Origin of the sequence: Rheinheimera marina, assembly GCF_042654345.1 — a bacterium.
Taxonomy (GTDB): Bacteria; Pseudomonadota; Gammaproteobacteria; order Enterobacterales; family Alteromonadaceae; genus Pararheinheimera; species Pararheinheimera marina.
In genome coordinates this window covers 1-55,093 of sequence record NZ_JBHSGB010000002.1, presented here as the reverse complement: position 1 = coordinate 55,093, position 55,093 = coordinate 1, and the positions used below count along the sequence as shown (strand labels likewise).

Below are 55,093 nucleotides of genomic sequence, written 5' to 3'. Positions count from 1 at the left end.
GATGGCACTGCATTTAACTATTCACAGTCAACCGAAGTGTTTGACTCGCTGGGCAACAGCCATACCTTAACTCAGTACTTTAACCATGCTGGTGCCAACCAGTGGGATGTGGCTTATTACATGGACGGCGAGCCGATGCTCGCCACTGCATTTCCGGCAGGTATGTTAAGCCCGGCCAGCCCAATTCAGGCCAACAACAGCGCAGGCACTACTGTGACTGGTGTAGCTGTGGTACGCATGACATTCGACACCGATGGTCAGTTAATGCCGCTGAATGGTGCCACACCAGCCGTGGATAACAACGTAACCGACCCGGCCGGCGTGCGTGAATTCAACATTGCCTTTAACCCGACCGGCGCCAGCCCGATGAGCATCAAGCTGGATCTGGTGAAGTCGACTCAGTTTGGCAGTGCCTTTGGTCTGTATGAGAACAATGCGGACGGTTACACCTCGGGTGAATTTACCGGCGTTTCTGTATCGGAAGACGGCAAGGTGCTGGCGACCTTCTCCAACGGTGAAACCAAACTGCAGGGCCAGGTGGTGCTGGCGAACTTTGCCAACCCACAAGGCCTGGAAAGCGCCAATAACACCACCTGGTACGCCAGCGAAAAATCCGGTGCAGCGCTGTTGGGTGTGCCCTCTGAAGGAAGCTTTGGTGCGGTACTGGCCGGTGCTTATACCGGTTCCAACGTTGATATCAGCAAGCAACTGGTGGATTTAATGTCGTTCCAGCAAAGCTACCAGGCCAATGCCAAAACCATCAGCACTGCCGACGAAATGATGCAAGTGCTGTTTAACGCGGTGTAAGGGGTAAGGCATGGAACGTTTAATCCACACCGCGGTGTCGGGCGCCGAACTGGCGCAAACGGCACTGCGCATTACCGCCAATAACCTGGCCAACGTCAATACCACCGGCTTTAAAGCGGATATGGAACAAGCCCAGGCCATGCAGGTGAGGGGCGACGGCTATCGCACCCGTTTCCAGGCCCAGCTGATGCCGGTGGCGACTGACATTCAGCCCGGTGCCATGATGGAAACTGGCCGGGATCTGGACGTGGCCGTCAATGGCAAAGGTTTTATCGCGGTGCAGGACGCGGCGGGCAACGAAGCTTATACCCGCACTGGTGAGCTGCAGGTCGATGCCAATGGCGCTTTGACCGTCAATGGCTTTTCCGTGATGGGCGCTGGTGCGGCCATTCAGTTACCTGAATTTGGTGATATCGACATTGGTGCCGACGGCACCATTAACCTGCTGCCGGTCGGTGGTGGTGTGGTCGAGCAGGACCAGCGCATCAAACTGGTGGACTCCGAAGGCGTCAGCATGATCAAAGGCGCCGACGGTTTATTCCGGCCACAGGACAGAGAAGATCTGGCGCAATCCGACGCCATCAGTCTGCGCACTGGTGTGCTGGAAGGCTCCAACGTCAATGCGGTGGAAGAAATGGTCAGCACCATGAATGTCAGCCGTCAGTTTGAAATGAACTTACGCATGATGAAAACCGCCGATGAACTGGCGGTCAGCGGCAACAAATTAATCAGCGGCTAAGGCCAGCAGAGGAACACAGCATGAATTCAGCGTTATGGGTCAGTAAAACCGGTCTGGCAGCCCAGGACATGCGGATGACCACCATTTCGAACAACCTGGCGAACGTCAATACAGTTGGTTTTAAGAAAGACCGGGTGGTGTTTGAAGATTTGTTTTACCAGGTACAGCGTCAGCCGGGTACCCAGGCCGATGAACTGAACCAGGTTCCAGCCGGTATTCAGCTTGGTACTGGCGTGCGGGTGAACGGTACTCAGAAAATTTTCACTGAAGGCAGTTTCGAAACCACTGGCAATCAGCTGGATCTGGCGATTGGCGGCCAGGGCTTTTTCCAGGTAGAAAGCCCGGACGGCGAATTGCTGTATTCGCGTAACGGTCAGTTCCACCTGAATTCTGACGGGCTGATCACCAATGGCAACGGCCTGCCGCTGGCGCAGAATATTAACGTGCCGCCAGAAGCCACCAAAATTACCGTGGGTCGCGACGGCATAGTCACAGCCCAGGTGCCTGGCCAGGAAGAACTGGTGGAACTCGGGCAGATCCTGACGGTGAACTTCGTCAACCCAGCCGGTCTGGAAGCGCTGGGCGGTAACCTGTACCGCGCTACTGCCGGTTCAGGCGAAGCGCTGGAAGGCATTCCGGGCGAAGAGTCCTTTGGTCAGTTGCAGCAAGGCACGCTGGAAGGTTCCAACGTCAGTGTGGTGGACGAAATGGTCAATATGATCGCTGTTCAGCGCGCTTATGAAATGAACGCCAAAGTGGTCAGCGCGGCCGACGATATGCTGAATTACATCAGCCAGAGCATGTAACGGGAGTGTGGTGATGTGGCCTCTGATCCTGCTCGTCCTGTTGTTGCTGACCGGCTGTGCCAGCAAACCGGACAGCCCGCTGGCTGACGAAGCAGACTGGCAGCGCGAAAAGCCGGTGCAAATGGGCAGCACAGAACAAAGTGTGGTGACCGATGGCAGCCTGTATTCCGACAGCTATATGTTCACCTTGTTTGAAGACAAAAGAGCCTACCGGGTTGGCGACATCCTGACGGTGTCGCTGAATGAGCGCACGCAGTCCAGTAAAAGTGCCGACAGTCAGCTGGACCGCAGCACCGATATCGGTGGCTCTGTGCCTTTATTGGGCAACAGAGACATGTCCAAGTACCGCGGCCAGTTTGAAGCAGGCCAGAGTTACAGCGGCGAAAGCAGTGCCAGTCAGCAGAATTTCCTGCAAGGCGCCATTACGGTGCGGGTGACCGAAGTGCTGTCAAACGGCGCGCTGGCCATTCGTGGCGAAAAATGGATCCGGCTGAACCAGGGCGACGAATACATCCGTTTGCAGGGCATAGTGCGGCCGGAAGACATCGATGTCACCAACCGCGTGTCGTCACAGCGTATTGCCGACGCCCGCATTACCTATGCAGGTAAAGGCACGCTGGCTGATGCCGCCGAGCCAGGTTGGCTGACGACGCTGTTTTCTTCTTATCTGAACTTATTTTAACGGAGCGGCTTATGCGTTTGTTACCGCTGTTGTTCAGTCTTGTGGCCTGCTGTAGCAGTACGCTGGTAATGGCTGGAACCCGGCCTTTGCTGGATATCGTCGATATTCAGGGCGTGCGGGATAACCAGTTGGTGGGTTATGGCCTGGTGGTGGGTTTGCCGGGGTCCGGCGACAAAGCGCAGGTCAAGTTTGCCGCCCAGTCGCTGAACAATATGCTCAAGCAGTTTGGCGTGCAGCTGGATGAAGCCAACTTACCAAAATCAAAAAACGTCGCTGCGGTGGCCATCCAGGCCACCTTACCGCCGATGGCGGGCGCAGGTCAGGCCATTGACGTCACTGTCACCTCTTTAGGTGACGCGAAGAGCCTGCATGGTGGCAGCCTGATGCTGACGCCATTACGGGGTGTCGACGGTAAAGTCTATGCGCTGGCGCAAGGCAACCTGGTGGTGGGTGGCATTAAAGCCGAAGGCCAAAACGGCAGCTCAGTGACAGTGAACGTGCCCACCGCCGGGGTGATCCCCGCTGGCGCCATTATCGAACGCAGCGTCGAGACACTGCAGCAATCGCCGGACTTAGTGCTGCATCTGAAAAAGCCGAATTACAAAACGGCCCGCAATGTAGTGACTGCCATTAACAACACCTTCGGGCCTGCAGTGGCCCGCGCCGAAAACTGGAGCAAGCTGGTGGTCAGTGCGCCACTGGATGCGGACAACCGCACCACTTTTATGGCGATGCTGCAGGATTTAACCGTGGAAGAAGGTTCGCAGCGGCCGCGGGTGGTGTTTAACAGCCGCACCGGTACTGTGGTGATCAACGACGTGGTGCGGGTGAAACGCGCCGCGGTCAGTCATGGCAGCCTGACCATCACCATTACGGAGCAGCAGGGCGCAGTGCAGCCACTGCCATTCAGTCAGGGTGAAACCGTGCCTGTGCAGAACAGTGGCGTCGATGTGACCCAGCAGAATGCCAATATGATTTTGTTACCGGAAGGCACCTCGCTTGACACCATTGTGCAGGCGGTCAACAGCCTGGGCGCGACCCCTACTGAACTGATGTCAATTTTGCTGGCGCTGGATAAAGCCGGTGCGCTGGATGCCGACCTGGTGGTGATCTAATGGATAAAGTGCAATTACATCGGGCGCAGGGACTGGCGTTTGACCCGCAAATTCAACGTATTCAACCGGCCAAATTGTCGGAGACCGAAGCCTTGCAACAAAGTGCTGAACAGTTTGAAGCTTTGTTTTTACAGCTGGTTCTGAAAAACATGCGGGCCGCCAATGAGGCGGTCAGTGGTGAAGACGGCATGTTCTCCAGCTCGTCCTCCCAGCTGTTCCGTGATATGCACGACACGCAGCTGGCGCAAACCATGGCTGGCCGCAGTCAGCTGGGGTTAGCTGAGCAAATAGTGCGACAGTTAGAGCCGATGGTCAGCCAGCAGACAGAAAATAAATTAAAGTCTGAGGCTGAACCCGTCGCTGATGATCTGTATCAGCAATTTTCAGTACCGGCCCTACAACAGCCGCTACTGACCCCAAAGCGTCAGGGTGATTCATGAGTATGTTATCGAACGCCATTTCTGGTCTGAATGCGTCCTCTGCGGCGCTGAACACGGTCAGCCAGAATGTCGCCAATGCGGCGGTGAAAGGCTACAGCCGGCAGACTGTGGTGTTACAGACCGCTGATGGTTCACAAAACGGCGTCAAAGTGACCAAAATCGAACGGGTCGTCGATGAATTTTTAAATGCGGACGTCTGGCGCACCGAATCCGATCTGAATTACTACAACAGTTACCAGGATTATCTGGGTTATCTGGAAGAGGTGCTGGGCACCGACTCACTAAACCTGAATGACGCCTTGGCCGAGCTGAATTCGTCCTTTAACGCCGCTTTAGTGCAGCCAGAATCAGCCGCCTATCGTCAGCAAGTCTTATCGTCCGCCGAAGCTATGGTGCAGGACTTACAGCAGCTGGATGGCGCCATGACTGGCCAGATCACCAAGCTGGAGTTTGAACTGAAAGCCGTCGGCGAAAATATTAATTCAACCCTGGCTGACCTGGCTGCGCTGAATCAGAAAATCAGTAAAGAAGCAGCGTTGGGGCGCGACACCTCGGTGTTGCTGGATACCCAGGAGCAGACGCTGCAGACGCTGTCCGGTTATCTGCAGGTGGATGTGTTACGGGCCGATGACGGCAGCGTCACAGTGTCCGCGCTGAACGGTGCACCGCTGGTAATGTCAGGTACGGCGTCGCAGCTGACCGTAGCCGGCAGTACAGTCACTGTGAAGTTTAACAGCCAGGAATTTCCACTTTCAGGGTCGGCCGGGGGCAGTTTGGGTGGCTTGTTGCGGGTTAAATCCGAAGTGCTGGACCCGGCCCGCGCTGAATTGGGCAGCTTAGTCAGTACCATTGCTGACAAAGTGAATACGGCGCTATCAGAAGGTTTTGATTTAAATGGCAGCCCGGGTGAACCGCTGTTTGTTTATAACGCGGCGGACCCGTTGGGCACTGTGCAGGTCAATACAGCGATGACCACAGACATGCTGGCCTTCCGTGGCCGGGTCGACGATGGCAGTGGCAACTGGATCCCGTCCGGTGGCAAAGGTGATAACGGTAACCTGGTCAATCTGGTGCAGTCAATTCAGGGCGTGGGCGCCGGCTACGACAGCCTGATCGGCAAACTGGCGATTCAAAGCAAGCAGGTGCAGGCCAGTGCGGCTACAGCAGGTGTGCTGAATGACAAAGCCATTACCGCCCGCAGCAGTATCAGCGGGGTCAACCGGGACGAAGAGGCTGCTAACCTGATGTACTACCAGCAGTTGTACCAGGCCAACGCCAAAGTCGTCAGCACAGCGGGTCAGATGTTTGACACCCTGATGACCATGTTCTGAGGAGGCGACTAAGATGCGTGTGAGTTCCGATCAGTTTTACCAGACCGCTATTCGTAATATTCAGATCAGCAGCGACAAATACAGCAAACTGTCGGTGCAAATGGCGACTAACGAACGTATTACCAAACCATCAGACGACCCACTGGGCAGCGTGCTGACCTTGCGGCTAAATTCCGAGCTGACCACACTGGAGCAGTACGGTAAAAATATGCAGCAGGCCACCTACACCCTGAGCCAGCAGGAAACTCAGCTCAGCAGCATCAATAACTTATTGTACTCAGTGCAGTCTTTGGCGACTGCAGCGGCAGACGGCTCTTATGGTAACGACGAACTGAATGCGATGGCGAATGAGCTTGAAGTCTTGTTGCCAGGCATTGTCGACCTGCTGAATGCCCGTGACGGCGAAGGCAATTATCTGTTTGCCGGCAGCGAAATTGATCTGCAGCCTTTTGTAAAGGATGCCGCCGGACAGTATATCTACCAAGGCGACGCCCAGGTGCGCAAAGTCGCAGTGTCCGCTGAAACCCTGGTGAACTCGAACATTACCGGCGCGCAGCTGGCACCAGGTGCCGGCTTTATCAACCAATTACAAGATTATATTGCCTTGCTGCAGGCCCCTCCGGCCACAGGTGCTGGTACTGAATCCCGTCAGATGCTGGATGAACTGGAAGCGATGTTAGGCCGTACCACTGCCGCGCTGACTCAGATTGGTGGCACCGTCAGCTCGCTGGATGAACTGAAAAACACCAATGTGGATATTGCCCAGTTTACCGAAAACCTGCGTGACGACATCAATGCCGTGCATTACCCGTCGGCCTATATCGATATGAACAATGCGCTGGCTTCTTATGAGTCCACGTTAAAGGTGTACAGCTCAGTGTCGCAACTGAGTCTGTTCAATTTGCTCTGAGGCTGACCTATGCTGATCGACCGCCTGAAATCCGGCCAGACCCAACAGATACAACGCACTGAAAGCAAGCCTTCGGTGGCTGTGTCTGCGCAGTCAGGCACAGAGAGCCAAGGCAGCTCAGTGCTGCAGCGTCAGCTGAGTACTCTGGGCCAGTGGAGCGTCAAAGCGGACGTAGCGCAGCAGCTGGCAAAGAACCAGCAGGCAGAGCAGCAACTGCGCCAGCTTTATCAGCAACTGGAGCAGTTACGGCGTCAGCTCGATCAGCCGCAAAGCTCAGCACAGAAACAGCAACTGAGTCAGCAACTGCAACAACTGGAGCAGCAGCTGAAGCAGAAAAATTCGGCCTTAAAGCCTGAGTTACAGCTGGCTTCAGCACAAGCAAGTCAGCAGCAATGGCAGTTGCATCAGAAAATCGATTTATTAAGCCCGCGTCCTGTCGCTGAAACCGTCAAAGTGCAGCTGGGCAATGGCCAGCTGTTGCAACTGAGTTTTGCCGCGGGCCAGTCTGCTGAGACCAGTCTGCAGCAAATTCAACAAGTGTTTGCTGATGCGGGTATTGAAGTGAAAGCTCAGGCTCAGACGCTGGTGTTCAGCAGCCAGAAACAACCGGCCTTATTGCAGCAAGCCTGGCAGGTGCAAGGGGAAGGTGTGCGGCTGGCGGCCGGTAACCCAATTCAGCTGAAATTGCAGGCGGCCAAGAATCCGTTGACCTTATTGGCGGACCAGGCCAGGCAACTGGACAACCAGCAGGCCTATCAGGCTGAACTGGCTCAGGTGCAACAAAAACTGCAGGGGCTGATGCGCCAGGTGCAGGCAGAGCGTCAGATCCTCCTGAATAAGCTCAATGCGCTGCAGCAAGCCGATTCAACACAAATGGCAGAGCAAGCGTTACAGACCAGCGCTGAATTGAAGCTGCAGATGCAAACCGGTGCTGCAGCGACTGTCCCGGCGATTTTATCGCAAGGCCAGATCACCCGTTCTTTAGTGGAATTTGCCTTAGCTGGCTAAGGCGAGTTCCCGCAACTTCCTTGGAAGACGTCGTTCTATCCTGTTGTAGTTTCTGCCTCCTCCCGGAGGCAGCTTTTTTATGTACAGGATGTACGGTACGCCGAAATGGCAGGAGCATTTTCCGGCGCTGGGGTCTCCATAAAAAACACCCAAAAAATTAAAAATTTTCAGAAAAAAATTTCAGTTCTGCAGTTGGGTCGTCGCTTTTTATTTATGACCATAGTGCATAGGAGCAACCAACATGGCTTTATCAATTCAATCGAACTCAGCGGCTACTTCAATCCGTAACCAGTTAAACCGTTCAAACGACAGCCTGGGTGTAGCCCTGGAACGTTTAGGTAGCGGCTTCCGCATCAACTCAGCAAAAGACGACGCTGCCGGCTTACAAATTGCCAGCCGTCTGAGTGCTCAGCTGGTTGGTCAGGAAACTGCCATCAACAACGCGAACAATGCCAACTCTATGCTGAAATCAGCTGAAGGCGCTTTCGATGAGATGACCAACATCGTGTTCCGTATGAAAGAACTGGCCACTCAAGGTGCCAACGGAACTAACAGCGCGACTGAATACACTGCATTAAACAGTGAATACACTGCTCTGGCTTCTGAGCTGGACAACATTCTGGACAACACAACTTTCGGTGCTGGCACTAACCTGTTAGGCGCTGGTGGCAAATTCTCTGCTGCTGTAACCTTCCAAATCGGTGCTTCAGCTGCTGAAACTTTAAGCGTAGATATTTCTGCCCAGATCACTGCAGTAACGACTGCAGTTGGCGCGCCAGGCGACCTGACTACTCAGGCAAACTCCAGCACTGCAATCGGTACTCTGGATACATTACTGACTGAAATCGGTGCTGCCCGTTCTTCGCTGGGTGCGTCAATGAACCGTCTGGACCACACCATCAACAACCTGTCTAACATGACAGAAAACACTGGCGATGCCCGTGACCAGCTGATGGATGCCGACTTTGCCAAAGAAACTTCTAACATGACGAAACAGCAACTGTTGCTGAACTCAGGTATCTCTGTACTGAGCACAGCCAACACCACGACTCAGATGGTGAGCCAGCTGTTACGTTAATCGAGCCCGGAGAACGGACTCTCCAACCCGTCCCCCAGTGGCTCGACGCGCTGGGGGCATTTTATTCAGAGATGGTCACAGAGGTAAGTTATGGCATTCTCCAGCATTGACCCGGCAACCCTGGCGTCGCAATACACGCAAATAGAACGTGCAGGCAAAGATGAAGTGCTCAAAGCACAACAAACACGCTTTACCAATTTGCTGAGTTCCTATACCAAACTGCAAACCAGCCTCACCAGTCTGAATGACTTATTTACCAGTTTTGTTAAAGACAAAGAGCTGCTGAGCAATAGCGGCACTGTCAGCGACGAAACGGCTTTAACCTTGTCGGTCGATGGCACCGCCGCCTCCGGCAACTACGAGATTTTTGTTGAAAAACTGGCGCAGCAGCATCAGTTGTCGTTGGCCTTTGGCAGCACTGAAACCCTGCCAACAGACGGCCAGTTTGAACTGACGGTGGCAGGTGAAAGTTTTGCGGTGGACCTGTCTACTTTGCCGGCCGGAGCCAAACTAAGCGATCTCGCCACCGCCATTAATAAAGCGGCCGACAACAGCGGTGTGCTGGCCACAGTGATGCGCAGCAATGGCCAGGCTTATCTGGTACTGACCAGTGAAGAAAGTGGTGCGGCGAACACCATTAGCATGAATTTTGTGCCGGGTGCCGACAGTTCAGGCGCGGATATCGCCGGTGCAGTGGCCGGGGCGACCACCCTAAAATCAGCGCAGGACGCTGTGTTCCGTATCGGTTCAGACAATGCCATCAGCCTAACCTCAACAACCAACACTCTGGAATATGTGATCAGTGGCGTGACCATTGAGCTGAAAAAGGCTCAGCAGGCCGGTGACACCCCATTGCAAATCAGCATTTCGCAGGACAGCACTGCGGTGCAGGAAAAACTGCAGAAGTTTGTTGACAGCTACAACAGCATGATGAAGCAAATCAGCTCGGATAGTTCACTGAAGTCTGACAGTATGGCGCGCAGCATCAGCAACCAGATGCGCGGCAGTTTTCAGCAAATGTTCCAGGGCCGTTCTTTAACCAGCATTGGCCTGGAGTTTGATCGCAACGGTGTGCTGACACTCGACAGTGAGAAGTTCAGTGAGGCGCTGGAGCAAGACCCATTGCAAATAGAGCAGATGCTGGTGGCTGAAGACGGTTTATTTGGCCAGATGCAAAGCCGCTTAGAGCCCTATACCAAAAGGTCGGGATTGCTGAGCAGTAAACAACAAAGTATTCAGAGCAGCATCGATCTGGTCGCGACCCGGCAAAAACGCCACGACTACTCGATGGAGCAGGTCTATCAGCGTTATGTGGCGCAATTCACCCAGATGCAGGTGACTATTGCCCAGCTGGAAAGTTCGATGTCACAGTTTGGTTAACGGAGTTTTTATGATCGATTTTGCAGCAGGTTATCAGGCCTACCAACACACCAGTGTCAATGTTAAAGCATCAGGCGCTGATATTCACAGCCTGGTCGGCATGTTATTCGATGGTTTCCTGGACGAGCTGGCCCGCACCGAAGGCCATATCCAGGCCAAACGCCACGACAAAAAAGCCGCCAGCGTGGAAAAGCTGCTGAAAATTCTCGGTGGTCTGGACGCGTCGCTGGATCAGGACAAAGGTGGCGAAGTGGCAGTGAATATGCACAATCTGTATCAATTTTGTGGTCAGGCGTTACTGCGCGCCAGTCTGCGCGACAGCCTGACTGAGCTGGCCGATGTCCGCACTGTGATGACCGACTTGCAGCAGGGCTGGCAGGCCTTGTTACAACACCGCGCCTGAGTGACCGCAAAGCGCACGGAACCTCAGCGTTGCGCTGGTTCCGCAAAGCGGAAGTAACACTTCCGCTTCCTGCTTCCTGCTTCTTTACATCCCTTAAAAATCAATGATTTAACTCTTGGCTTGTTTTTTGCTGAACATCAACTGAATGAAGTTTAGTGGATAGCCAATATGCCGGTACAGCTCGCAAAATCAGAACCTGTGTTGGTGCAATTACAGCAGTTGTTACTGCAGTTGCATCAGGCCGTGTCGCATGGCAAATGGCTGCAGGTGCAGGCGCTTGACCGGCAGATCCAGCAACAGGTGCAGCAACTGAAATCGCAGCACAATGTGGCCAGTCTGAAAGTGGAACTGCAAATGCTGACCCAGCGTTACCAACAACTGATCCAGCTGGCGAAAAAACAGCAACAGCAGCTCGAGCAAAAAATGAATCAATTTCAGCAAAACAAAGCCGGTGTATTGGCCTATCGCCAGACCAGCGAAGGTGTCGGCTCATGAACCTGCTTGTTTCAGGCCCGGCGCAAAAAACAACGACGGCTCAGGCTGGACAGGTGAGCTCAGCCAGCGATCTGTACAGCAGTGAAGACAACTGGAGCGATGCGTCTGAGCTCGATTGGGCTGAACCCCAGCCAGAGCAACAGGCTGAGCCACTGCCTCAGGAGTTGACGGAAGCTACAGCAGAAGCAGAGCTGACTTTACCTGCCACCAGCAACCCGTTGCTGGAACTGCAACTGGCAACAGCGCGTTTGCCAGCGATGCCACAGTCCGAACCTGCTGTTGAGCTGGACCTGATGGCTGGAACGGCCAGCAACACCAGTGGTCAGGCTCAGGCCATGCTGCCTGGCGCAGAACTGCCAGCTGACGTCGTGCCAGAACTACCCGCTGTGCCTGCACCATTAACCAGCGCACCGGCCGCGGCCGCACAGGGCGTGACTGACGTATTCAGTGGGGTGACGCCGGGTGGGATGCCAGCCTTAATGGCCAGTGCAAGCGGTACCACTGCGGAGCCGGTTTTGCTTGCTGCGCAAGCTGAACTCAGTGCGCTGAGCCCGGCGCTGCCGATGGGCACTGGGTACCAGGCTACTGCTTCCGCGATGGCAAAGTCCGTTGAGTCACCACAGTGGTCGGCGTTGCCGCACAGCGCGTTGACTGACACCGACCTTGGCACAGTGCAGTCAGTAGCTCTGGTACGCGATGCGCTGCTGGCCAGCAAAGCGGACGCTGGGCCTTTATTACAGTCCCTGACGACTGCTGCCGCCGTCAGCAGCACTGCTGCGGCCAGCTACCAGACCAATGCACTGACCCTGCTTACCGCCGATCCGGCAGACAGCGCTATTCAGTCGCTGATTCCGCAGCTGAACAGCACGGTGCAAGCCGAAGCGGTCTGGCGCACAGAATCATTACAAGGCTCACAGAGCGCCCAGCTTGGCCAGCGGCTGATGCAGGTGCTGGCTGACAAAGCCGAACTGCAGTTTGGCCTGGGGTTGCAAAAAGCCACGATCCGGCTTGACCCACCCAGCCTGGGTGCCGTTGAGCTGACAGTCGCTGTGGACGGCGACCGGGTATCGGTGCAGCTGCACAGTCAGACCACGCAAACCCGAGACTTGATGGCACAAGGGCTGGAGCAGCTGCGCCAGCAACTGCAGCAGAAACTGGGCATGGATGTTCAACTGCAACTGCAAAGCGGTGACAGTCAGTCCGGCCAGCGTCAGCGCCAGTGGGGCGGTGACGCCGGGATAGCGCTGAATATGCAACGCGCTGAATCAGAAACAGAAAACTCCGGACAGCAGCCTACCGGCTGGCTGAATCAATTGGTGTAAGGAAGTACAAGGCAATGAAAAAAGCAGTCGTATTTTTGTTGGTATTGGTGGCAGCTGGTGCTGCGGCAGCAGGGTATTTCTGGTGGCAGTTAAACCAGGGGGCAGCCAAAACCGAAGAAATCAGCGTGAAGCCGCTGTTTTATCCGATGGAAAAGTTTGTGATGAGTGTCAGCGGTGACCCAACGTCCAGATACCTGGTGCTGGAGCTGACGCTGGTCAGCCATAAAGCCGACACCATTGCTGCGCTGAAAGAAGCCACGCCACTGCTACGCAATGCGCTGGTCGAACACTTTGCCCGTCAAAGCCACCTGGAAGTGAAGCTGGCGATGCAGCAGGTGTCCGAAGTGCAGTCAGAGTTGCTGGCCCGCTTTAACCAGACGCTGCTGGACAACAAGTACGAGCAGCAGCTGGATAAAGTGCTGATCACTAACATTTTTATTCAGTAGGAACCGCATCATGCTGGCGGAACATTTCTGGTCTGAACCCGAACTGCTGGCCGAGCCTGCCCAGGCGGTGGCCAATGAAGGGCTGTGGCTGCAGAAATACAGCTATCTGGTTCGTCGTGCTGCTGCACATTTGCGCTCACTGCTCGGCGCCGTAGTGGACAGCGACGATTTGCAACAGATTGGTCTGATGGGTCTGTTGTCTGCGCTGCGCCGTTATGGCAAAGCACCGGACGCTGCTTTTGAATCTTATGCCTTTAAACGGGTGCGCGGCTCGATGCTGGATGAATTTCGCCGTGCCGACTGGCGGCCACGTCAGCTGCGCCAGCAGGCGCACCAGTTCCGTGATGCCAGCCGGGAGTTGACTCGCAAGCTGGGCCGTTTGCCCAGTCATGAAGAGCTGGCGCTGCATCTGCAGCTGAGTCCGCAGGAAGTTGCTGAAAACTTGTATCTGAACCAGGCGGAGTCGATGGAAAGCCTGGATCTGTTACTGGATCAGCAGCAACACGCTGAACTGGGGGAAACCTGTCTGTCAGCGCTGGAGATGAAGCTGTCGCTGCAACAGGCGATGGCGACCATGCCGGAGCGCAGCCGATTGTTGCTGCAGTTGTATTACAGCCATGAGCTGAACATGAAGGAAATTGCGCTGGTGCTGGACCTGACCGAAAGCCGGGTTTGCCAGCTGCATAAGCAGGCTATTGATTTGCTGACAAAAAAACTGTCGCAGTGGGATTAACGCAGGATTGAAGTGATGCAACGACTGATAGGTTTAGGTGTAGTGCTGCTGGCAGTGGTCGGTGGTTTTATGATGGCAGGTGGTAATGTGGCCATGTTATGGCAGCCAGCTGAGTTCGTCATCATTTTCGGTGCTGGTTTAGGCGCGCTGGTGGTGGGCAACAGCAGTGCTGTGCTCAAAGAGTTGGGCCAGCAACTAAAAGCTCAGTTTGTCAGCCAGCCGGACCAGGCCCAGCTGTATAAAGAGCTACTGGTGTTGCTGTATCAGCTGCTGGAAACCATCAGAACCAAAGGTTTCCGTGAACTGGAAGATCATGTGGAAAACCCACAGACCAGCTCCATTTTCATTTCTTACCCGGCCGTGCTGGACAACCCGCAGTTGCTGCAATTTGTCTGTGACAACGTGCGGCTGATGAGTCTGGGCAAAATTAATGCTTATGACCTGGATATGCTGCTGGAGCAGGAAATACAGACGCTGGAACAGCAGCAGTTAAAACCATCTTCGGCGACCCATTCGATTGCGGAAGCCATGCCTGGCTTCGGCATTCTGGCAGCGGTTGGCGGCATTATCATCACCATGCAGCATCTGGACGGGCCGTTATCCAGCATTGGTTACCATGTCGCGGCGGCGCTGGTCGGAACTTTTATCGGTATTTTTGGCTGTTATTGCCTGCTCGAACCTATGAGCAATGCGATGGAAGCCTATGTACGTAAACAAATTGCGCTGCTCGAATGCGTGCGTGCTGTGCTGGTGTCGCACACTAAAGGTCATGTCGCCGTGGTGGCGACGGATTCAGGCCGCAAGCTGATCGCTGCTGAACTCAAACCGTCTTTCACTGAAATGGAAGACTGGATCAATACCAAGGCGGCCTGATGAACGCACAAGCTCCGGTGGTCCTGCGCCGCGCTGCCCGCGGCGACAAAGCCAAAAAAAGCAGCGGTGCCTGGAAAGTAGCCTTTGCCGACTTCACTCTGGCAATGATGGCGTTTTTTATGGTGCTGTGGATTTTGGAAGTGTCCACTTACAAAGAGCGGACCGAGGTGGCCTCTTACATGCGCACTCAGTCCATTCTGGGTGGTAATAGTCACCCCTTTGATGCGATGAACAGCCCTTACCCGGTGGATTTAGGTGGCAACCCGTCGCCGATCGAAATGGCGGTATCCACCCATGAACCGCAACAAAGCTATGTGGCAGGCATGTCGGCGCATCTGCAGATCCCTGAAGGCAAACGTGAGCCATCCGCTGGTATGGGCGAGAAGCTGAATTCGCTGATCAGTGGCCAGTACGAATCGCCACCAGAGATGAACCTGCTGGCGATGGCCTTTAAAGAATTTGCTGAACTGAACAATGCCGAAGCCAACCTGGTGGTGGAGCAAATTCCGGCTGGCCTGCGCGTTATTATGCGTGACAGCGAAAACCGCCAGATGTTTTTGCGTGGTCAGGTGCAGATGAACCCCTATTTCGAAGACCTGCTGCTGAAGCTGGCACCGGTGTTTTCGCGTATTCATAACAAACTGTTGTTGTCGGGCCACACAGATGGCACTGCCTTTAACAGCAGCCAGTACAGCAACTGGGAATTGTCCGGTGACCGCGCATTGCAGGCCCGTCAGGTACTGGCTGCCGGTGGCATGCCGGTGCAACGGGTGGCTCAGGTCAGTGCCTTTGCGGAAACCGTTTTGCTGAACCCGGTGCAGCCTGGTGCCAGTGAAAACCGCCGTATTGAGATCCTGATCCTGACCAAACAGGCAGAACAACAGCTGCTGGATTTATTCAGCACCGACAAGCCGGGTAATGCGGTGGAAAAAGCTGCTGACGCTGCGGCGGCGAATCAGCCGGTGTTACGCACCAAGTACCAGGATTGATATGCCGTATCCAAGACAACAGCCAGGACGGCAGTTTTACCGTTGGTACTTTTATGACCCAAGCCAGCCTTTGGCGACTCAGACCAAAGGGGTGCCGGTGAAGCTGAAAAGCACCAGCTGGTTTGGCGGCGACATTGGGTCGGCGGTGGTGAAAGACATGAGTGGTGGTGGTGCCGGTTTGCTGGTGCCACGCAAAGACAAAGTGCCGGAGAAGTTCTGGGTCGGGTATGACAGGGAAACCCGGGTGAAAGCCCAGGTGAAATACCGTCAGCTGGTCGACGACAAGCTGGAGTTTCTGGGGGTGTCCTGGGTCAGTGCTGAGCCACAGCTGGTGTTGAAATTATTACGCAAATTAAGACGGCGGGCTTTTGTGATCAAACAACAACCTGTCCGTCTGGTACAGAACACAACTGCATGAGTGGGCAGATGAAGAAGCAAAAAACAATGTCGAAACTGCTGAAAGCGAACTCAGCGCAACAGTGCAGTGCGTATGCGTTGACCCGGCAGCAACGACAGTATGAACAGGCCAGCCAGCAGGCTCGCACCCGGTTGGCAGACTGTAGCAAAGCCTTGCAGGCAGAGCTGGGCCGCCTGTTAACGGATGTGGATTTTGAGCTGGATCTGAATCTCTGTAATCCGACAGGCCTCGGCAGCTGGATGTCAGAACAGTCGGTGCTGCTGGCGACGCTGCAATTACCACTGGAGCAGGAAAGCCCTTGTTATCTGGCGATTGATCATCAGGCCGTGCACAACATGGCGGATTTGTGCCTGGGCGGTCAGCTGACGGCCCGGCACCAGATTGAAGAGAAGGTGGAGTTTTCTGCGTCGGAAACCCGCATTTGCTGCCGTTTGTTGCAAAAACAAGCGCAGGCATTGATGCAACTGCTGTTTAACCAGCATCTGCCATTGTCAGCCCATTTATTTAAGCAGCAGTTTCAGCCACAACCCTTTCATTGGCTGGTGCTGAAAGTGCGGCTGGTACTGGCGGGCGAAGCGGTCAGCTGGCTGCTGTGGTTGCCGGTGGAGTTGTGGGCGGCTGAGCAGGAAGAACAAAAACCGGCCTCGGGCCCGGTGGCGCTGCTGGACTGGCGGCGTATTCCGGTGCGGGGCCGGGTAGAAATGGCCAGACGGCAGGTGCGGGTAGAGCAACTGCAGGCCTGGTGTCAGGGTGAGTTGCTGGGTATAGACCTGTTCAGTTCTATGCAATTCCAGCTGGAACAGCAGGCGCTGTTTCACGGCAAGGTAGCGGAAGAAGCTGGTGCCTTAATGTTTCAAATTTCAGATTACGCGGAGAGTGGATCATGAGCAACGTACAAAGCGCAATGGGAACCGGAGTGAACGAGATGGATATGCTGGATATGGGCGAGTTGTTTGGTGAAGAGCAGGCGCAGGAGCCGGTAAAAGCCGGGCCGGGCATGTCGATGTTCCGCGACGTGCCATTGACAGTGACACTGGAAGTCGCCAGCACTGAGGTGACTTTAGGCGAGCTGAGCGACGCCGAAGCCGGAGACGTGTTGCCGCTGGATAAAGCCGTCGGCGAGCCGCTGGATGTCAAAGTAAACGGTGTATTGTTTGCCAAAGCCGAAGTGGTGATGGTGAACGGCAAATACGGCCTGAAATTTGTGTCGACCCGTCGTGAGCAAAAAACCGATGCCTAAGTTTTTTCTGCTCCTGCTGTGGCTGGCCGCCAGTTTTGGCCTGAACGCTCAGGAGCTGACTTTGTTGTCGGTGACCGACACCAATTCAGGTCAGGATTACAGCGTCAAACTGCAGATCTTACTGCTGATGACCATGCTGAGCCTGTTGCCCGGTATTATCATGATGATGACGTCTTTTACCCGCATCATCATTGTACTGGCGATTTTGCGTCAGGCGCTGGGTCTGGCGCAAAGCCCGCCGAATCGTATTCTGATCGGCATAGCGCTGATGCTGAGCCTGTTAATTATGAAGCCGGTCTGGCAGGACATTTATCAGAATGCCTTTAAACCCTACCAGGCCGAGCAGATGACGCTGGAACAGGCTATTGGCCGGGCTGAACAACCGGTGCGGCAATTTATGCTGGCGCAAATTCGTGAAAACGAGCTGCAGCAGGTGCTGAAAATAGCCAAAGAGCCGACCACCATGGCGGCGGCCGATCTGAGCTTTGATGTGCTGTTACCTGCCTTTGTGCTGAGTGAGCTGACCACCGCTTTTCAAATTGGCTTTATGTTGTTTATTCCCTTTCTGATCATCGATTTAGTGGTCGCCAGTGTGCTGATGTCTATGGGCATGATGATGCTGTCACCGCTGATTATCAGTCTGCCGTTTAAGCTGATGATTTTTGTGCTGGCCGATGGCTGGTCGATGATTGCCGGTACGCTGGCCGCCAGTTTCGGAGCTGCACCATGACGCCGGAAATGGCAACGGATCTGGTCAACAGGGCTATTTTCAGCATTATCGAAATTTTGCTGGTGCTGATCGTGCCCGGTTTGTTGCTGGGTATTGTGGTGGCGATTTTCCAGGCAGCGACGTCCATTCAGGAGCAGACGCTGACCTTTCTGCCGCGCATGTTACTGACATTGCTGATGGTGGTGTTTGCCGGTAACTGGCTGGTGCAGAAATTCCTCGACTGGTTTGCCAACTTAAGCCAGCTGATCCCGGGGATGCTGGGATGAGCCCGCTGCTGAACTTAACCATCGACCAGCTGATGGTCTGGTTTGGTTCGGTCTGGTGGCCTTTTGTCCGCCTGTCCGCTTTTTTATGGGCCATGCCGCTGTTTGATAACCCGGCGGTGACACCACGCAGCCGGATTTTGCTGGCGCTGGCACTGGCCTTTTTGTTGGCCCCGGCTATTGAGGTCAAAGCGATAGACCCCTTTTCGCTTGATGGGGTGTTGGTGACGCTGGAGCAAGTGATTTTTGCGGTGTTGATGGCTGCTGCTGTGCGGATGTTATTTGAAGTGCTGGCGCTGGTGGGCCTGGTGATTTCGATGCAAATGGGTTTGTCGATGGCGATGATGATGGACCCGGCCAGTGGTGACCAGGTGTCACTGCTTAGCCAAATGTTCTGGATTATGACGGCGTTGTTGTTTCTGGCGATGGACGGACATCTGGTGGCTTTGCAGGTGCTGGTCGACAGCTTCAGTTTATGGCCGGTCGGTGAAAGTCTGTATCAGGTGAATATTCAATCCTTGCTCGGCTTATTCAGCTGGATGTTTGCGTCAGCCCTGTTGGTGGCGTTGCCCGCCATTATTGCCATGTTATTGGTGAACCTGACCTTTGGTGTGGCCAGCCGATCGGCGCCCAGTCTGAACCTCTTTGTGTTGGGGTTTCCAATGACGCTGCTGCTGGGCTTTGTTTGTGTCTTTCTGACCTTGGGTCAGATGGGCCAGTACTTTATGCAAATGGCTGAGCATGTGCTCGGTACCATGCTGCTGGCGCTGAGGTAACGCATGTCGGAACAAAGCAGTCAGCAAAAGACCGAACAACCCACAGAGCAGCGACTGAAAAAAGGTCGCCGTCAGGGCCAGGTGGCCCGCTCGAAAGAGCTGAATACCGCGGTGTCGCTGCTGCTCGGCGCTGCCGCCTTGCTGTGGTTTGCAGACATGTTCCTCGCCTTATTCCAGCAGGTGATGGAGCAAAGCTGGCGGCTGGACAAAAACAGCCTGAAACAACCGGACCTGATGACCAGCAGCATTGCCAGTGCCTTACTTGGCATGCTGGGGGCTACCCTGCCGTTTTTGTTGACCTTGTTTTGCGCCAGCTGGGTGGCGGGCATTTTACCTGGCGGCTTTATTTATTCGTCCGAACTCTTGGGGCCGAAATTTAACAAGCTGAACCCTATCAAAGGCTTGGGCCGCATCTTTGGCATGGACAGCTGGATTGAACTGGTCAAATCGATCCTGAAAGTCAGTTTGTTAGGCGGCTGCTTATGGGGCCTGCTCAATCATTTGGTCGATCGTTTGCTGAATCTGCAGCGGATGGATTTAGCGCTGGCCAGTAAAGAAGGGCTGGAAGTGTTGTCATTCAGCCTGATGGTGCTGGCGCTGGTGCTTTGCCTGGTGGCTGTGATCGACGTGCCATACCAGCAGTTTAAAGTCAGCAAAGAGCTGAAAATGACCAAGCAGGAAGTAAAAGAAGAGCGCAAGTCCACCGACGGTAACCCGGAAATTAAAGGCCGGATCCGTCAGATCCAGTACCAGCAAGCCAACCGCCGGCTGGGTGAGCGGGTACCGACTGCTGACGTCATTATTACCAACCCAACCCACTTTGCGGTGGCGTTGAAGTATTCCGAAAGCAAAGCCAAAGCCCCTTATGTAGTGGCCAAAGGGGTGGATGAAATGGCTTTGCGTATTCGCGAGCTGGCGAAACAACACCAGCTGGAAGTGCTGGAACTGCCGCCGCTGGCGCGGGCCATTTATTTTTCGACCCGGGTCGACCAGGAAGTGCCAAAAGCACTCTACACCGCGGTGGCCTATGTGCTGCACTATGTGATGCAGCTTAAAGCGTATAAACAAGGCCGCGGCCAGGCGCCGGCCCCATTACCTGATTTATTTATTCCGTCAAGCCTGCAAAAGGCCAATGAGTGAGGATGTCCATTGTGAACTGGCGAGTGTTAACCCAACCCTATACCGCAATCCCGGTGCTGCTATTGGCCATCCTGGCGATGGTGGTATTGCCGTTACCGGCCTGGCTGCTGGATATCTTGTTTACCTTCAACATAGTGATGGCCATTATTGTGCTGCTGGTGGCGGTGTCGACCAAAAAGCCGCTGGATTTTTCCGTCTTTCCTACTGTGTTGCTGGTGGCCACCCTGATGCGACTGACGCTGAACGTAGCGTCGACCCGGGTGGTGTTATTGCATGGCCATGAAGGTACGGATGTAGCTGGCCGGGTGGTGCAGGCCTTTGGTGAGGTGGTGATCGGCGGCAACTATGTGGTCGGTATGGTGGTGTTTGTCATTCTGATGGTGATCAATTTTGTGGTGATCACCAAAGGGGGCGAGCGGATCTCCGAAGTGTCGGCCCGTTTTACCCTGGACGCGATGCCGGGCAAACAAATGGCCATTGATGCCGACCTCAACGCCGGTTTAATCGGGCCTGAGCAAGCCAAAGAGCGACGGGCACAAATTTCCAGCGAAGCCGACTTTTATGGCTCTATGGACGGTGCCGCCAAGTTTGTCCGTGGTGACGCTATTGCTGGCCTGATCATTCTGGTGATCAACCTGTTGGGTGGTGTCGCCATCGGTGTCTTTATGCACAGCCTGAGCCTTGGCGAATCCTTCCAGCGTTTTGCCCTGCTGACCATTGGTGATGGTCTGGTGGCACAAATTCCTTCGCTGCTGATGTCGGTGGCTGCCGCCATTATTGTCACCCGGATGAACGATGAAGGGGAGATGTCGGATGAAGTGGGCCGACAACTGCTGGCGTCGCCGCGCGTGCTGCTGACCGCAGGTTTTATTATGACGGTGCTGGGCATAGTGCCGGGCATGCCAACCGCTGCTTTCTTGTCATTTGCTGCACCGCTGTTTTTTGCCGCCTGGCGTTTGCAACAACAGCAACAGGGCCGCAGCTACACCGAAGTCGAAGCGCTGACCGAGAAGATCAGCCAGGAAGCGGTCAGCCTGAGCTGGGACGATATTCCGCATACCGACCGTTTGTCGGTGGAACTGGGTTTCCGCTTGGTCTATCTGGCGGATAAAACTCAGGGCGAACCTTTATTACAGAGCTTACGCGGAGTCCGCAAAACCCTGTCTGAGTTAAGTGGTTTCCTGTTACCTGAAGTGCGGGTGCGTGACAGCCTGAAGCTTAATCCACAAGAGTACCGCATTAAACTGGGTGGCGTGATGGTCGGTTGCGGCCGCCTACAGGCCAATAAACTGCTGGCGCTGAATACCGGCGATATTTATGGCCAGATGGATGGCGAAGTGACCATAGACCCGGCCTATGGCCTGGAAGCGGTCTGGATTGACACCGAACAGAAATCCAAAGCACTGAACCTTGGCTATTCAGTGGTCGACGTCGCCACTGTGGTGGCGACTCATGTTGGCAAAGTGGTGAAAGAACAGCTGGCCGAGCTGTTTATTTTTGAAGATGTAAAGCAGTTTCAGAAGCGGTTGGCGCAGGTCGCGCCAACACTGGCGGAAGCGCTGGAAAAAGCACTGCTACCCAATTTGCAATTGAAAGTATTACGTTTATTGCTTAAAGAACAGGTCAGCTTGGCCGATGTAGTGACGATAGCCACTGCCTTGGTCGACAGTGCCGAAGTGACCAAAGACCCGATTTTATTAGTGTCTGATGTGCGCTGCGCGCTCAAAGCCATGCTGGTGCAACAAGTGTTGGGTGAACGCGATGAATTGGCGGTGTACAGCCTGGACGACAAACTTGAGCAAACGTTGCAAAGTGCGTTGAATCAGGCCATGCAGGCCGGCAAAGTGAGTCTGGATTCGTTCCCGGTGGCGCCGAATCTGCTCAGCCAGTTCCAGCGGTTGATGCCACAAATTCGTGAGCAGATGCAGCGGCTGGGCTATCACCCAGTATTGGTGGTATTGCCGCAGTTGCGGCCTTTGCTGGCCCGCTACGCCCAGAGTTTTACTCAGGGTAACCTGGTGGTGCTGTCGTATAACGAAGTGCCGGATCAGGTACGGGTCAATGTGATAGGCACCTTAGGCTAAAAATATGGCCGCTTAGCGACTGGACAGGCCTAAGGTCGTCGCTTTTAAACTGTTGACGGTCGCAAATTGTGCAGGCCCAGACCATGGTCGAATCAGTTTCAACAAAGCGTCATGTTAGTATGTTATTTATACAAAGCATAAGTATGTAATTTGTGTGACGTGCCATTTTTAGATAAATAACAGGTGAAATGTTGAAAATTCAGCCACTTAATAAGCTGATTTTACAAAAATAAAACTTTCATCCTGTTTTTTTTTGTTGTTTTTATTTATGTTAAGTGCAGGTTCAGTCAGATTCTGTTCTGAAACTGCAGAGCTTAGAAATTAAAAGGCAAACTGGTCGAAAGGTCAGGACGCAAAGCCTCCGGTCTAAGGGCATTAGCCTAAGATAGCGGGGTTGCATTAGCAAGCGGTCACCCTGCGGGTGTGGCACTGGGTTTGTCGTAAGGCAAGGCTAGGGCGCGCCTGTATCCAGGGTAGGGGTTGGTCTGTCCGTCAGTCTGGCTCCACCTGTCTATTTGCTGTTTGCCTTTTAATCGGGTACCGGGTTTCGGCCCAAACGGGTTGGTTAAAAGGATACATCGGGTGAACAGCACGTTATTTAGTCTGGCATTCAGTTCGATCATTGGCAGCACAGCCTCTACTGTGGTGGTGCCCGCTATGGATCAAGCAGAATGGCAGGTCTCAGGCAATCAGTTCCAATGCCGCATGCAGCAGCAGTTGGGGTCTATGGCGACCTTAAGCTTCCGTCAGGAGCCGGCTAAGCCGCTGGAGCTACTGCTGGACATGGAGTCAAAACATCTGCAGTTGCAGGATGTGCAGGGGCGTCTGATCCCTGCCGACTGGCAACCAGGCCAGCTGGCACCAGCCGTCCAGCTGTCAGCTGCCGAAATCAGTCAGTCGCAGGCGCGCTTTGTTGAGCTGGTGCCCGTGGCCTTGCAACAACTGCAGCAGGGCTACTGGCTGGAAATATGGCTGGACCTGCCAGGCCAGGAGCTCAGTCTGCGAGTACCTAACCTGAAGTCCGCTGCGGCGTTAACCGAATTTCAGCACTGCACCGCCTCTTTATTGCCTATGAGCTGGCAACAGGCCCGCGATTACCAGCTGAGCTATGTGCCAGGGGAACGTCAGCCAAATGCTGCCGGACTTGAGCATCTGCAATTACTCGCCCGTTATATCAAAGAAGACAAAGCCGTCCGCAAAGTGCTCATTGATGGTCACAGCGACGACGCCGGTACGTCTTTAGCCAACCGCCTTGTTTCGGAAGAACGAGCCGACGAAGTGGCCGCTCGCTTGATTGAATGGGGGGTGCCGAAAAAACAGCTGGAAATCCGGGCCCATGGCAACAGATACCCGCTGGCGCGGAACCAATCCAATAACAGAGTGATACTGCGGCTAATCCGCAGTGCAGGTTGAGGTAACAGATCGTATGAATAATTTACTGTGGATCGATGCCTCTGTACCTGCAGAAGAGCAACTGAACTGTGCCAGAGCCGAAGGACTGCAGATCAGGACTGCCAGAGACTTAACCTCAGTGCTGGACGCCTGCAGCAGCTTGCGGCCAGACATTGTGGTGATGGCGTCACAACTGCCGGATATCGAAACCCGTGAGCTGATGCGGGTGCTGAAACGGCATTTCGACAGCTGTCAGATCATTGTGCTGGTGGAGCGCGACCAGCACGCCTTTGCCGCCGAATGCCTGACCCAGGGCGCTATCGACTATCTGTTAAAGCCCTTCAGCGCAGTGCAACTGCAAAACACCATTCGCCATGCCGCGTCGGTCGGGCGTGGCTTGAAAGATATGGTAGCGGTGTCGGTTGGCAGCCGTCAGGTGCTGCAACTGGCCAACAGAGCCGCGCAAACCGACGCCACTGTGCTGCTCAACGGTGAGTCAGGCACAGGCAAAGAGCGGTTGGCCCAATACATTCACCAGGTGTCTGCCCGTCGTGACCAGCCTTATATCGCGGTGAACTGTGCGGCTATTCCGGAAAACATGCTCGAAGCTATGTTGTTTGGTTACAACAAAGGTGCTTTTACCGGGGCGACGCAGAACCAGATCGGTAAGTTTGAAGCGGCTAACGGCGGCACGCTATTACTGGATGAAATCTCTGAATTACCACTGCCATTGCAGGCCAAACTGCTGCGGGTACTGCAGGAACGCGAACTGGAGCGTCTGGGCAGTAACCAGAAAATCAAACTTAATGTGCGGGTGATTGCCGCCAGCAATAAAGACTTGCGCGCTTTGGCCGAACAAGGCCAGTTCCGGCAGGACTTATTTTACCGGCTCGATGTATTGCCACTGCGCTGGCCTGCGCTGCGCGAACGCCGTGATGACATCATTCCGATGGCCGAGTTTTTTATGCAGAAGTACGGCGATGGCAAGTACCTGTTAAGTCCGGCTGCTCAGCAACAACTGCTGGCCTATTCCTGGCCGGGTAATGTGCGTGAACTGGAAAACGTGATGCAACGGGCGTTGGTGATGGCGCGTGGCATTGAGCTGCAGCCTATCGATTTAAGTTTGCCTGCACAGGTGCTGACAGCGGCTGAATTGCCGGTATCGGCCGAGCAACTGAAGCACAGCAAACGCACCGCAGAATTCGATTACGTGTTAGGAGTGCTGAACCAGTTTAATGGTCACCGCACCCGGGCTGCGGCTGCTTTGGGGGTCAGTACCCGGGCACTGCGCTACAAATTGGCTGCTATGCGTGAGCATGGTGTAGATACAGACGCAATAGCTTAAGTCAGAGGAACAGATCAATGGTCAGTCCAATTCAATCCCAACAAGAATTACTCAGTCAGTTTGGTCAGCTGGAGCAAATCGCCCGCAATGACCGTATTCAGCCGGCCCAGGCCGACAGTGGGATCAGCAATGATTTCAGCACGGTAATGCGTTCCATCAATGCTCAGCAGAACCTGTCGTCGGAAATGATGGCTGCGGTCGATGCCGGACGTTCTGACGATGTGGTCGGCGCTATGGTGGCCAGTCAGAAAGCCGATTTAAGTTTCTCCATGTTGCTGCAGGTGCGCAACAAAGTGATGAACGGTGTGGATGACATTATGCGCATGTCGCTGTAAGGCTGAATGATGAAAACTGAATTAGCTAAAGCCATGCCGGCCACTATTGACGGCAGCTTCCGCGAGAAGGTGATCAACCTGTCCGGCAAAATGCAATTTTTGCCACAGGGTGAACGCAGCCTGGCGTCCATTGCGCTGCTGGCGACCCTGGTGGCCGCCACTATTGTGGTGATCCTCTGGACCTCGGCGAAAAACTACGTGCCTTTGTATGGCAGCCAGGAGCATTACGACAAAGCCGGTATTGTCGAAATTCTGGATAAAGAGCAGTTCCCGTTTCGTATCGACACTGACAGCGGCAATATTATGGTGCCGCAAGACCGTTTAGCTGACGCTCGCATCACGCTGGCGGCCCGTGGTATCAAAGCGGCCATGCCGGAAGGCCTGTCGGCCATGCAGGACAAAATGAATATGGGCACCAGCCAGTTTATGGAGTCGATGCAGTACCAGCATGCGCTGGAGGGCGAACTGGCCCGCACCATTATTACCATGGACGGTGTACGCAATGCCCGGGTGCATCTGGCCATTCCGAAGCGCAACCTGTTTGTCGGCCGGGAAGAAGAAAAATCAGCCGCCTCAGTGATGGTGGACTTAGCGCCGGGCTACAACATGAAACCCGAACAGGTGGAAGCTGTGGTCAGTCTGGTGTCCGGCAGTATTCCCGGGCTGGACCCGCGTCAGGTCTCGGTAGTGGACCAACGCGGCAAGCTGGTATCGGGGTCTTTGTACGACGAAACGCCGATTGGCAAAGAAACGGACAAAAAACTCGCCTTTATCGACAAAGTCGAGCGCTCTATTGAGCAGCGCGCCTCCATTATGTTGTTACCTGTGCTGGGTGACGGCAACTACCGCATTCAGGTGTCCGCAGACGTCGACTTTAACGTGGTGGAAGAAACCCGCGAAGCGTTGGACAAAGACGCGGTGCTGCGCAGCGAAAACACCAAAACCGACTCGATGCAGGACCAGCTGGCGATGGGCATTCCCGGCTCCTTGGCCAATCAGCCGCCTGTGCCGGTACAACAAGGCCAGCAAGCGGCAGCGCCGGACAACAACGAACGCACCTCACAGCGCAATGAAACCCGCCGTGAATTCGACACCGGCAAAGCCATTACCCATACCCGCTATGAAATTGGCCGGGTGAAAAGCCAAAGCGTGTCTGTGCTGGTGAATCAGGCTGCGGCCGGAGAAGCTGGCTGGACACAGGCGCGACTGGACCAGTTAGCTGACATGGTGAAAACCGCCACTGGATTCCAGGCCGAACGCGGTGACCAGTTCACCATCAGTGCTTTTGAATTTGTGCCGGCTGGCGCTGCCGCTGAGCTGGAAGGTATGGCCTGGTGGCAACTGCCGGAAATGAAAGAATACGTCCGTTATGGCATTGGCGCGCTGATTGGCCTGGCGCTGGTGATTTTTGGCGTGCGGCCTTTGGTGAACCACCTGACCCGCAAACAAAAGCAACAAGGCAACGCGACTGGCGCATTAACGGGGCTGAACCCATTAAGCGCGGCGGCACAGGCGGGTGAGACACCGGCGGATGCAGCCAAAGGCCCGGCCACTCTGGACGGTGTCGCGTCAGCAGCTGTGGATTCAGCCGCTGGGGCTGCCGCTGCGCATAACATGAACTTACCTGCGGTCGGGTCTGAGTTTGCCGACCAAATCAACCATTTGCAATTGCTGGCGAACCGGGAATCTGACCGGGTTACTGCAGTGATCAAATACTGGATAGAACGAGGAGTCAGCGTTGAATCCGTTAAGAGCTGAGCAAGCAAAACCTATTGGTGATTTGGACAAGGCCGCGATACTGCTGCTGAGTATGGGCGAAGAAAATGCCGCCTGTATTATCAAAAAACTGGGTCGCAACGAAGTGCGGGCTTTGTCAGAGCGTATGGCCAAAATTGCTAACGTCACCCAGGACGACGTGGCTTCTATTCTGACCGACTTTTTTGACCAGTACCGCACCGAAAGCGGTGTCAGCGGCGCGTCCAGGTTGTACCTGGAGCGGGCGCTCGACAAAGCGGTGGGCCGTAAACTGGCGCGTGGCATGCTGGACGATATTTATGGCGGCGCTTTGGCGGACGATATCCGCCGGCTGGAATGGGTGCCGGCTGAATTGCTGGTTCGTTTTATGGAGCAGGAACATATCCAGATGCAGGCGCTGATCCTGGCCTTTTTACCGGCCGAGCAGGCCAGTGCCATTCTGGGTTTATTCCCGCAGCAAAAACACGACGACATTCTGTTCCGTATTGCCAATATGCGCGAAGTCAGTGAACACGTGATTGAAGACCTGCGTTACACCCTGGAGCGCTGCATTGATTATGTTGGTGAACAGGTGGGCGCCCGCGTCAACGGGGTGCAGCAGGTGGCCGACATTATGAACCGCTACAGCGGCAATAAAGCGGAAATTATGGAGCTGCTGAAACAGCACAACTCTGCCACAGCGGAAGCCATTGAAGACAAGATGTATGACTTCTTCAGCTTAAGCCGTCAGAGCGAAGAGGTGCTGAACCAGCTGCTGACCGACCTGCCGGACGAGTTGTGGGTCACGGCGTTAAAAGGCGCCGATGTGGCGCTGACCGAAGCCATTCTGGCGGTGTTACCTAAGCGTCTGGCGCAAGTGTACCGTCAGCAAATCGATACCATGAAACCTCAGCCTGTGCGCAAAGTAGAAGCGGCGCGCGCCGAGATTATGGCCATAGTAAAGCAGCGTATGCTGGCTGGCGAGCTGGATTACCGGTTGTATCCGGAAGAGACGGTGGGCTAAATGAGCGGCGCCGCGCAACCTTTGCGCTTTCCGGCACTGCAGCGGCGTGATGGCTCCGTACACCCGCAGCAGCAGTACGAACAAGGTTACCAGCAAGGGTATCAGGCTGGGGTCGAGGCCACAGAGCAGGACGCCTTCAGCCGTGGCCGTACCGCCGGTGAACAGCAGGCTGAGGCCTTCTGGCAACACCAGCTGCAGCAGCAACAAATCGACGCTTTAGTGCGTGAGCAGCAGGCGCTGGATTTGCTGGCGCAACAGTTTGAGCAGCAACTGCAGCAACGGGACCAGCAGATTGCGGCGGAACTGCTGACCACAGTGCAGCAGCTGTGCAGCCTGGTCCTGCAGGCCGAACTGGTGACCCAACCGGCTTTACTGCAGTTGTCGATTGAGCAGCTGGTGCCTTTATTGGGCGCGACCGACCCGCTGCAGTCCATTGCGGTGTCGGCACAGGATGCCGCCTTATTTACCGGCATTTCACAAATTCAGCAGGTGCCTTTGCAACTCGACAACCAGTTGTCGGCCGGGCAGGTGCTGTTTAATGGCAAACAACAGCTGCATCAGCTGGATTTCCAGCAGCGGTTAGACGAAGCGCTGTTGCCACTGCGTCAGCAATTGTTGGGCGACCATGCGTAACCTGAGCGCCGAACTGGCCAGCGCCAGAGCCCAGCTGATCCGTCCGTCGCCTGTACTGAGTTTTGGTCGGCTGGTGCGGGTCAACGGGCTGATTTTATCGGCCGCCGGTGGCCATTTTGTGTTAGGCCAGCGTTACCAGGTGGAAACCGAACAAGGCGACTGGTGTGAAGCCGAAGTGGTGGGTTTTGAACCTGACCAGGCCTTTCTGATGCCGCTGGAACCTGTATCCGGCGTGCGGGCTGGCGCCCGGGTGCGTTCGGTGCCGGACGCCTCCAGTTTTTGGGTGTCGCAGGCACTGCTTGGCCGGGTGGTTGACGGCTTAATGCAGCCGCTGGACGGTAAAGGTCGGTTGACCGAAGGCGAACGCATTTCCGCCCAACTGGCGGCGGTAAACCCGCTACAGAAAAAAGGCGTTAGCGCGCCGCTGGATGTTGGCATCCGCGCTATTAACGGCCTTTTTACAGTTGGCCAGGGTCAGCGCCTCGGCCTGTTTGCCGGTTCGGGCGTTGGCAAAAGTAAGCTGCTCGGCATGATGACCCGCTTTACCCAGGCCGACGTGGTGGTGGTTGGCTTGATTGGTGAGCGCGGCTGGGAAGTAAAAGATTTTATTGAGCAGTGCCTGGGGCCGGATGGCCTGAAAAAGGCGGTGGTGGTGGCGTCACCGGCCGATCAGTCGCCCTTGCTGCGGCTGCGCGCGGCCGAACTGGCGCACCGGCTGGCCGCCTATTACCGTGACCAGGGCCTGAACGTGTTATTGCTGGTCGATTCGTTAACCCGTTACGCCCAGGCGCAACGTGAAATTGCCCTGTCGGTGGGGGAGCCGCCGGCCACCAAAGGTTATCCGCCTTCTGTCTTTAGCAAACTGACGCAACTGGTTGAAAAAGCGGGTAACAGTGCCGATAGCCAGGGCAGTATGACCGCCATTTATACAGTGCTGGCGGAAGGCGATGATCAGCAGGACCCTATAGCAGATGCCGCCCGCGCTATTTTAGACGGCCATATAGTGCTCAGCCGCAGCCTGGCGGAGCGGGGCCATTACCCGGCCATTGATATTGGCGCCTCCATCAGCCGGGTGATGCCACACATAGTGCCGGAAGCCCAGCTGAAACAGGCTTACAAACTGAAAAAGCTGTACAGCCGCTACCTGCAGGTGCAGGAGCTGATCCCACTCGGTGCTTACCAACAAGGCAAAGACCAGGAGCTGGACCAGGCGGTGCAACTGTACCCGGCGTTAGAACTTTTTCTGACCCAGGGTTTAAACCAGGCCAGCAGTTTTACTGAAGCCCAACACCAACTGCAGCAATTACTCGGGAGCTGAACCACATGTTAAAGCAGTATCTGCAGTTACAGCAGCAAAACCTGCTGCAAATGGCCGAACGGCAAAACCAGTTGGCGCAGCATAGCCAGCTGGAAGAACACCGTTTGCAGCTGCTAAGCGGCCATATTCAGCAACTGGAACGCAGTTACCAGATGAAGTCCGCCTTGGGCCTGCAAAACCTGGCATCGATGCAAAATGTGCTGTGGGACATGCAACAACAGCAGCAGGACAAAGTGCAACAAAGCCAGCAGGAACTGCAGCAACAGCAGCAGGTTTGCCGCAAACAGGCCGCCTTCAGCAAAGGCATTGAATGCCTGATCGAGCGGCGTGAGCTGGTGCAGCAGGAAAAACAGCAACGCCAGGAACAAGTACAGGCCGACGAACTGGCGATGCAGCTGCATCAACGCGGCAGGCAGTTAGCCTGATACTAATCTCTTCGTTTAAGGTCTGTTGACACTAAGGGGAAATCACGTAATTCTGGTCTTTGTTTAGATAGCTGACTGATAGTGTTCAGTTTTCTGGCTGTGAGCCTTAAGGGAGGCCGCCGGAACTTACAGAGGTCAAGGATGAAACTACTCTTCTCTTTTTTAAGTTTCTGCGGGCTTTTTGTGCTGTACCAATGCAGCCAAGCTGCGGCTGAAAGATCAGGTGTTCCGGAGCTGACTCCGCATTTTTTCCAGCATCGGGCTGAGTTTCAGCAACTGACGACTCTGGCCTGTGCTGTGCAAAAACAAATGAATACCCGTCATGAGGTGTATAAGCCAGGGACTGCGCCTGAGTACCCGATGCCTTTGGCTGCAGACTTCGCAAAAATTGACCGCTTGATCAGGCAAATAGGGGGCGGGAGCCTGATATTGCTACAGGGTGCTGACGGCGGCTCCTCGCTGCTGTTGCTGCAATGGGGTTTTGTGTTTGCCGGCGACAGTGTTGAAATGAGTTACAGCTACAACCCGTCCCGCTTGGCTGACTATATTCCAGAGCTGCACGACCTGGATAAACACAATCCACAAGAACCCGTGTATTTCACTAAGCCATTGGCTGACGGTTGGTATGTGCAATATGACTACAGCCCTTAGCCGCGCTTTAGCACATGGATGCCAGATGAATTGGTTGATTGCTGCAATGGTCGCGGTTTTTGCCATTGCATACTGGAATACAGATAAATACGACTCCCGGAAAGACCTGACTGAACTGAGTCATTATTACCAACAGCATCAGACTGAGTTTCGTCAACTAGCGCAGGCAGCTTGTGCTTATCGTGCCAGAAACCCTGGCACCTACCTTACTTTTGAGGTGGATTTCCCCGCGTCTTATCCGGCTGAAATTCAGCCAGAGGTGGACACCCTAAAAAGGGTATTACGCAAACTGGGCAAAACAGAGCTGGCGTTACCTGTGGCTCCTCAGGGCGGCTGTTCCTTATTCTTATTGCAGTGGTCCGAATGGCGTGGGGCGGGGGGCAGCCATCTGGGCTTTAGTTATCAGCCTGCACAACACACTGAATACAAGCCTGAGCTGCACGACGCTACAGAGCAGGACCTGACCCAGCCTTTGTTTTATAGCAAAACTCTGGGTGACGGCTGGGTGCTGGAGTATGTCAATATTCCCTGAAATTAGGGTGCTTCGAACTCAAAGAGTCGCCAGATCTGAAGAGAACGTCGGGTTAGCTGTGTGACAACTTGACTCTGCCTTTCCTCCTAAGGGATGATTCGCGCCGAATCAGGCCTGCATCCCTGGTCTGCCTGTCTTTTCTTTTGAAGTGGCCTTTTATGAAAAAAATCTGTGTGTCTTTGTTTGCGCTGGCCCTGGTGGCCATGGGTTCTGTGCAGGCCAATCAGCCTGCCGCTTCGGCCACTGTCACTGGTCAGTGGAAAACCATTGATGATGAAACCGGTCAGCCGAAATCTGTGGTCGAAATTTATCAAGACAATGGCAAGCTGTACGGCAAGGTAGTGGAGATTTTCGACCCGGCCAAGAAGGCGGCTCTGTGCAATGAATGTGAAGGTGCTGACAAAGACCAGCCGGTGCTGGGCCTGGTGATTATTAAAGGCCTGAGCAAAGACGGCGATGACTACAGCGACGGTGATATTCTGGACCCGAAAAATGGCAAGTTATACAGCTGCACCCTGAGCCTGGCGAATGCCGACCAGCTAAATGTGCGGGGTTATCTGGGCTTTTCGCTGTTAGGCCGCAGCCAGACCTGGCATAGAGTGAAATAACAGACTTGCGCCAGAAAGCTGGCTGTCTGAAAGACTTAAGCCTGAATGTCCTGTCAACGGGTCTGGGCAGTCTTCCAACGCTGATACTCTGAAGGCCGTAAGCCATAACGGGCCAATACCCCTTCATGCAACCGGCGTAGCTCCTCAACTATGAGAGCCTGAACCGCATGACGTTCAGCAGCAGGTACCTGAAGGCTCACCTGCTGCCGGATGATGTCCAGCGGTTCGGTGGCCGGATTGCAGACCACCTGGTAGATAGTTTGTTTTAAAAGGCTACGCCAGGCTAACCGCAATGGGTCTGGTTCCACCAGATCCTGCCGGATAGCCAGATATTCCTGAGTCGAACGTTCATAGGCCCACAGATACAGGTCACGCAGCAACTCAACCCTGGCCATTTCGTACACGCCTAAAGTGGCACGGCTGTAGGCCTGTTCAGGCACATCCAAAAACGTCAGCGGGCATAAGTTAGCGCGAAACAGCGGTAAATTTGCGGCGAGGCGCGAGGTGCGCTTATTGATGTCTGCAAATGGTTGTAAATAGGGCAGGTGCACCATCATAAAAAAGGACTGTTCAAACGGGTCCAAAATTTGATTGGCTTTATGCAGTAACAAGTCCAGCTCTGCATCTAACTGCTGTGGCGTTGATAAAGGCCGATACACACTTTTGCCAATATCCACGGCATGTAAGCGAACACGGCCTTCGTCTGCAGGGTTTGGCAACAGGTTTTCAGCTAAAGCACTGTGCAGATTCAGCAAGCTATAGCGGTTCAGCTCCAGGCTATCAATATTGTCGACCAGCAATTCAATCGCGGCTTTGTGATTCAGGATCATCTGAGTTTCAAGTGCGGCTTTACCTGTGGCTGCTTTGCCATGGGTAATCAGCTCAAGCGTATCAAGCCTGGAGTAGGTATTACCTTCGAGGTGGCTGGATGCCCAGGACAGATCGATTAATAGTCGGTTCAGGATGGCGCGGCTGTATGTACCTGCAGGTTGCTGTTGGTTAGCCGTCTTCCCAAGGCTGTGCAGCTGGCGGCGAAGTGGAGCGGACAAATACCAGCTCTGGTTAGGTTGGTAAGCCTCTAGAAAGTCCGGTTGATAGCCGACAGGTTTACGGGCTTCGGTGGGCTGATCGATATAGGCCAGAATATCCTTGCTGTCTGCTGATAAAGGGATAAAGGCCGGAAAGTGGTCTGTAGCCGGTCCTGGTTGAGTCACAGTGCGGAAAAGGTAACGTCTGGCGCGCCCTTCGCCAGTCGCCCGTATTTGACCTTCCTCAATCAGGCGGGCAATTTGACGTTGTACTGTACGTCTGGCCATCGTTGGATGCTGGTCAAGCAACTGGGTGAGAGTGAGTCCCTCAGAGGCAAGCCGGACGCTTTCAAGCAGCCTGTACTGGTCATTCAACATGACAATAATGGCACCGTTTCGTTTGAAAGATGGCATCATTGTGGCGCAGTTTATTAAACTGCGCCAATTATTCTGGCTGTTATGGCGCAGTTTGTAGTAACTGCGCCATAACAGCCAAAAAACGGAGGCCAGCGTTTAAGCTGGCCTTATCTTATGCACTTCAGCGCCTTATTGAGTGGTCTCGGGGTAACGCTGTTTTTCGGCGACGCAGTGGGCGCTTTGCAGCTCAAAGTTCTGGTTGGATTTATTGTGGCGCAGCACACAGCGGCCATTCTCCAGCTTCAGTTGAAACAGGTTGGCTGCGTTTTGGATGCGGCCGTCCAAAGGCCGGCCTTTTTCATCGCGCAATACGGCGTTTTCAATCCAAATCTCTGATTCAAATAAAAACACATTGTCGGCCAGCTTCACTGGATCACCGCCAATGGCTTGTTGTATCGCCTGCTGAATTTCCTGCCGTACCTGAGCTGAGGTTTCCAGCAGCACCGCGGCTTGTTGTTCGGCCTGCACCTGGTGCTGGCAAGCGCTCAGTAACAGTGCGGCGACAGATAGGCTTAGTCTCATGGTTGTTCCTGTTCGTGAATAGGGCTGCGAATGCTTTGGTTCAGCACCCTGTCGTTCGGGTTGCGTACTGCCGGTGTGCTCAGTAAGGCAGGTACCGCACTGCGGCTGTCACTGCGGAGGCTTGGGTTGTCCGTGCTGCTACTGGCGCTGACAGGGCAGCTGCCACTTTGTGCATACTCTACTGCGCTGGCCAGCAACGCTTCGGCCGGGTCGCCCAGCGCATGGCTGAAGTCGTCAGCTACGGCGCAGCCTTTCACCTGGTCGTCAAATTGCGGTGCCGGGGTGGGCACAAAGCCATCGGCATAGTCGCCAAAGCCTTTGGCGTTAATGCCACTGAACTGAATGGTGAAATAGGTGGTACCGCAGTTATCTTCCGGATAAAACCCATAGGGCTTGCCACAGGTGCGGTCGCCAATCAGGATCACTTCTGCATCCACACCACGCAAGCCGTTAATCAGCGCTTCGCTGGCGGAACAGGTATTGCCGGTGGCCAGCACAAAAATCCGGCTTAAGTTCAGGTTCGGTAAGCTGGTGCTGGTCAGGGTGTTCTGCTCGTAATTAATTTGTTTGCTGTAAAAGGGTGTAGCCGCCAGGCTGGCACCGGTCACCGGGTTGGTGTTGGGGTACTTGTCATTAAACTGCATCTTTTCAAAGTAGCGGTTTTGAATAATGTTCGGGCCCGTCAGCATATAACCCAGCTGACTGGACAGCGCCAACAAACCGCCTCCGTTGTAGCGTAAGTCGATCACCAGGTTGCTGACCGCCTGATCACGGAATTGCTGCACCGCGCTAATTAGCTGAGGCTGAGCTGGCGTGATAAAGGAATTAAATTGCATATAGCCCAGTTTGCCTGCACTGGTGTTCAGCACTTTGACATTTTGCACCGGGCTGCTGGCCACATTGGCAGCGGTCAGCGTCAGGCTGTATTCAGTGCCGTCCGTGCGGCGGAATTTGAACTGGTGCCGTTCGCCAGAGGCTGCCGGAAACAAGCCGGCGTTCAGGGTGTTTACCCCGGCCTGGCTGGGGTCGTTGATAAAATCCACCCCATCAATTTCCAGAATAATATCGCCCCGTTTCACCATGGCATTGCTGGCCGGTGAATTCGGTTCTGTGTAGGCCACCTGAAACCAGCGCGGCACCGTGGTGGACTGCACCGACCATTCAATGCCATAGCCAGAGCTGACGCCGGATTGGGTTTGCTGGTTGTAGCTGGCGGTGTCCTGAGTGAAATGAAACTGATCTTTGGCGGCAGAAGACGCTGTGCTTTGCTCCGTTTTCAGCTGAGCAAAATAGGCGGCTACTGTATAGCTGGCCGGGTCGCGGTCGGGCAGCTCGCGGTACCATAGGTAGGTGCGGTTGCTCCAGGAGCGTAACCACATTTTTTCATGCATGGCGGAACCGGCTTTGTCCGGGTAGGGCTGGTTGCTGTTGTAAGGGTCTGCGCCGCTGCGTGGGTTGGCGCAATAATCTTTGTATTGGCTTTCGCTGTTGTAAACGCCAGCTGTCCAGACTGGTGCGGTAGCGCTGCCACTGCCGGTGCCGCCTGTGCTGCTGCCGCCTGTGCTCGCGCCAGAAGAGCCGCCACCCCCGCCACAGGCAGTCATGCTCACCGCTGCTACCAGGCTCAACCAGAACTGAAATTTCATCGCACCTACTCCTTATCCAGCCATTACAGGCTTTTGCGTTTGGTCGCGCAAATAAACGCAAAGCTTCCCGGCATCACAAGCTCCGGGTGCCGCACTTTATTAAACAAAGCCCAGCCACCCTGGTAGCGGCCCGGTTCCAGCCGCTGCATATATTCACCGCCTTTTTGGCCGTCCAGCATGGCGATCACCCGGTTGCCTTCGACCGCAAAACCGTCTTTGTGTTCATCCAGAAACAGGCCTTTGGTGATCATCACCCGGTCGTTGCACAGCTGAGCAGTAAACAGCAGCCTTTTCTGGCCGTCACGAATTTTCAGCGTCATTACGTCGTAACTGAATTCCCAGTCTGGCGGGTAGTGCAGCAATTCGCCTTGTTCGGCCTGCAGCAGCGTCTGGCCCGCCGCGTCTGATAAGGTAAAAGAAAAACTCAGCCAGTGCCGGTCGGCATGCAGGCAGAAAAACATCTCGCCGTTCACCCAGATCAGCGGGTGTTCACCGCCAGCGTCTGGCAAGTCGGCATACAGGGTATTCATGCCGACCGACAGCTGAATGCGCCGGTGCGGGTCGTATTTAAAGCCTGGTAAATGCTGGCGGTCCAGGTTAATCGGGCGTTCGGCCCGTTGCTGCAACGTGGATGGACTTAACAGGTTTTTTTGCAACTGGCGCTGATGCAACGGGCAAATCAACAGGGCGTCGGCCTGCCCATCCAGCTGGAAATACTGGTAGACTGGGCAACCGCAAAAGATACAGCCAAAACCACAATGCCTGCGGCTTTGTTGTTTTTGCTCCGCGCTCAGTTGGGCGGGCTGGTGAAGCAAAGAAGGTAAAGGGCTGTGCTGCTGCATAACAGATCACTTTCAATCAATGTTGCCAGAGTAAGGCAAGTTGACTTACTTGCCCAGAGGCGCTGTAAAAAACTTTAGCGCAGGCCCAGAGCCAGCAACCAAAGAGGGTATCCAATTGAAGCTATTCGGTTTTATTTTATCTGCCTTGCTGTTGACTGCTGGTACTCACGCGGCGCAGGCCGAACCTGCCGCAGTGCAGCTGAGCCCGGATCTGGAAGTTATTCAGCTAAGCCCGGATTTATGGGTGCACCGCTCCTGGTACAGCTTTCCCAATGGCGTACGCTTTTATTCCAATGGTTTGTTGGCGCGTTACCAGGGCGAAATCTGGATCATCGACACCGCCTGGGGCAAGGACTCGACCAAAGTGTTGCTGGACTGGGTGCAGCAACAATTGAAGTTGCCGGTGCACAGTGTGGTGGCGACGCACTCCCATGCCGACAAAACCGGAGGTTCAGCCGAGCTGTATCAGCGTCATATTCCTTTTTTCAGTTCAGCCCAGACCAGGCTGCTGACCGTCAAAGAAAACGTGCCGCTGCCGCAATCTTTAGGCCGTTTTGCCGTTGGGCAGAGCATGTCCTACGGCCCATTTGAACTCTATTACCCTGGCCCAGGCCATACCGTCGATAACCTGGTGGCTTATGTGCCGGCGGCGCAGGTGCTGGTGGGTGGCTGTGCTATTAAAGCGCCACGTTTTCCGGGTTTGGGTTATATAGGCGAGGCCGATTTGCAGCACTGGCCACAGGCGCTGCAGTCGATTCGCCAGCAGTATGGCCAGGCGACTGTGGTGGTGCCTGGCCATGGCGAAATTGCTGATCTGAAGCTGATCGACTACAGCCTGAATTTGTTTAAAGTGAAGTTCTAAGCTGTTTTACGGTGGGTCAGGCTGCTGCCCAATGACGCACTAATCACAGCGGCAATAGCCCCCCACTGCAACAGGCTGAGCTGTTCGGACAAAATCAGCAAACCAGCCAGCGCGGCAATGGCCGGTTCCAGACTCATCAGAATACTGAAACTCTGGGCCGGCAGCCGTTTTAGCGCCACCATTTCCAGGCTGTAGGGGATTGCGCTGGACATTAGCGCCACGGCCACACCAAATAGCAACACTGAACTGTCGAGCAGCGCAGTGCCTGCACTGACCACGCCAATAGGCACCAGAAAACAGGCGGCCACTGCCATGCCAATAGCCACAGCAGCCCCACCACTGATGGCACCGCCACTGCGCTGGCCGTAAATAATGTAACCGGCCCAGCAGGCACCGGCACCCAGCGCCAGCGTGACACCGAGCGGGTCCAGTGCGGTCTGGCCGCCTTGCCAGGGCAGCAGGCAGGTAATGCCGGTGACGGCCAGCGCCACCCAAAGCAAATCCAGCTTACGTTTGGACGACAGCAGCGCCACCGCCAGTGGGCCGGTAAATTCCAGTGCCACTGCAATACCGAGCGGAATACGGTCTATCGCCAGATAAAACATCAGGTTCATGCCGCCCAGGCACACGCCATACAGTAGGATGGCCTGCAGGTGTTTTCCGGCCGGCCAGTGCCGCCAGGGTTTAAATATCAGTACCAGCAGCAGGGCGGCAAAACCAACCCGCAGTGCTGTGGTGCCTGCAGGGCCGACCAACGGAAACAACGTTTTGGCCAGTGAGGCGCCGGACTGGATCACCATCATGGCCACCAGCACACTGGCAATAGCTAACAAAAACGGGCGTGACAGCTTAGGCACAACAGCCACCTGATTAACGGAAAACTGCCGCTAGTTTATCAGCAGCCATGCCGTTGAGCGATGGGAACCCTGCTGATACTGAAGGAAAAAATTGGGTATGGCTACTTTGCAACAACTCAATAACAACGTAATTTATGCTGTTTTCAGCTAGAGAGCGGCATAATGCGTACTTCATTCAAATTTGGCCTTGGCCTGCTGGTGCTGGCGTGTTTGGGGTGGTTGAGCTGGCTATCTTATTTGGACTGGCGGACCCAGGCTGAGCAGCAGCGCCTGCAAGCGCAACCTGCGCCCACAGTGGCCGCCATGCCTGAACGGTTAGACTGGCCACAGCAACTGGCCGATTTACAGCATTTGGCGTCGGACGAGATGGCCGGGCGGGGCACAGGTCAGGCTGGGGGCCAGCTGGCGCAGAGCTGGCTGGTGCAGCAGTTTGAGCTGATTGGCTTGGCGCCTGCCGGGACTGAAGGCTACCGCCAGCCGTATCAGGCCAGCTCCGGCAAAGCTGCTGAGCACCAGGGCGCGGCCAATGTACTGGGTCAAATTGCCGGCACAGATCCACAGCTGCCTCTGTTGGTGATCACTGCGCATTATGACCATTTGGGGTTACACGAAGGCCAGATTTACCACGGCGCGGACGATAACGCTTCTGGCGTGGCCGCGCTACTGGCACTGGCGCGTTACTTTAAACAGCATCCACCGCGCCATACCTTGTGGTTTGCCGCGGTGGACCATGAAGAGCGCGGTATGTGGGGTAGCAAAATGCTGTTTGAGCAAAAGCTGCTACAACCTGAACAAATTAAGCTCAATATCAACCTGGATATGCTCAGCCGCGACACTGAACGTCAGCTGTATGCGGTCGGGGCTTATCATCAGCCTGCTTTGTTGCCAGTGCTGCAGCAACTGCAACAACAAAGTTCGGTGCGGTTATTGCTGGGTTATGACAGACCACAATGGTTGGCAGGGAATACGCCGGACTGGACCTCGGGGTCCGATCACGCGGTGTTTCATCAGCAGGGCGTCGACTTTGTTTACTTTGGCGTGCCGGACCACCCGGATTACCACCAGCCCAGCGACACTTTTGCTCATACCGACCAGCAGTTTTATCGTGAAGTCAGCGAAACCGTGCTCAGTGCGCTGTTATTGTTTGATGCAATCTAGGGTATGCTAACGCCATGATTTTCTAAAAAACGCCCCTAGCCGGGGCGTTTTTTTCAGGGCAGTTTTGCCGGGAAGCTCTTATGCGCATTCTACACAGCTCCGACTGGCATCTGGGGCAACACTTTATTGGCAAAAGCCGGCTGGCGGAGCATCAGGCCTTTTTCCGCTGGCTGAAGCAGCAGATAGAACAGCATCAGGTCGACGCCCTGATTGTGGCCGGTGATATTTTTGATACCAGCACGCCGCCCAGTTATGCCCGCGAGTTGTACCACCAGTTGGTGGTGGATTTATTGCCAACCGGCTGTCAGCTGATCCTGCTGGGCGGCAACCATGACTCGGTGGCTGTGTTGCAGGAAAGCCAGAATTTGCTGGCAAAGCTGCATACGTCGGTGATCCCTGGCTGGTTGTCCGATCCTGCTCAGCATTTACTGACGCTAACTGACCGCAGCGGCGGGCCTGCCGCCTTGCTACTGGCGTTACCTTTTTTGCGCAGCCGCGATTTAGTGCAAAGCCAGCGTGGCGACAGCAGCAGCGCGAAACAGCAGCTGCTGCAACAGGCAATTGCCGATTGTTATCAGCAGCTGTATCAGCTGGCATTACAACGCCGCACCGAATTGGGCCGCGACTTGCCCGTGCTGGCCACCGGCCATCTGACCACTGTGGGCGCCAGCTGCACAGAGTCAGTACGGGATATTTATATTGGGACCCTGGACGCCTTTCCGGCCAGTGCCTTTCCGCCGGTCGATTACCTGGCGCTGGGCCATATCCATCAGCCGCAGCAAGTGGCCGGCAATCCGTGCTGGCGCTACAGTGGTTCACCGCTCCCGCTGAGTTTTGATGAAAGCCGCCAGCAAAAATCTGTGGTGCTGCTGGACCTGGCTGCCAGCCCATTGCAGCCAGAACTGCTGCCTGTGCCTTGTTTTCAGCCCATGCTGAGCCTGAAGTGCCAGTTGGATGACATGGCCGCCTTGCTGACGCCAGCGCTGGCGGAGCTGGAGCCGGGCCAACAGCTGTGGTTGGAGCTGCAACTGACCGGCGCTGATGCCTTACTGAGCGAGTTACATCAAATGGTGCAGCAGCAACTGGCGGACAAGCCTGTTGAATTGCTGAAACTGCGCCGGGCCCGCACCGCGCAACAAAGCGGCTTACAAAGTGCCGAGGTGCTGAGTCTGACCGAACTGGAGCCGGCCATGGTGCTGCAGCAGCGGCTGGAGCAGGAGGAGCTGACGACAGAGCAACAGCAGCAGTTTCAGCAGATGGTGGCTGGCCTGATGCAACAGCTGCAGGAGGTGGCAGAATGAAAATCCGTTCGGTTCGTCTGCAAAACCTGAACTCACTAAAAGGTGAGTGGCAGATTGATTTCACCGCATCGCCGTTGGCTGACACCAACCTGTTTGCCATTACCGGCCCGACTGGCGCCGGCAAAAGCACCATCCTGGATGCGATCTGCCTGGCGCTGTACCACCAGACGCCTCGGCTGAAGCAATTGTCGCAAAGCAGCAACGAGCTGATGAGCCGCCACACCAGTGAGTGTCTGGCCGAGGTGGAGTTTGAAGTGCGCGGGGACGTGTACCGCGCTTTCTGGAGCCAGCGTCGCTCCCGCGGTGCTGTCGATGGCAAGCTGCAGGCCGCCAAAGTGGAGCTGGCCAAAGCTGATGGGCAGATCCTGACCGACAAAACCAGTGAAAAACTGGCCCTGACCGAGCAGCTGACCGGGCTGGATTTTGGCCGTTTCACTAAATCCATGTTGTTGGCACAAGGTGGCTTTGCCGCCTTTTTAAATGCACCGGCCAATGAACGGGCTGAATTACTGGAGGAACTGACCGGCACTGAAATTTATGGTCAGTTGTCGGTGGCGGTATTTGAGCGCACCAGAACCGAAAAAAATGAGCTGGATTTGCTGCAGGCGCGTCTGTCCGGCGTGCAGTTGCTGGATGCGGAGCGCCGGGCTGAACTGACGACTGAAGTTGAACAATTGCAAAGCAGTCAGCAGCAGCTGCAGCAGCAACAGCAACAGTTGCTGCCGTTAGTACGCTGGCGCGAGCAACTGCAGCAGGCTGAGCAGCGCCAGCAACAGGCCCGGCAGCAACAGGAGCTGGTGCAGGCTGAACAGCAGCGTCAGCAAAGTGCGCTGGACAAACTGCAGCGTTTTGAACAGCACGGGCCTTTATTGCAGCATTACCAGCAATTGCAGCAGCTGCGTGGGCAAAAAGAGGCGGCAGCACTGAGCTTGCAACAGCAACAACAAAGCCTGCAGCAGCAACAGCAGCAGTTGCAACGGTTGATTGCGCAAGGGTTGCGGGCCAGCCAGCAGCAGTCCGGCCAGACCGAGCAGCAGCTGCACCAGTTGGCTCAGCAGGTACAGCAACTGCAGCAGCAATTGCAGGGCAGCAGTGACGAACAGCATCTGCAGCAAACCGAAGAGCAACAACGTCAGCAACTGGAAGCGCTGCAACAACTGGCCCAATTACAAACACAACAACAGCGGTTGCAGCAGCAAAGTGCGCAGTGGCAACTTCAATTGCAGCCCTTGCTTCCCCAGCTACAGCAACAAGAGCTGCTGGTGCAGCAGTTACGCCAGCGTTATCGCGAGCTGGAAAGCCAAAGCCAGGACAAACAGAAATTGCTGGAGCAGGAACGGCTGATCCTGCAGCTGTCCGGCCACAGAGCCCGGCTGCAACCCGGTGACGCCTGCCCATTGTGTGGCAGTGAACAGCATCCGGCCATCCAGCACTATCAACAACTGGAGCAAAGCCAGACTGAACAACAGTGGCAGCAATTGCAGCAACTGCAAAAAAAGGTGCTGGAGCAGGGCAAGGCGGCAGCAGAGCAAAAAGCCGCGCTGCAGGCCCGCAGTGATCAGCTGACTGAACAGTTGCAGCAACAGCAGCAGGAAACGGGCCCGTTACAGACCAGGTTGCAACAACTGCAGCAGCAGTTCAGTGCCGCTTGGCAACAGCAACTGCAGACACAGGGCAGCGATGCTTTGGTCGCCCAGCTGCAGCAACAACTGAAAGCCACAGTGGCGCAGCGTCAGCTGCAGCAGCAATGGCGCCGCAGTCAACATCAGTTGGACTTACTGCAAAAGGACTGGACGCAGCAGCAGCAACAACAGCAATTCTGGCAACAACAGGCGGCCCACTGGCAGGTCAGCGTTGAGCAGGCCAGCCCTGCTGCGATACAGGACTTAGCCGGCTTGCAGTCCCAGGTGCAGCAACAAAGTGCAGCTCTGCAAAAACAACAAGGTCAGCTGGAGCAAAGCGCCGCCCAACTGCAGCAGCTGCAGCAGCAACAAGAGCAGCAGCAGGGTGACTGGCAGCAACAGCTGAGTGCTGCCGGTTTTCACCACGAAGCGGCCTTTCTGGCCATTTTGTTAAGCGCAGAGCAGGTGGCTGAGTTGAACAGGTTGAAACAACAATTGCAGCAACAACGGATTGCAGCGGATTCTGAGCTGCAGCATGCAGAACAGCAATGGCAGCATCTGCAGGCGCAGCAACTGACCAGCCAGGATTTGGCCCAGCTGACTGAGCAGCAACAGCAGTTGCAGCAGCAGACCCTGGCCTTGGTGGCGACCCTCGCCAGCCTGCAGCAGCAACTGGAAGCAGACCGCCAACAACAGCAACAGCAGCAACAACTGGCGACACAAATTGCGCAGCAACAGCAGCAACTGATCAGCTGGCAGCAATTGAACAGCCTGATCGGGTCGGCCGACGGAGCCCGTTTCCGCCGTTTTGCCCAGGGGTTAACTCTGCAGCAACTGGTGCAGCTGGCCAATGCGCAATTGCAGCGCTTGCACAGCCGCTACCAACTGAAACGCAAAGCTGACGCTGAACTGGATTTAGTGGTGGTGGACAGCTGGCAGGCCGACGTCGAACGCGACACCAAAACCTTGTCAGGTGGCGAAAGTTTTCTGGTCAGTCTGGCGTTGGCCTTAGCCTTGTCTGATTTAGTCTCCAGCAAAACCCGTATTGACTCGTTATTCCTTGATGAAGGCTTTGGCACGTTGGACCCGGACACCCTGGATGCCGCCCTGGCGGCTTTGGACCAGCTGAATGCCAGTGGCAAACAAATTGGCGTGATTAGCCACGTCGAGGCGCTGAAAGAGCGAATTCCGGTGCAAATCCGGCTGGAGAAACAGCAAGGCCTCGGGTACAGCACGCTAAAGGTGTATTGACCAACATGGTGCGGCGCAACAGATGACATTTGTCAGCTGCAACTGGTGACAAATGTGCCTGCCGCAGTGCAGGCCTGCTTTCGATAATGGCGTTACACCAACGGGGTGTCACAGCATAAGGAAAGTAAAAATGAAGCCATTAATGATTGCACTGTTGATTGCCGCCAGCACAAGCCAGGCAGCGAGCATTGACCAGATTGACGCGGCAGCCAATCAGATGCAGCTGCCACAGCTGACTGAATACGCCAAAGGCTCGGCGGTTAGTTATGAACAGGCCTACGCGCAGTACCGGCTTGCGGTGATTAGCCAGGTGGCAGGCCAGACCGAACAGTTCTCTGCGGCGCTGGCGCAGGCCCGACAGACGCTGGAGCAGTTGACGTCGGAGCAGCCGGATGCGGAAAACCTGGCATTGCTGTCGACCGTGTATGGCCTGAGTATCGGTGAAAACCCGGTCGTCAACGGCGTCAAATACGGCAAAAAAGCCGGTGAGGCTCTGGCGCAAGCTGAGCAACTGGCGCCTGCAAACCCGCGGGTTCAGCTGGTCAAAGCCATTTCGGCCTACAACACACCGGCGCTCTTTGGTGGCAGTAAAACGGCCGCGGCAGAGCTGGCCAGCAAAGCCATTGCACTGTTCAGCGCGCCTTGTGAACAGATTTGTTGGGGCCAGGAAGAAGCGTACGTCTGGCGTGGCCTGGCCAAAATGGATTTAGGCGACAACAAGGCCGCGATAGCCGACTGGCAGCAGGCATTGCAGCTGAACCCTGAATACGGCTGGGCCCGGTTCCTGCTGGAACAACAACAGCGCTTCAGCAAAAACTAAGCGGTGGTTAGATCAGTGACACAGGCTGGCCGGATGACCGGTCAGCCGCAAGGATGACTATGAGCCACAAAGAACAACGACTGAAATGGGTGTACCTGGTAAACCTGGTGTTTTATCTGGTGCCTGTCTGGTTCCGCCCTTATAGCCTCGCCGAAATTGGCTGGCAATTGCTGGCGCTTTTAGCTTTTCTGGCCTGTTACTTTTACGCCTATTCTGCTGACTGGCGCCGCACTATGCAGGGCGCTTTGGGTATAGTGTTGGTGGCCAGTCTGATCACTCCTGTCACTTTTGGTTCGATCAGCCTGTTTGCTTTTGCCGCTTTCTTCTTTGGTTTTGTCTTGTCGCTGCGGCGTTTCTTGTTGAGTACTCTGTTGTTAGGCAGCTGGATAGCTTTGCTGGGCTGGTGGCTGTTCCCACAGGTTTGGGAATTCAGTTTGTATGGCAACTTGTTGGTGCTGGGTATTGGCACTATGGGCCAGGTGGAGCAATGGCGGCAGAAAGTGCAGCGACAGCAGCAACAAAGCTCGGCGGAAATCAGCCAGCTGGCGACACAGCTGGAGCGGGAACGTATTGCCCGTGATTTGCATGATGTGCTGGGACACAGCTTGTCCAGCGTGATCCTCAAAGCTAATTTAGCCGTTCAGTTGCTAAAGCACCAACAGCTGCAGCAGGCGCTGGATGAGCTGGAGCAACTGCGACTGATTGCACGCGAGAGCTTGTCGCAGGTACGGCACACAGTGGCAGGTTATCGCCACAAAGGCTGGGACAGCACAGTACAGCCGCTATTGGACCTGTTGCGTCAGGCCGGCTTTGCGGTGGAGCTGGACGGACACTGGCAAGGACTGACGGAGCAGGAAGAGCAGTGCCTGGTGCCGGTGCTGACCGAGTTAGTGACTAATCTGATTCGGCATAGCCAGGGGCGCCAGGTTTGGCTCCGGCTGCAGCAAAATGACAGCCAGCGTTTGTTGCAACTGAAAGATGATGGAGTGTGCAGTGTGATTGAAGCCGGAGCCGGCTTGCAGGGCATTGCGGAGCGGCTGAATTTGCTTGGCGGCCAGCTTAGCTGGCAGACTAACCCGACCTGTTTTGACCTGACGATTCCAAGGACCAAGGCATGATACGAATTTTGCTGGCAGAGGATCAGGCCATGGTGCGGGGCGCCCTGGCGGCCTTATTGCGGATGAATGGCCAGTTTGAGGTGGTGGAAGCTGCTGACGGCCTAGTGGCCAAACAGCAGCTGCAACAGCAAGCATTCGATTTGTTATTGTCCGATATTGAGATGCCGGGCTGCAGTGGGCTGGACCTGGCGCTTTATGTCAAACAGCAACAATTGCCGCTGCAGGTGATGATCCTGACCACCTTTGGGCGCGCTGGTTATGTACAACGGGCTCTGGACGCCGGTGTTAAGGCTTTTTTGCTGAAAGATGCGCCGGTAGAGCAACTGACCAAAGCGATTCAGCAGGTGCTGCTGGGCAAAAAAGTGATAGACCCTGAGCTGTTACTGAATGCGCTGGGAGAAAAAGACCCGTTGACGGAAAAAGAGCGGCAAGCACTGCGACTGGCCAGTGAAGGAAAAACCACCGCTGAAATAGCAGTCGCGTTGTTCATTGCCGAAGGCACTGCCCGCAATTACTTGTCAGAAGCGATCAGTAAGTTGCAGGCAGGCAACCGGGTCGATGCGGCCCGGATAGCCCGGCAAAAGGGCTGGTTGTAATGCAGCGTTGTAGAGAAACTGCTGGTTAGAACGAGTACACCAGGGTGACCGAGGTTTGGGTGTCTGTCTTTTCTTTACCTGCCGGTACTTTACTGTCGTTCTGAATAGAGAATGCCGCTTTCATCTGCAAACTGCCATTTAATTTACTGGTCAGTGAGCTTTCGGCCACTGTCCTTTTGTTGTCTTCACCGTATTCCAGTGACACTGTCTGCTTAAAGCGGGCATTGTCGCTGAGTTGCCAGCGAAAGGTGGCGGCACTACGAACCAGCAGACCATTTTCCTGCTCACCCGCATCGGTTTTGCCACGGGCATAACCAGGACCTATTTCACCGGTAAGTGTCATAGTGTCGGTCTTAAAGATTTGGTCGCCATACCCTATCGCGACTGTGCTGTATTCAGTGTAAGCACCGAATCTGTCGTCGATATGGGAACCATAAATAAACAACTTGGCCGAATCAGAATCCAGTTTGTAGCCGCCTTTGGCCGAGGCGGCATACCGTTCGGCCGAGGTTTGCACCAAGGTGCTGCCGTCTTCGGTGGTGGTTTCATCGCGCTTATAAAAAGCGCTTAGGCTGTATTCGTTGGACCATTGCTCCATCTCATGGCTGGAGTCGATTTTTCCTGTTACTGAAGTACCTGTGGTGTTACCAGAGGTGGTAATTGCACCCAATTCTGCGGTGGTGCTCCAGCCTAATGCGGGCGGATTTGTCGAGTTGCCTGAAGCGTCTTCGGCCTGTGCCGCGATACAACTGCATGCGAGCAGGGAGAGGACCAGGTATTTCATTCGTTCGTTTCCTTTTTCAGGTGGACATCCATTTGCGGAAATGGAATCTCAATGCCTTGTTCATCAAAACTGAGCTTAATGTTTTCCAGCAAGCTCCAGTACACAGGCCAGTAGTCGGCCGCATTGACCCAACTGCGCACGATCAGATTGACACTGCTGTCAGCCAGCGCGCCAACCGCAATCACCGGGTTGGGTTCAGCCAGAATACGACCATCGGCTTTGGTCAGTTGTTCCAGAATTAATTTTGCTTTACGCAGATCGGAGCCGTAGCTGATGCCTATAACCAGGTCGACACGGCGGGTGGGTTCGGCGGAAAAATTCGTGATGGCGGAGCCAGTGATCTGTGAATTGGGCACAATAATGCGTTTGTTATCCGGGCTGCGCAAAATGGTCTGGAAGATCTCAATTTTCTCCACTGTGCCAGAAACGCCCGCGGTCTCGACGAAATCACCGGCTTTAAAAGGCCGGAATAAAATAATCAGTACGCCAGATGCGAAGTTGGACAAGGACCCTTGCAAAGCCAGAGCTACGGCCAGACCGGCGGCACCCAACATGGCGATAAAGGACGCGGTCTGAATTCCCACCTGCGACAGCGCAATCAGGATAAACAGCAACATAATGGCGGTTTGGATAATACCACCTAAAAACGACACCACAGCTTTGTCGACTTTGCGGCTGAGCAACGCCTTTTCCAGCATTTTTGTCAGGTTTTTTGACAGCCAGCGACCGACATAAAGGATCACCAGGGCGACCAGAATCTTGACGCTATAGGCCAGGATCAGCTGTTGGTTGTCGCTGATAAAATCAATAAATTGTTGCATTTTTTCTCCTTAAAACCAGATAACGCAGAGCTTGGGTCTCTGCGTTTCTGCGCTAACCCTACCACAGCAGTCCGGATGGCCCAACCCTAAATAGGCTTAATGCCCCGGTGAACCTGACAGAAAACAGTTGCATAAACAGAGTGATTCGCTAGAATGCGCGCCTCTGCGGTGGCTGTAGCTCAGTTGGTAGAGTCCCGGATTGTGATTCCGGTTGTCGTGGGTTCGAGCCCCATCAGCCACCCCATTTCCTGCATTGCTGTGTTACTCTTCCCCTATCTCTGTTCTGTGCATCAGCATTTTTCCAATGAACCTCAACGCCTTGCAGCAGCAACTGCAACAACCCAACTTGGCCCCATTAGAACTGTGGGATCCACCTTTTTGTGGTGATTTACCCTTAGTCATTAAGGCGGATGGTCGCTGGTGCTACCAAGGCTCGCCGATTGAACGTCTCGCTCTGGTTCAGCTGTTCGCCTCAGTGCTGGTTTGTCGCGCCGGGGAATATTTCCTGCTGACGCCAGTGGAAAAAGTTCGTATCCAGGTCGAGGACGCTGCTTTTCTGATCACTGAACTGCAGCAACGCGAAACCGGGCAAGGTGTTGTGCTGCTGGCGACCACCAATTTGCAGCATCAGGTCTTAATCAGCGCTGAATACCCGTTGGTGCTGCAGCCGCAAGCCGATGGCCAGCTACTACCTTATTTGCAGTTATGGCGGGGATTGACCGCCAAGTTCAGCCGTCCTTGTTATTACCAACTGGCGGAGTGGGCTTGCCGGAACCAGGACCAGTGGTTTGTCGAATCGGCAGGACAGCAATTCTTGTTAGGCGCTTGAGACTTTGCTGCTAAGTCATTGATGGGTTGCGTAAAAATGCGGCCTGCTTCATAGTCATCTGAGCAAAACACAAGAAGAATAAGGAACAGCTATGAAAACTCAGATGTCGCTGCTGGCGCTGGCCATGCTGACCGGTTCTGTACAGGCCGCTACGCTTATCCATGCCGGCCGCCTGATCAGCGCGGAAGATAACCAAGTACGACAGCAAGTGACAGTGCAGGTTGATGGCGACAAAATTGTCGCGGTGATCGATGGCTATCAGCCGGTGGCCAGCACAGATACGCTGATTGACCTGAAAAATCACACCCTGATGCCAGGCCTGATGGACATGCATACCCACTTCTCCAGCCAGATGGGCCCGGGCAGTTACAGCGAAGAGTTCACTATGAATGAAGCTGACTTTGCCTTACGTGGGGCCACTTTTGCCGAAAAAACATTGATGGCGGGTTTTACCACAGTGCGCGAGCTGGGCGATACACACCGAATCAGTACAGCACTGCGCAAAGCCATTAACCAAGGCTATGTGAAAGGACCACGTATTTTTACCGCAGGCAAAGCCTTAGCCACCACAGGTGGTCATGCCGATCCAACCAATGGCATTGCGTATTTCCTGATGGGGGACCCCGGCGCCAAGGAAGGCGTGATCAATGGTCCGGACGAAGCGCGTAAAGCGGTGCGTCAGCGCTATAAAGAAGGCGCCGATTTAATCAAGTTGACCGCTACAGGTGGGGTGCTCAGCGTGGCGAAAAGTGGCTCCAACCCACAGTTTACCAAAGAAGAGCTGGACGCTGTGGTCAGCACTGCCAAAGACTACGGCATGACGGTTGCTGTGCATGCTCATGGTAAAGAAGGCATGCAGCGTGCCATAGAAGCCGGCGTGGATTCAGTTGAGCACGGTACCCTGATGGACAAAACCACCATGGCGCTGATGAAAAAACATGGCACTTATTACGTGCCGACTATCAGTGCGGGCAAGTGGGCGGCAGACAAAGCGGCTACGCCGGGCTTTTTCCCGGATTTAGTACGGCCGAAAGCCTTGGCGATTGGCCCGAAAATTCAGCAAACCTTTGCCGCGGCCTACAAAGCTGGAGTGAAGATTGCTTTTGGCACCGATTCAGGCGTGGGTGCACATGGCGACAACTGGAAAGAGTTTGTCTATATGACCGAAGCCGGTATGCCAATGATTGAAGCTATTCGTGCTGCCACTATTGAAAGTGCCAGACTGCTGAAAGCAGACGCGGAGCTGGGTACTGTGACGGCCGGAAAACTGGCAGATTTGGTGGCTGTGCCTGGTGATCCGTTGCAGGACCCGAACCTGATGGGGCAGGTGAGCTTTGTGATGAAAGCGGGGCAAGTGGTCAAACAGCTGTAAAACGTTACGAAAAAGCCGCTTGGTTAAGCGGCTTTTTTTACCCAGTCCAGCAAGTGGCTGACATCCTGTAGTATGGCGTCTTTCAGGTTAATTTCTGCCTGCTGCCGGATATGATCCAGGTGGCGGATTTCTTTTTTATCCCGTTCTTTGCGTGCCTGGTGCGTCGGCATGTCTTTGACCACATCATACATCTGGAACAACGCCGGGTAGCTGCTTTTGGCGTCTGGTTTATTGGTCAGCTGCAGGTGATCCAGCAACACCCAAATACGCAGCGCGCCTTCACTCAGTTCGCATTGTTCTTCCTGCATAGCCCGGGCGATCAGGTCGATGCTTTCGAACAGGTAACTGTTTTTCTTTTGCAGCTCAGCCTGTTGCTGCTGCTTTTGTTGCTGCAGCATGCGTAACAGGCGTCCGAGATATAAAGCCAGGCCGGCAACCAGCAGGGTTGCCAAGCCGAATGCGATCATCCATCCTGTCGTCAAAACGATTAGTCCTCACCCAAAATTTCTTTACGCCAGTCGGTCTGCTCCAACTTGGCCAGTGGATCCAATTCTTCGTCCTCTTCTTCGCTGTCCAGACCCAGCAGTTCAACCAGTTCGGCATGACGGGCAGTTTTGGCGTTGAAGTATTTGGCTTCTTTGCCTTTGAGGATTTCACCTTGGTCCACTCGATCTAACAGCGCGGCCAGAGTGGCATCATTTTCAATCTGCGCCAATTCTTGCTCTGGGCTCAGTGTGGGTTGCTTGGCTTTGCTCAGCTGCGCAACAGGCTGCAGGTTTTTGCTGTCGATCACTTTCTGCTCGGCTGCGGTGATCACCAGTGCAATAGGCGTCTTACTGCCATGGCGTGGATCTTTTTTACCTGAACCTGAGCTGGTTTTTTGCTCAGCCGGTGGCGAATGGCGGCTACCGGATTTTAAACCCGAACCTTTCTTTTTGGTCTCAGGCGTGCGAGTGCGATCCTGGCGAGCTTCTGTCGCAGGTTTGTGTCTGACACCAATCTGGCCTGAGGTGCGGGTTTTTTTAATCCGGGTCATAAAGTCTGCCTCTGAAAAAGGGCGCGTATTTTAACCAGTTTAATAGCAAAAGCACAGTACCAACTGCTAATTCTGTTTTTGTAACAAAACGACGTCTGCTGCCGGAAATTCCACCGTCAATCCATCGCGTTGAGCCAGGTACTCAAAGGTCTGTTGGTGGAAGAAACTGATATGGGTTGGATCATTTTTATAGTGCCAGTTGGCGAAACCGGCCTGGTCCAGATAACGTTTGGTCATAATGCCAAGTACGCCACTTGGCTTTAGCAACTGTAACCACTGCTGCCACTCTTTGGCCGGTGTGGCGAAATGCTCAATAGCTTCCGAGCAACTAATGAAATCATAGCTATTCTGCAGTGGTGCTGGGTCTGGGGCGAAATAAGGGTCCCACACTGCCATCTTCTGGCCTTGTTCGGTCAGGATCTGCGCCAGCAGTGGGCCGGGGCCGCAACCAAAATCCAACCCGGACAGTCCTGGGCGGCCAAGTTTCTTTATCAATGGCTGTGCCAGCCGGTTTAGAAATTGCCGGTAGCCTTCGTCCTCACAATGATTCTGATGCAGGTCGTACTGCGCCTTTTCCGCGTCAGCCGACAAATGGTGCGGCGGCGCAACAAAAACCAGTGCACAGTGAGGGCACCGCCAGTACGGACGTTTTTTATCCTGATGGAACAGCTGGCTATGAGGGTGATTACACAATGGGCAAGAAAATGACATAACTAGGTAAACAAAAAGGGCGGTACCTGATGGTACCGCCCTCTGAGGAAGAGTGTCTAGTGAGACACGAAATCTGCTGAAGTCATCCTGATGGGGTTTCGACGCCCTGTCTTGCAAGCATCCTGTTATTGTTGCGCAATTTCCCTATAACAGTTGTTATTCGCGATCATCCTGATACTTTTTGAACCATCCATGCTGTGTCAATGGACACAGGGCCATCATTTTTGATGTTGCATAAAAACATACTACCGCACTGCTGCTGTCCTTGCTGCTGGTCCTTGTTTTTGTCACGTCGCCAAAGGCAACGTGACTAACCATACTCCAATTAGCATGAATGACAAGATGTTTTGCAGAAAAAAACGACGAAACGTGGAACTTTTTTAAACAGCAAACCAACATAGCGTCGGTCTGCTGTTCCGTAGTCAATGATTAGGCGGACACAGCGTCACTGTGTTTATTGTGCAGGGTTTGGATCAGCTGGTCTTCAAACTCAAAACGCTCAACCAATACCTGGCCAAGCTCAGACAAGTCCTGATCAAAGCTTGCGGTCCATTGTTCATCAGCCACTTCCGCGTATTTGTCATTAAATTCCAAAGCGACATCTGTGGATGCAGAAATTTTCGGTGTCAGGCTGTCGGCCAATTTCCGGCTGTCATGGCCATTCACTGCACACTCTGAAACAATGCGTTCGTACATTTCAAAATGCCCGGCGGAAAGGTAATCCATCAGTTTTTGGCAGAAGGACTGAACTTCAGTCGTAGCAGGTAAAGACTGTTGGCTTTTCTTATCAAACGGAGGCAACGCCGCCAGCTGGCAATAGCTGACGATTAACTGTTGTCTGTCGTCCAGCCAGCTGTCGATAGCGGTTAAACGACCGCCCCATTTTTGTTGAGCTGTTTCCAGGCGGGTGAACATATCTGAGCCCTCAGATCGGAATTTACTGCTGTGAACCCCTAATTAAAAGAATTCTGCGATAAAGATCAACTACTTTTTTATTGGTCAGCTCAGTGTTTGCCATCTATGATGGCGCTGCGAAATGGATGGTGAATGAGGTATCTATGATCCGCCACAGTCTGCCCCATAACAAAACCGGCTTAGGGTATTGGTATGTTGTCAGCCAGGGAAAACTGTTCCTGCCCAACGATTCAGAGCTGCCCCGGCCGCAGACATTACAGCAACTTGAGCTTGCGCTGGATGGCACAGAAATGCTGTGTCAAATAGGGGAAATTGACCAGCTCCCCTGTTATTTATTGCAGTATCAGGATAGGCCAGAGCCTGAGGACCATTGGCACAGTGCCCGTCAATTCCTGATGTATGGAGAACAGCATTTTGAACATGCGGCCAGAGCGTGCCAGGTGGCCTTGTTTCTGCAGACTCATAAATTTTGCGGTCAGTGTGGCAGCAGTATGCATTTAGTGAACTGGGAGCTGGCCGCGCTTTGTCATAAATGTGGCCATCGCTGTTACCCTCGGATTAACCCTTGTGTGCTGATTGCGGTCGTCAATTCGCAACATCAACTGTTACTGGCACGTTCTGCCCGGCATAAAACAGGGTTCTTTTCTATACTCGCTGGATTTGTCGAATCGGCTGAAACCTTGGAGCAGGCCGCGATCAGGGAAGTCGCTGAAGAGGTGGGAGTGGTCATTACTAATTTGCGTTATGCAGGTAGTCAGCCCTGGCCATTTCCGCATTCGCTGATGACTGCATTCATTGCAGATTATCAAAGTGGCGAGCTACGTTGCCAGCCGGAAGAAATTGAAGAAGCGCATTGGTTTGATTTGGATAAGTTGCCGGATGTACCCGGCGAAGTGACCTTATCCGGTCAAATTATCCAACAACTGGTGAATGCAAACTGCAGAAAATAAAAAAGCCACTAAATCGTGGCTTAAGTGGAGTGTAACTTACGTTACCCGGACCTGTTAAAACAGGTTTCTTTCTTATTGTTCTTTACTAGCGCAAGTAGTTTATAACAGATGTATTTTAGTCAGGCAACAGCTTTTTTTAACCCAAACTGAATGAGTGGCGTTAAAACATAGTCAGCAGAAAAACTTCAGTGATAAACTAACGAAAAATCAGAAGATGGCAGATAACAGATGCAATTAAAAAATGATCGGTACTTAAGAGCCTTACTGAAACAACCTTTAGACCGGACGCCAATCTGGATGATGCGCCAGGCTGGGCGTTATTTGCCAGAATACAGAGCGACCCGGGCTCAGGCCGGCGACTTTATGTCCTTGTGTAAAAATCCTGAACTGGCCTGTGAAGTGACTTTACAGCCGTTGCGTCGTTATCCGTTGGATGCTGCCATTTTGTTCAGCGACATTCTGACCATTCCAGATGCCATGGGTATGGGCCTGTATTTTGGTGAAGGTGAAGGCCCGCGTTTTACCAAGCAGTTAACCGATTTTATGGATGTGGTACAGCTGCCGGTGCCGGACCCTGAAGTTGAACTGAAGTATGTAATGGATGCCGTGCGTACTATCCGCCGTGAGCTGAACGGTTCAGTGCCGTTAATTGGCTTCTCCGGCAGTCCATGGACCTTAGCCACCTATATGTTTGAAGGTGGCAGTAGCAAGACCTTCTCGAAAATCAAAAAGCTGATGTACACCGAACCTGAAGCTGTGCATATCCTGTTGGATAAGCTGGCTCAAAGCGTTATTTTGTACCTCAACGCGCAAATTGCCGCTGGTGCTCAGTCAGTGATGATCTTCGACACCTGGGGCGGTGTGCTTACACCGCACGATTACCGTGAGTATTCGTTAAGTTATATGCAGCAAATTGTGGCTGGTTTAACCCGCCATGCGGATGGCCGTCCGGTTCCGGTAACCTTGTTTACCAAAAATGGTGGCTTGTGGCTGGAAGAGATTGCGGCAACAGGTTGTGATGGGGTTGGCCTGGATTGGACCATGGATATTCGCCACGCCCGCGCTCGTATCGGCGATAAAGTGGCGCTGCAGGGCAATATGGACCCGGCTATTTTGTTGGGAACGCCGGAGCGTATCCGTCAGGAGGTTCAGGCCATTCTGGACGGTTATGGCATGGGCTCTGGTCATGTATTTAACCTGGGTCATGGCATTACTCCAGACGTGGATCCGGAAAAAGCAGGCATTTTTATTGATGCGGTACAGACGTTTAGTCCGGCGTACCACATGCAGACTACTCTGCTGGAAGAATAATAAAAAGGGGCCTGAAGGCCTAATGCCGATCAGTTAAGCCAATTTCAGATCGGTTGACCGATCCAGTGACTGCTGTATAAAGGCCTGCAACAGAGACGTCGCAGGCCTTTTTCTATGCA

At 54.3% G+C, this 55,093-nt stretch carries 59 protein-coding genes, 1 tRNA gene and 1 riboswitch (1 of these 61 cut by a window edge); of the genes, 49 read left to right on the top strand and 11 right to left on the bottom strand.

The genetic code is table 11. The features are described from left to right. The 37 genes from ACFO3I_RS02300 to ACFO3I_RS02120 all read left to right on the top strand — a co-directional run. A protein-coding gene (locus tag ACFO3I_RS02300; protein WP_377331426.1) for a flagellar hook-basal body complex protein crosses the window boundary here: on the top strand, positions 1-807 show its 3' portion. It extends 522 nt beyond the left edge of the window; only the last 807 of its 1,329 coding nucleotides appear in the window; its start codon lies off the left edge, out of view; the stop codon is at positions 805-807. Between the two features lie 10 nt (positions 808-817). Beyond that, complete coding sequence (locus ACFO3I_RS02295) at positions 818-1,546, top strand: flagellar basal body rod protein FlgF (RefSeq protein ID WP_377331425.1); 729 nt, start codon at positions 818-820, stop codon at positions 1,544-1,546. A 20-nt stretch (positions 1,547-1,566) separates the two neighbouring features. After that, positions 1,567-2,352 (top strand): flagellar basal-body rod protein FlgG, encoded by a 786-nt coding sequence (gene flgG / locus ACFO3I_RS02290; RefSeq protein WP_377331424.1) that lies wholly within the window; start codon positions 1,567-1,569, stop codon positions 2,350-2,352. Positions 2,353-2,365: 13 nt separating this feature from the next. Further along, on the top strand, positions 2,366-3,034 hold the full coding sequence (flgH, locus tag ACFO3I_RS02285) for a flagellar basal body L-ring protein FlgH (protein WP_377331422.1): 669 nt from the start codon (positions 2,366-2,368) through the stop codon (positions 3,032-3,034). An 11-nt stretch (positions 3,035-3,045) separates the two neighbouring features. After that, the gene (locus tag ACFO3I_RS02280; RefSeq protein WP_377331420.1) at positions 3,046-4,149 is read left to right on the top strand and encodes a flagellar basal body P-ring protein FlgI; all 1,104 of its coding nucleotides are present in this window, start codon (positions 3,046-3,048) and stop codon (positions 4,147-4,149) included. After that, positions 4,149-4,589 (top strand): rod-binding protein, encoded by a 441-nt coding sequence (locus ACFO3I_RS02275; RefSeq protein WP_377331418.1) that lies wholly within the window; start codon positions 4,149-4,151, stop codon positions 4,587-4,589. Before ACFO3I_RS02280 ends, ACFO3I_RS02275 begins: the two co-directional genes overlap by 1 nt. Then, positions 4,586-5,920 (top strand): flagellar hook-associated protein FlgK, encoded by a 1,335-nt coding sequence (gene flgK, locus ACFO3I_RS02270; RefSeq protein ID WP_377331417.1) that lies wholly within the window; start codon positions 4,586-4,588, stop codon positions 5,918-5,920. The genes ACFO3I_RS02275 and flgK overlap by 4 nt, the downstream gene beginning before the upstream one ends. 13 nt (positions 5,921-5,933) lie before the next feature. After that, positions 5,934-6,830, top strand: coding sequence for a flagellar hook-associated protein FlgL (flgL, locus tag ACFO3I_RS02265; RefSeq protein ID WP_377331415.1), 897 nt, complete (start codon positions 5,934-5,936; stop codon positions 6,828-6,830). 9 nt (positions 6,831-6,839) lie between these two features. Then, positions 6,840-7,838 carry a hypothetical protein gene (locus ACFO3I_RS02260; protein ID WP_377331413.1) on the top strand — a complete coding sequence of 333 codons (999 nt, stop codon included), beginning with the start codon at positions 6,840-6,842 and terminating at the stop codon, positions 7,836-7,838. Positions 7,839-8,079: 241 nt separating this feature from the next. Next, positions 8,080-8,916: a flagellin N-terminal helical domain-containing protein gene (locus ACFO3I_RS02255; protein ID WP_377331412.1), complete on the top strand. Its 837-nt coding sequence runs from the start codon at positions 8,080-8,082 to the stop codon at positions 8,914-8,916. 90 nt (positions 8,917-9,006) lie between these two features. Further along, complete coding sequence (gene fliD, locus ACFO3I_RS02250; RefSeq protein WP_377331411.1) at positions 9,007-10,296, top strand: flagellar filament capping protein FliD; 1,290 nt, start codon at positions 9,007-9,009, stop codon at positions 10,294-10,296. 10 nt (positions 10,297-10,306) lie between these two features. Continuing rightward, positions 10,307-10,699, top strand: a complete 393-nt coding sequence (gene fliS / locus ACFO3I_RS02245; protein WP_377331409.1) for a flagellar export chaperone FliS — start codon at positions 10,307-10,309, stop codon at positions 10,697-10,699. Positions 10,700-10,867: 168 nt separating this feature from the next. Beyond that, entirely contained in the window at positions 10,868-11,194 is a 327-nt protein-coding gene (locus tag ACFO3I_RS02240; RefSeq protein WP_377331408.1) for a hypothetical protein, read from the top strand. Next, positions 11,191-12,516 (top strand): flagellar hook-length control protein FliK, encoded by a 1,326-nt coding sequence (locus ACFO3I_RS02235; RefSeq protein ID WP_377331406.1) that lies wholly within the window; start codon positions 11,191-11,193, stop codon positions 12,514-12,516. The genes ACFO3I_RS02240 and ACFO3I_RS02235 overlap by 4 nt, the downstream gene beginning before the upstream one ends. Before the next feature lie 14 nt (positions 12,517-12,530). After that, on the top strand, positions 12,531-12,962 hold the full coding sequence (locus tag ACFO3I_RS02230; protein WP_377331405.1) for a flagellar basal body-associated FliL family protein: 432 nt from the start codon (positions 12,531-12,533) through the stop codon (positions 12,960-12,962). 10 nt (positions 12,963-12,972) lie between these two features. Further along, positions 12,973-13,695, top strand: a complete 723-nt coding sequence (locus ACFO3I_RS02225; protein WP_377331403.1) for a FliA/WhiG family RNA polymerase sigma factor — start codon at positions 12,973-12,975, stop codon at positions 13,693-13,695. Between the two features lie 15 nt (positions 13,696-13,710). After that, a complete protein-coding gene (motA, locus tag ACFO3I_RS02220; RefSeq protein ID WP_377331401.1) occupies positions 13,711-14,568 on the top strand; it encodes a flagellar motor stator protein MotA in 858 nt (285 codons plus the stop codon). Continuing rightward, positions 14,568-15,557: a flagellar motor protein MotB gene (locus tag ACFO3I_RS02215; protein WP_377331399.1), complete on the top strand. Its 990-nt coding sequence runs from the start codon at positions 14,568-14,570 to the stop codon at positions 15,555-15,557. Before motA ends, ACFO3I_RS02215 begins: the two co-directional genes overlap by 1 nt. Position 15,558: 1 nt before the next feature. After that, positions 15,559-15,975, top strand: coding sequence for a hypothetical protein (locus tag ACFO3I_RS02210; protein ID WP_377331398.1), 417 nt, complete (start codon positions 15,559-15,561; stop codon positions 15,973-15,975). A gap of 26 nt (positions 15,976-16,001) precedes the next feature. Then, positions 16,002-16,862: a hypothetical protein gene (locus ACFO3I_RS02205; RefSeq protein ID WP_377331397.1), complete on the top strand. Its 861-nt coding sequence runs from the start codon at positions 16,002-16,004 to the stop codon at positions 16,860-16,862. Further along, the gene (locus tag ACFO3I_RS02200) at positions 16,859-17,215 is read left to right on the top strand and encodes a FliM/FliN family flagellar motor switch protein (protein ID WP_377331395.1); all 357 of its coding nucleotides are present in this window, start codon (positions 16,859-16,861) and stop codon (positions 17,213-17,215) included. Before ACFO3I_RS02205 ends, ACFO3I_RS02200 begins: the two co-directional genes overlap by 4 nt. Continuing rightward, a complete protein-coding gene (gene fliP / locus ACFO3I_RS02195) occupies positions 17,208-17,945 on the top strand; it encodes a flagellar type III secretion system pore protein FliP (protein ID WP_377331393.1) in 738 nt (245 codons plus the stop codon). The genes ACFO3I_RS02200 and fliP overlap by 8 nt, the downstream gene beginning before the upstream one ends. After that, positions 17,942-18,211: a flagellar biosynthetic protein FliQ gene (locus ACFO3I_RS02190; protein ID WP_377331392.1), complete on the top strand. Its 270-nt coding sequence runs from the start codon at positions 17,942-17,944 to the stop codon at positions 18,209-18,211. The genes fliP and ACFO3I_RS02190 overlap by 4 nt, the downstream gene beginning before the upstream one ends. Further along, the gene (gene fliR / locus ACFO3I_RS02185) at positions 18,208-18,984 is read left to right on the top strand and encodes a flagellar biosynthetic protein FliR (protein WP_377331391.1); all 777 of its coding nucleotides are present in this window, start codon (positions 18,208-18,210) and stop codon (positions 18,982-18,984) included. Before ACFO3I_RS02190 ends, fliR begins: the two co-directional genes overlap by 4 nt. A 3-nt stretch (positions 18,985-18,987) precedes the next feature. Continuing rightward, positions 18,988-20,124: a flagellar biosynthesis protein FlhB gene (gene flhB / locus ACFO3I_RS02180; protein ID WP_377331389.1), complete on the top strand. Its 1,137-nt coding sequence runs from the start codon at positions 18,988-18,990 to the stop codon at positions 20,122-20,124. A 2-nt stretch (positions 20,125-20,126) separates the two neighbouring features. Continuing rightward, complete coding sequence (locus ACFO3I_RS02175; RefSeq protein ID WP_377331387.1) at positions 20,127-22,208, top strand: flagellar biosynthesis protein FlhA; 2,082 nt, start codon at positions 20,127-20,129, stop codon at positions 22,206-22,208. Between the two features lie 317 nt (positions 22,209-22,525). Next, positions 22,526-22,610: riboswitch (cyclic di-GMP riboswitch) on the top strand. A gap of 180 nt (positions 22,611-22,790) precedes the next feature. Beyond that, positions 22,791-23,621: a MotY family protein gene (locus ACFO3I_RS02170; RefSeq protein ID WP_377331386.1), complete on the top strand. Its 831-nt coding sequence runs from the start codon at positions 22,791-22,793 to the stop codon at positions 23,619-23,621. Positions 23,622-23,634: 13 nt separating this feature from the next. After that, the gene (locus ACFO3I_RS02165) at positions 23,635-24,945 is read left to right on the top strand and encodes a sigma-54-dependent transcriptional regulator (protein ID WP_377331384.1); all 1,311 of its coding nucleotides are present in this window, start codon (positions 23,635-23,637) and stop codon (positions 24,943-24,945) included. Between the two features lie 17 nt (positions 24,946-24,962). Next, positions 24,963-25,280 carry a flagellar hook-basal body complex protein FliE gene (locus ACFO3I_RS02160; RefSeq protein ID WP_377331383.1) on the top strand — a complete coding sequence of 106 codons (318 nt, stop codon included), beginning with the start codon at positions 24,963-24,965 and terminating at the stop codon, positions 25,278-25,280. 9 nt (positions 25,281-25,289) lie between these two features. Next, positions 25,290-27,038: a flagellar basal-body MS-ring/collar protein FliF gene (gene fliF / locus ACFO3I_RS02155; protein WP_377331382.1), complete on the top strand. Its 1,749-nt coding sequence runs from the start codon at positions 25,290-25,292 to the stop codon at positions 27,036-27,038. Then, on the top strand, positions 27,019-28,038 hold the full coding sequence (locus ACFO3I_RS02150; RefSeq protein WP_377331381.1) for a FliG C-terminal domain-containing protein: 1,020 nt from the start codon (positions 27,019-27,021) through the stop codon (positions 28,036-28,038). The genes fliF and ACFO3I_RS02150 overlap by 20 nt, the downstream gene beginning before the upstream one ends. Further along, the gene (locus tag ACFO3I_RS02145; RefSeq protein WP_377331379.1) at positions 28,039-28,671 is read left to right on the top strand and encodes a FliH/SctL family protein; all 633 of its coding nucleotides are present in this window, start codon (positions 28,039-28,041) and stop codon (positions 28,669-28,671) included. Beyond that, entirely contained in the window at positions 28,664-29,989 is a 1,326-nt protein-coding gene (locus tag ACFO3I_RS02140) for a FliI/YscN family ATPase (protein ID WP_377331377.1), read from the top strand. The genes ACFO3I_RS02145 and ACFO3I_RS02140 overlap by 8 nt, the downstream gene beginning before the upstream one ends. 5 nt (positions 29,990-29,994) lie before the next feature. Then, on the top strand, positions 29,995-30,414 hold the full coding sequence (locus ACFO3I_RS02135) for a hypothetical protein (protein ID WP_377331376.1): 420 nt from the start codon (positions 29,995-29,997) through the stop codon (positions 30,412-30,414). 141 nt (positions 30,415-30,555) lie between these two features. Further along, on the top strand, positions 30,556-31,065 hold the full coding sequence (locus tag ACFO3I_RS02130; RefSeq protein ID WP_377331375.1) for a hypothetical protein: 510 nt from the start codon (positions 30,556-30,558) through the stop codon (positions 31,063-31,065). A 25-nt stretch (positions 31,066-31,090) separates the two neighbouring features. After that, positions 31,091-31,597 (top strand): hypothetical protein, encoded by a 507-nt coding sequence (locus ACFO3I_RS02125; RefSeq protein ID WP_377331374.1) that lies wholly within the window; start codon positions 31,091-31,093, stop codon positions 31,595-31,597. A gap of 158 nt (positions 31,598-31,755) precedes the next feature. Beyond that, entirely contained in the window at positions 31,756-32,205 is a 450-nt protein-coding gene (locus ACFO3I_RS02120; RefSeq protein WP_377331373.1) for a DUF2147 domain-containing protein, read from the top strand. A gap of 53 nt (positions 32,206-32,258) precedes the next feature. Here ACFO3I_RS02120 and ACFO3I_RS02115 read toward each other — a convergent pair whose 3' ends face one another. The 4 genes from ACFO3I_RS02115 to ACFO3I_RS02100 all read right to left on the bottom strand — a co-directional run bounded on the left by ACFO3I_RS02115 (position 32,259) and on the right by ACFO3I_RS02100 (position 36,660). Next, entirely contained in the window at positions 32,259-33,521 is a 1,263-nt protein-coding gene (locus tag ACFO3I_RS02115; RefSeq protein ID WP_377331371.1) for a Fic family protein, read from the bottom strand. A gap of 258 nt (positions 33,522-33,779) precedes the next feature. Further along, positions 33,780-34,172, bottom strand: a complete 393-nt coding sequence (locus tag ACFO3I_RS02110) for a hypothetical protein (protein ID WP_377331370.1) — start codon at positions 34,170-34,172, stop codon at positions 33,780-33,782. Then, entirely contained in the window at positions 34,169-35,818 is a 1,650-nt protein-coding gene (locus ACFO3I_RS02105) for a S41 family peptidase (protein WP_377331369.1), read from the bottom strand. The genes ACFO3I_RS02110 and ACFO3I_RS02105 overlap by 4 nt, the downstream gene beginning before the upstream one ends. A 23-nt stretch (positions 35,819-35,841) precedes the next feature. Continuing rightward, on the bottom strand, positions 35,842-36,660 hold the full coding sequence (locus ACFO3I_RS02100) for a hypothetical protein (protein WP_377331368.1): 819 nt from the start codon (positions 36,658-36,660) through the stop codon (positions 35,842-35,844). A gap of 115 nt (positions 36,661-36,775) precedes the next feature. Here ACFO3I_RS02100 and bla point away from each other — a divergent pair, with 115 nt between their 5' ends. Next, complete coding sequence (gene bla, locus ACFO3I_RS02095) at positions 36,776-37,522, top strand: subclass B1 metallo-beta-lactamase (RefSeq protein WP_377331366.1); 747 nt, start codon at positions 36,776-36,778, stop codon at positions 37,520-37,522. Here the strand turns inward: bla and ACFO3I_RS02090 are convergent. Continuing rightward, entirely contained in the window at positions 37,519-38,379 is an 861-nt protein-coding gene (locus ACFO3I_RS02090; RefSeq protein ID WP_377331365.1) for an EamA family transporter, read from the bottom strand. The genes bla and ACFO3I_RS02090 overlap by 4 nt on opposite strands. 162 nt (positions 38,380-38,541) lie before the next feature. Here ACFO3I_RS02090 and ACFO3I_RS02085 point away from each other — a divergent pair, with 162 nt between their 5' ends. From ACFO3I_RS02085 to ACFO3I_RS02060, 6 genes are all read left to right on the top strand, one after another. Beyond that, positions 38,542-39,537: a M20/M25/M40 family metallo-hydrolase gene (locus ACFO3I_RS02085; RefSeq protein ID WP_377331363.1), complete on the top strand. Its 996-nt coding sequence runs from the start codon at positions 38,542-38,544 to the stop codon at positions 39,535-39,537. Positions 39,538-39,617: 80 nt separating this feature from the next. After that, positions 39,618-40,838: an exonuclease subunit SbcD gene (gene sbcD / locus ACFO3I_RS02080; RefSeq protein WP_377331361.1), complete on the top strand. Its 1,221-nt coding sequence runs from the start codon at positions 39,618-39,620 to the stop codon at positions 40,836-40,838. Then, entirely contained in the window at positions 40,835-43,711 is a 2,877-nt protein-coding gene (locus ACFO3I_RS02075) for an AAA family ATPase (protein ID WP_377331359.1), read from the top strand. The genes sbcD and ACFO3I_RS02075 overlap by 4 nt, the downstream gene beginning before the upstream one ends. Before the next feature lie 130 nt (positions 43,712-43,841). Then, the gene (locus tag ACFO3I_RS02070; protein WP_377331357.1) at positions 43,842-44,531 is read left to right on the top strand and encodes a tetratricopeptide repeat protein; all 690 of its coding nucleotides are present in this window, start codon (positions 43,842-43,844) and stop codon (positions 44,529-44,531) included. A 59-nt stretch (positions 44,532-44,590) separates the two neighbouring features. Further along, a complete protein-coding gene (locus ACFO3I_RS02065; protein ID WP_377331355.1) occupies positions 44,591-45,649 on the top strand; it encodes a sensor histidine kinase in 1,059 nt (352 codons plus the stop codon). Next, complete coding sequence (locus tag ACFO3I_RS02060; RefSeq protein ID WP_377331354.1) at positions 45,646-46,245, top strand: response regulator transcription factor; 600 nt, start codon at positions 45,646-45,648, stop codon at positions 46,243-46,245. Before ACFO3I_RS02065 ends, ACFO3I_RS02060 begins: the two co-directional genes overlap by 4 nt. 25 nt (positions 46,246-46,270) lie before the next feature. Here the strand turns inward: ACFO3I_RS02060 and ACFO3I_RS02055 are convergent, their stop codons facing one another. Further along, entirely contained in the window at positions 46,271-47,029 is a 759-nt protein-coding gene (locus ACFO3I_RS02055) for a DUF481 domain-containing protein (RefSeq protein ID WP_377331353.1), read from the bottom strand. Further along, entirely contained in the window at positions 47,026-47,850 is an 825-nt protein-coding gene (locus ACFO3I_RS02050; RefSeq protein ID WP_377331352.1) for a mechanosensitive ion channel family protein, read from the bottom strand. The genes ACFO3I_RS02055 and ACFO3I_RS02050 overlap by 4 nt, the downstream gene beginning before the upstream one ends. 168 nt (positions 47,851-48,018) lie before the next feature. Here ACFO3I_RS02050 and ACFO3I_RS02045 point away from each other — a divergent pair. The 3 genes from ACFO3I_RS02045 to ACFO3I_RS02035 all read left to right on the top strand — a co-directional run bounded on the left by ACFO3I_RS02045 (position 48,019) and on the right by ACFO3I_RS02035 (position 50,051). Continuing rightward, positions 48,019-48,094: transfer RNA gene (locus ACFO3I_RS02045), tRNA-His, on the top strand. Between the two features lie 60 nt (positions 48,095-48,154). Then, on the top strand, positions 48,155-48,679 hold the full coding sequence (locus ACFO3I_RS02040) for a DUF1285 domain-containing protein (protein WP_377331351.1): 525 nt from the start codon (positions 48,155-48,157) through the stop codon (positions 48,677-48,679). A gap of 91 nt (positions 48,680-48,770) precedes the next feature. Continuing rightward, positions 48,771-50,051, top strand: coding sequence for a metal-dependent hydrolase family protein (locus tag ACFO3I_RS02035; RefSeq protein WP_377331350.1), 1,281 nt, complete (start codon positions 48,771-48,773; stop codon positions 50,049-50,051). A gap of 23 nt (positions 50,052-50,074) precedes the next feature. Here ACFO3I_RS02035 and ACFO3I_RS02030 read toward each other — a convergent pair whose 3' ends face one another. The 4 genes from ACFO3I_RS02030 to rsd form a co-directional block, all read right to left on the bottom strand. Then, entirely contained in the window at positions 50,075-50,518 is a 444-nt protein-coding gene (locus tag ACFO3I_RS02030; RefSeq protein ID WP_377331348.1) for a DUF2489 domain-containing protein, read from the bottom strand. A gap of 20 nt (positions 50,519-50,538) precedes the next feature. Beyond that, entirely contained in the window at positions 50,539-51,087 is a 549-nt protein-coding gene (gene yihI / locus ACFO3I_RS02025; RefSeq protein ID WP_377331346.1) for a Der GTPase-activating protein YihI, read from the bottom strand. Between the two features lie 66 nt (positions 51,088-51,153). Further along, on the bottom strand, positions 51,154-51,798 hold the full coding sequence (locus ACFO3I_RS02020) for a class I SAM-dependent methyltransferase (RefSeq protein WP_377331345.1): 645 nt from the start codon (positions 51,796-51,798) through the stop codon (positions 51,154-51,156). A 429-nt stretch (positions 51,799-52,227) separates the two neighbouring features. Beyond that, positions 52,228-52,713: a sigma D regulator gene (rsd, locus tag ACFO3I_RS02015; RefSeq protein ID WP_377331343.1), complete on the bottom strand. Its 486-nt coding sequence runs from the start codon at positions 52,711-52,713 to the stop codon at positions 52,228-52,230. Between the two features lie 143 nt (positions 52,714-52,856). Between rsd and nudC the strand changes: the two genes are divergently transcribed. Then, positions 52,857-53,663: an NAD(+) diphosphatase gene (gene nudC, locus ACFO3I_RS02010; RefSeq protein WP_377331341.1), complete on the top strand. Its 807-nt coding sequence runs from the start codon at positions 52,857-52,859 to the stop codon at positions 53,661-53,663. Positions 53,664-53,891: 228 nt separating this feature from the next. Next, a complete protein-coding gene (gene hemE, locus ACFO3I_RS02005; protein ID WP_377331339.1) occupies positions 53,892-54,974 on the top strand; it encodes a uroporphyrinogen decarboxylase in 1,083 nt (360 codons plus the stop codon). Positions 54,975-55,093: the final 119 nt, after the last annotated feature.

What these genes read in the sequence shown, in the direction of transcription:
- nudC (WP_377331341.1), top strand. Translation starts at nt 52,857, where the DNA reads ATGATCCGCCACAGTCTGCCCCATAACAAAACCGGCTTAGGGTATTGG.
- flgG (WP_377331424.1), top strand. Translation starts at nt 1,567, where the DNA reads ATGAATTCAGCGTTATGGGTCAGTAAAACCGGTCTGGCAGCCCAGGAC.
- ACFO3I_RS02230 (WP_377331405.1), top strand. Translation starts at nt 12,531, where the DNA reads ATGAAAAAAGCAGTCGTATTTTTGTTGGTATTGGTGGCAGCTGGTGCT.
- sbcD (WP_377331361.1), top strand. Translation starts at nt 39,618, where the DNA reads ATGCGCATTCTACACAGCTCCGACTGGCATCTGGGGCAACACTTTATT.
- fliS (WP_377331409.1), top strand. Translation starts at nt 10,307, where the DNA reads ATGATCGATTTTGCAGCAGGTTATCAGGCCTACCAACACACCAGTGTC.
- ACFO3I_RS02225 (WP_377331403.1), top strand. Translation starts at nt 12,973, where the DNA reads ATGCTGGCGGAACATTTCTGGTCTGAACCCGAACTGCTGGCCGAGCCT.
- ACFO3I_RS02175 (WP_377331387.1), top strand. Translation starts at nt 20,127, where the DNA reads ATGTCCATTGTGAACTGGCGAGTGTTAACCCAACCCTATACCGCAATC.
- ACFO3I_RS02065 (WP_377331355.1), top strand. Translation starts at nt 44,591, where the DNA reads ATGAGCCACAAAGAACAACGACTGAAATGGGTGTACCTGGTAAACCTG.
- flgH (WP_377331422.1), top strand. Translation starts at nt 2,366, where the DNA reads ATGTGGCCTCTGATCCTGCTCGTCCTGTTGTTGCTGACCGGCTGTGCC.
- ACFO3I_RS02075 (WP_377331359.1), top strand. Translation starts at nt 40,835, where the DNA reads ATGAAAATCCGTTCGGTTCGTCTGCAAAACCTGAACTCACTAAAAGGT.
- flgL (WP_377331415.1), top strand. Translation starts at nt 5,934, where the DNA reads ATGCGTGTGAGTTCCGATCAGTTTTACCAGACCGCTATTCGTAATATT.
- fliF (WP_377331382.1), top strand. Translation starts at nt 25,290, where the DNA reads ATGAAAACTGAATTAGCTAAAGCCATGCCGGCCACTATTGACGGCAGC.
- fliP (WP_377331393.1), top strand. Translation starts at nt 17,208, where the DNA reads ATGCCTAAGTTTTTTCTGCTCCTGCTGTGGCTGGCCGCCAGTTTTGGC.
- ACFO3I_RS02145 (WP_377331379.1), top strand. Translation starts at nt 28,039, where the DNA reads ATGAGCGGCGCCGCGCAACCTTTGCGCTTTCCGGCACTGCAGCGGCGT.
- rsd (WP_377331343.1), bottom strand. Translation starts at nt 52,713, where the DNA reads ATGTTCACCCGCCTGGAAACAGCTCAACAAAAATGGGGCGGTCGTTTA.
- ACFO3I_RS02055 (WP_377331353.1), bottom strand. Translation starts at nt 47,029, where the DNA reads ATGAAATACCTGGTCCTCTCCCTGCTCGCATGCAGTTGTATCGCGGCA.
- ACFO3I_RS02070 (WP_377331357.1), top strand. Translation starts at nt 43,842, where the DNA reads ATGAAGCCATTAATGATTGCACTGTTGATTGCCGCCAGCACAAGCCAG.
- flgK (WP_377331417.1), top strand. Translation starts at nt 4,586, where the DNA reads ATGAGTATGTTATCGAACGCCATTTCTGGTCTGAATGCGTCCTCTGCG.
- ACFO3I_RS02240 (WP_377331408.1), top strand. Translation starts at nt 10,868, where the DNA reads ATGCCGGTACAGCTCGCAAAATCAGAACCTGTGTTGGTGCAATTACAG.
- ACFO3I_RS02205 (WP_377331397.1), top strand. Translation starts at nt 16,002, where the DNA reads ATGTCGAAACTGCTGAAAGCGAACTCAGCGCAACAGTGCAGTGCGTAT.
- ACFO3I_RS02125 (WP_377331374.1), top strand. Translation starts at nt 31,091, where the DNA reads ATGAATTGGTTGATTGCTGCAATGGTCGCGGTTTTTGCCATTGCATAC.
- ACFO3I_RS02295 (WP_377331425.1), top strand. Translation starts at nt 818, where the DNA reads ATGGAACGTTTAATCCACACCGCGGTGTCGGGCGCCGAACTGGCGCAA.
- ACFO3I_RS02085 (WP_377331363.1), top strand. Translation starts at nt 38,542, where the DNA reads ATGCGTACTTCATTCAAATTTGGCCTTGGCCTGCTGGTGCTGGCGTGT.
- ACFO3I_RS02200 (WP_377331395.1), top strand. Translation starts at nt 16,859, where the DNA reads ATGAGCAACGTACAAAGCGCAATGGGAACCGGAGTGAACGAGATGGAT.
- ACFO3I_RS02110 (WP_377331370.1), bottom strand. Translation starts at nt 34,172, where the DNA reads ATGAGACTAAGCCTATCTGTCGCCGCACTGTTACTGAGCGCTTGCCAG.
- ACFO3I_RS02030 (WP_377331348.1), bottom strand. Translation starts at nt 50,518, where the DNA reads ATGATCGCATTCGGCTTGGCAACCCTGCTGGTTGCCGGCCTGGCTTTA.
- ACFO3I_RS02100 (WP_377331368.1), bottom strand. Translation starts at nt 36,660, where the DNA reads ATGCAGCAGCACAGCCCTTTACCTTCTTTGCTTCACCAGCCCGCCCAA.
- ACFO3I_RS02280 (WP_377331420.1), top strand. Translation starts at nt 3,046, where the DNA reads ATGCGTTTGTTACCGCTGTTGTTCAGTCTTGTGGCCTGCTGTAGCAGT.
- ACFO3I_RS02040 (WP_377331351.1), top strand. Translation starts at nt 48,155, where the DNA reads ATGAACCTCAACGCCTTGCAGCAGCAACTGCAACAACCCAACTTGGCC.
- ACFO3I_RS02060 (WP_377331354.1), top strand. Translation starts at nt 45,646, where the DNA reads ATGATACGAATTTTGCTGGCAGAGGATCAGGCCATGGTGCGGGGCGCC.
- ACFO3I_RS02260 (WP_377331413.1), top strand. Translation starts at nt 6,840, where the DNA reads ATGCTGATCGACCGCCTGAAATCCGGCCAGACCCAACAGATACAACGC.
- ACFO3I_RS02105 (WP_377331369.1), bottom strand. Translation starts at nt 35,818, where the DNA reads ATGAAATTTCAGTTCTGGTTGAGCCTGGTAGCAGCGGTGAGCATGACT.
- ACFO3I_RS02135 (WP_377331376.1), top strand. Translation starts at nt 29,995, where the DNA reads ATGTTAAAGCAGTATCTGCAGTTACAGCAGCAAAACCTGCTGCAAATG.
- fliR (WP_377331391.1), top strand. Translation starts at nt 18,208, where the DNA reads ATGAGCCCGCTGCTGAACTTAACCATCGACCAGCTGATGGTCTGGTTT.
- ACFO3I_RS02120 (WP_377331373.1), top strand. Translation starts at nt 31,756, where the DNA reads ATGAAAAAAATCTGTGTGTCTTTGTTTGCGCTGGCCCTGGTGGCCATG.
- ACFO3I_RS02115 (WP_377331371.1), bottom strand. Translation starts at nt 33,521, where the DNA reads ATGGCCAGACGTACAGTACAACGTCAAATTGCCCGCCTGATTGAGGAA.
- fliD (WP_377331411.1), top strand. Translation starts at nt 9,007, where the DNA reads ATGGCATTCTCCAGCATTGACCCGGCAACCCTGGCGTCGCAATACACG.
- ACFO3I_RS02275 (WP_377331418.1), top strand. Translation starts at nt 4,149, where the DNA reads ATGGATAAAGTGCAATTACATCGGGCGCAGGGACTGGCGTTTGACCCG.
- flhB (WP_377331389.1), top strand. Translation starts at nt 18,988, where the DNA reads ATGTCGGAACAAAGCAGTCAGCAAAAGACCGAACAACCCACAGAGCAG.
- ACFO3I_RS02210 (WP_377331398.1), top strand. Translation starts at nt 15,559, where the DNA reads ATGCCGTATCCAAGACAACAGCCAGGACGGCAGTTTTACCGTTGGTAC.
- motA (WP_377331401.1), top strand. Translation starts at nt 13,711, where the DNA reads ATGCAACGACTGATAGGTTTAGGTGTAGTGCTGCTGGCAGTGGTCGGT.
- ACFO3I_RS02035 (WP_377331350.1), top strand. Translation starts at nt 48,771, where the DNA reads ATGAAAACTCAGATGTCGCTGCTGGCGCTGGCCATGCTGACCGGTTCT.
- ACFO3I_RS02235 (WP_377331406.1), top strand. Translation starts at nt 11,191, where the DNA reads ATGAACCTGCTTGTTTCAGGCCCGGCGCAAAAAACAACGACGGCTCAG.
- yihI (WP_377331346.1), bottom strand. Translation starts at nt 51,087, where the DNA reads ATGACCCGGATTAAAAAAACCCGCACCTCAGGCCAGATTGGTGTCAGA.
- ACFO3I_RS02020 (WP_377331345.1), bottom strand. Translation starts at nt 51,798, where the DNA reads ATGTCATTTTCTTGCCCATTGTGTAATCACCCTCATAGCCAGCTGTTC.
- ACFO3I_RS02130 (WP_377331375.1), top strand. Translation starts at nt 30,556, where the DNA reads ATGAAACTACTCTTCTCTTTTTTAAGTTTCTGCGGGCTTTTTGTGCTG.
- ACFO3I_RS02050 (WP_377331352.1), bottom strand. Translation starts at nt 47,850, where the DNA reads ATGCAACAATTTATTGATTTTATCAGCGACAACCAACAGCTGATCCTG.
- ACFO3I_RS02140 (WP_377331377.1), top strand. Translation starts at nt 28,664, where the DNA reads ATGCGTAACCTGAGCGCCGAACTGGCCAGCGCCAGAGCCCAGCTGATC.
- ACFO3I_RS02255 (WP_377331412.1), top strand. Translation starts at nt 8,080, where the DNA reads ATGGCTTTATCAATTCAATCGAACTCAGCGGCTACTTCAATCCGTAAC.
- ACFO3I_RS02165 (WP_377331384.1), top strand. Translation starts at nt 23,635, where the DNA reads ATGAATAATTTACTGTGGATCGATGCCTCTGTACCTGCAGAAGAGCAA.
- hemE (WP_377331339.1), top strand. Translation starts at nt 53,892, where the DNA reads ATGCAATTAAAAAATGATCGGTACTTAAGAGCCTTACTGAAACAACCT.
- ACFO3I_RS02160 (WP_377331383.1), top strand. Translation starts at nt 24,963, where the DNA reads ATGGTCAGTCCAATTCAATCCCAACAAGAATTACTCAGTCAGTTTGGT.
- ACFO3I_RS02190 (WP_377331392.1), top strand. Translation starts at nt 17,942, where the DNA reads ATGACGCCGGAAATGGCAACGGATCTGGTCAACAGGGCTATTTTCAGC.
- ACFO3I_RS02215 (WP_377331399.1), top strand. Translation starts at nt 14,568, where the DNA reads ATGAACGCACAAGCTCCGGTGGTCCTGCGCCGCGCTGCCCGCGGCGAC.